Source organism: Vibrio satsumensis, from assembly GCF_050337435.1.
Taxonomy (GTDB): Bacteria; Pseudomonadota; Gammaproteobacteria; order Enterobacterales; family Vibrionaceae; genus Vibrio; species Vibrio satsumensis.
The window spans coordinates 1-57,671 of sequence record NZ_JAKJSX010000020.1 but is presented as its reverse complement, the minus strand read 5'-3'; the positions used below and the strand labels follow the sequence as shown (position 1 = coordinate 57,671).

General features: G+C 44.6%; 56 protein-coding genes and 1 tRNA gene. 28 read left to right on the top strand and 29 right to left on the bottom strand.

Features of this window, described 5'->3' with window-relative positions; all coding sequences use genetic code 11:
- Positions 1-11 precede the first annotated feature (11 nt).
- The 4 genes from L4C44_RS21615 (at position 12) to ybaK (ending at position 4,468) form a co-directional block, all read left to right on the top strand.
- Positions 12-821, top strand: coding sequence for a SirB1 family protein (locus tag L4C44_RS21615; protein WP_060983586.1), 810 nt, complete (start codon positions 12-14; stop codon positions 819-821).
- A 22-nt stretch (positions 822-843) separates the two neighbouring features.
- A complete protein-coding gene (kdsA, locus tag L4C44_RS21610) occupies positions 844-1,698 on the top strand; it encodes a 3-deoxy-8-phosphooctulonate synthase (RefSeq protein ID WP_017069619.1) in 855 nt (284 codons plus the stop codon).
- Between the two features lie 504 nt (positions 1,699-2,202).
- On the top strand, positions 2,203-3,864 hold the full coding sequence (gene ushA / locus L4C44_RS21605) for a bifunctional UDP-sugar hydrolase/5'-nucleotidase UshA (protein ID WP_123322811.1): 1,662 nt from the start codon (positions 2,203-2,205) through the stop codon (positions 3,862-3,864).
- 118 nt (positions 3,865-3,982) lie between these two features.
- Complete coding sequence (ybaK, locus tag L4C44_RS21600) at positions 3,983-4,468, top strand: Cys-tRNA(Pro) deacylase (protein WP_146492349.1); 486 nt, start codon at positions 3,983-3,985, stop codon at positions 4,466-4,468.
- A gap of 78 nt (positions 4,469-4,546) precedes the next feature.
- Here the strand turns inward: ybaK and rluF are convergent, their stop codons facing one another.
- The 3 genes from rluF to L4C44_RS21585 all read right to left on the bottom strand — a co-directional run bounded on the left by rluF (position 4,547) and on the right by L4C44_RS21585 (position 6,747).
- On the bottom strand, positions 4,547-5,680 hold the full coding sequence (rluF, locus tag L4C44_RS21595) for a 23S rRNA pseudouridine(2604) synthase RluF (protein WP_428805690.1): 1,134 nt from the start codon (positions 5,678-5,680) through the stop codon (positions 4,547-4,549).
- Positions 5,681-5,856: 176 nt separating this feature from the next.
- Positions 5,857-6,438, bottom strand: a complete 582-nt coding sequence (smrA, locus tag L4C44_RS21590; protein WP_048669170.1) for a DNA endonuclease SmrA — start codon at positions 6,436-6,438, stop codon at positions 5,857-5,859.
- A 168-nt stretch (positions 6,439-6,606) separates the two neighbouring features.
- Positions 6,607-6,747, bottom strand: coding sequence for a DUF3149 domain-containing protein (locus L4C44_RS21585; protein ID WP_017062321.1), 141 nt, complete (start codon positions 6,745-6,747; stop codon positions 6,607-6,609).
- Positions 6,748-7,002: 255 nt separating this feature from the next.
- On the opposite strand from L4C44_RS21585, the gene L4C44_RS21580 reads away from it, so the two are divergent.
- A tRNA-Pro gene (locus tag L4C44_RS21580) sits at positions 7,003-7,079 on the top strand.
- A 389-nt stretch (positions 7,080-7,468) separates the two neighbouring features.
- Here L4C44_RS21580 and L4C44_RS21575 read toward each other — a convergent pair.
- Positions 7,469-7,891 (bottom strand): hypothetical protein, encoded by a 423-nt coding sequence (locus L4C44_RS21575; protein ID WP_428805689.1) that lies wholly within the window; start codon positions 7,889-7,891, stop codon positions 7,469-7,471.
- A 121-nt stretch (positions 7,892-8,012) separates the two neighbouring features.
- Positions 8,013-8,900, bottom strand: a complete 888-nt coding sequence (locus L4C44_RS21570; RefSeq protein WP_428805688.1) for a TraB/GumN family protein — start codon at positions 8,898-8,900, stop codon at positions 8,013-8,015.
- A gap of 405 nt (positions 8,901-9,305) precedes the next feature.
- Here L4C44_RS21570 and L4C44_RS21565 point away from each other — a divergent pair, with 405 nt between their 5' ends.
- Both L4C44_RS21565 and L4C44_RS21560 read left to right on the top strand, forming a co-directional pair.
- Positions 9,306-11,957: a beta-N-acetylhexosaminidase gene (locus L4C44_RS21565; RefSeq protein ID WP_428805687.1), complete on the top strand. Its 2,652-nt coding sequence runs from the start codon at positions 9,306-9,308 to the stop codon at positions 11,955-11,957.
- 536 nt (positions 11,958-12,493) lie between these two features.
- Positions 12,494-13,150 carry an oligogalacturonate-specific porin KdgM family protein gene (locus L4C44_RS21560; protein ID WP_019824160.1) on the top strand — a complete coding sequence of 219 codons (657 nt, stop codon included), beginning with the start codon at positions 12,494-12,496 and terminating at the stop codon, positions 13,148-13,150.
- A gap of 247 nt (positions 13,151-13,397) precedes the next feature.
- Here L4C44_RS21560 and L4C44_RS21555 read toward each other — a convergent pair whose 3' ends face one another.
- Complete coding sequence (locus L4C44_RS21555; RefSeq protein WP_428805686.1) at positions 13,398-13,838, bottom strand: DUF411 domain-containing protein; 441 nt, start codon at positions 13,836-13,838, stop codon at positions 13,398-13,400.
- A complete protein-coding gene (locus L4C44_RS21550) occupies positions 13,828-16,611 on the bottom strand; it encodes a heavy metal translocating P-type ATPase (protein WP_428805685.1) in 2,784 nt (927 codons plus the stop codon). Before L4C44_RS21550 ends, L4C44_RS21555 begins: the two co-directional genes overlap by 11 nt.
- Before the next feature lie 332 nt (positions 16,612-16,943).
- Here L4C44_RS21550 and gltX point away from each other — a divergent pair, with 332 nt between their 5' ends.
- A complete protein-coding gene (gltX, locus tag L4C44_RS21545; RefSeq protein ID WP_136994714.1) occupies positions 16,944-18,371 on the top strand; it encodes a glutamate--tRNA ligase in 1,428 nt (475 codons plus the stop codon).
- An 86-nt stretch (positions 18,372-18,457) separates the two neighbouring features.
- On the opposite strand, the gene L4C44_RS21540 is transcribed toward gltX, so the two are convergent.
- The 17 genes from L4C44_RS21540 to L4C44_RS21460 all read right to left on the bottom strand — a co-directional run bounded on the left by L4C44_RS21540 (position 18,458) and on the right by L4C44_RS21460 (position 34,171).
- A complete protein-coding gene (locus L4C44_RS21540; RefSeq protein ID WP_146492342.1) occupies positions 18,458-19,681 on the bottom strand; it encodes a beta-ketoacyl-ACP synthase in 1,224 nt (407 codons plus the stop codon).
- The gene (locus tag L4C44_RS21535) at positions 19,678-20,403 is read right to left on the bottom strand and encodes a 3-ketoacyl-ACP reductase FabG2 (RefSeq protein ID WP_048659793.1); all 726 of its coding nucleotides are present in this window, start codon (positions 20,401-20,403) and stop codon (positions 19,678-19,680) included. Before L4C44_RS21535 ends, L4C44_RS21540 begins: the two co-directional genes overlap by 4 nt.
- A complete protein-coding gene (locus tag L4C44_RS21530; RefSeq protein WP_146492341.1) occupies positions 20,400-20,864 on the bottom strand; it encodes a hotdog family protein in 465 nt (154 codons plus the stop codon). Before L4C44_RS21530 ends, L4C44_RS21535 begins: the two co-directional genes overlap by 4 nt.
- Positions 20,857-22,056, bottom strand: a complete 1,200-nt coding sequence (locus L4C44_RS21525; protein ID WP_428805684.1) for a beta-ketoacyl-[acyl-carrier-protein] synthase family protein — start codon at positions 22,054-22,056, stop codon at positions 20,857-20,859. Before L4C44_RS21525 ends, L4C44_RS21530 begins: the two co-directional genes overlap by 8 nt.
- Before the next feature lie 5 nt (positions 22,057-22,061).
- The gene (locus tag L4C44_RS21520) at positions 22,062-22,685 is read right to left on the bottom strand and encodes a DUF3261 domain-containing protein (protein WP_428805683.1); all 624 of its coding nucleotides are present in this window, start codon (positions 22,683-22,685) and stop codon (positions 22,062-22,064) included.
- A complete protein-coding gene (locus L4C44_RS21515; protein ID WP_428805682.1) occupies positions 22,682-25,054 on the bottom strand; it encodes an MMPL family transporter in 2,373 nt (790 codons plus the stop codon). The genes L4C44_RS21520 and L4C44_RS21515 overlap by 4 nt, the downstream gene beginning before the upstream one ends.
- Positions 25,026-25,724 (bottom strand): LolA family protein, encoded by a 699-nt coding sequence (locus L4C44_RS21510; protein ID WP_146492337.1) that lies wholly within the window; start codon positions 25,722-25,724, stop codon positions 25,026-25,028. The genes L4C44_RS21515 and L4C44_RS21510 overlap by 29 nt, the downstream gene beginning before the upstream one ends.
- Complete coding sequence (locus L4C44_RS21505) at positions 25,711-26,241, bottom strand: acyl-CoA thioesterase (protein WP_017093402.1); 531 nt, start codon at positions 26,239-26,241, stop codon at positions 25,711-25,713. Before L4C44_RS21505 ends, L4C44_RS21510 begins: the two co-directional genes overlap by 14 nt.
- Positions 26,242-26,279: 38 nt before the next feature.
- Positions 26,280-27,827, bottom strand: a complete 1,548-nt coding sequence (locus L4C44_RS21500; RefSeq protein WP_372384559.1) for an HAL/PAL/TAL family ammonia-lyase — start codon at positions 27,825-27,827, stop codon at positions 26,280-26,282.
- Complete coding sequence (locus L4C44_RS21495; protein WP_428805681.1) at positions 27,805-29,610, bottom strand: glycosyltransferase family 2 protein; 1,806 nt, start codon at positions 29,608-29,610, stop codon at positions 27,805-27,807. Before L4C44_RS21495 ends, L4C44_RS21500 begins: the two co-directional genes overlap by 23 nt.
- Complete coding sequence (locus tag L4C44_RS21490) at positions 29,603-29,965, bottom strand: ApeI family dehydratase (protein ID WP_146492334.1); 363 nt, start codon at positions 29,963-29,965, stop codon at positions 29,603-29,605. Before L4C44_RS21490 ends, L4C44_RS21495 begins: the two co-directional genes overlap by 8 nt.
- An 88-nt stretch (positions 29,966-30,053) precedes the next feature.
- Complete coding sequence (locus tag L4C44_RS21485) at positions 30,054-31,442, bottom strand: AMP-binding protein (RefSeq protein WP_428805680.1); 1,389 nt, start codon at positions 31,440-31,442, stop codon at positions 30,054-30,056.
- Positions 31,443-31,448: 6 nt separating this feature from the next.
- Positions 31,449-32,006, bottom strand: coding sequence for a COG4648 family protein (locus L4C44_RS21480; RefSeq protein WP_146492332.1), 558 nt, complete (start codon positions 32,004-32,006; stop codon positions 31,449-31,451).
- Entirely contained in the window at positions 32,006-32,263 is a 258-nt protein-coding gene (locus L4C44_RS21475) for an acyl carrier protein (protein ID WP_004739745.1), read from the bottom strand. The genes L4C44_RS21480 and L4C44_RS21475 overlap by 1 nt, the downstream gene beginning before the upstream one ends.
- A 10-nt stretch (positions 32,264-32,273) precedes the next feature.
- A complete protein-coding gene (locus tag L4C44_RS21470; RefSeq protein ID WP_004736154.1) occupies positions 32,274-32,534 on the bottom strand; it encodes a phosphopantetheine-binding protein in 261 nt (86 codons plus the stop codon).
- Between the two features lie 105 nt (positions 32,535-32,639).
- Complete coding sequence (locus L4C44_RS21465) at positions 32,640-33,410, bottom strand: lysophospholipid acyltransferase family protein (RefSeq protein ID WP_146492331.1); 771 nt, start codon at positions 33,408-33,410, stop codon at positions 32,640-32,642.
- Positions 33,410-34,171, bottom strand: a complete 762-nt coding sequence (locus L4C44_RS21460) for a beta-ketoacyl synthase chain length factor (protein ID WP_372384556.1) — start codon at positions 34,169-34,171, stop codon at positions 33,410-33,412. The genes L4C44_RS21465 and L4C44_RS21460 overlap by 1 nt, the downstream gene beginning before the upstream one ends.
- Positions 34,172-34,243: 72 nt before the next feature.
- On the opposite strand from L4C44_RS21460, the gene L4C44_RS21455 reads away from it, so the two are divergent.
- The 3 genes from L4C44_RS21455 to L4C44_RS21445 are packed head-to-tail and all read left to right on the top strand — an operon-like array spanning position 34,244 to position 37,003.
- Positions 34,244-34,633, top strand: a complete 390-nt coding sequence (locus L4C44_RS21455; RefSeq protein ID WP_019824137.1) for a hypothetical protein — start codon at positions 34,244-34,246, stop codon at positions 34,631-34,633.
- A gap of 29 nt (positions 34,634-34,662) precedes the next feature.
- Positions 34,663-35,736, top strand: a complete 1,074-nt coding sequence (locus L4C44_RS21450; RefSeq protein WP_146492329.1) for a methyltransferase — start codon at positions 34,663-34,665, stop codon at positions 35,734-35,736.
- A gap of 25 nt (positions 35,737-35,761) precedes the next feature.
- Entirely contained in the window at positions 35,762-37,003 is a 1,242-nt protein-coding gene (locus L4C44_RS21445; protein ID WP_428805679.1) for an NAD(P)/FAD-dependent oxidoreductase, read from the top strand.
- A gap of 128 nt (positions 37,004-37,131) precedes the next feature.
- Here L4C44_RS21445 and L4C44_RS21440 read toward each other — a convergent pair whose 3' ends face one another.
- Both L4C44_RS21440 and L4C44_RS21435 read right to left on the bottom strand, forming a co-directional pair.
- Positions 37,132-37,638, bottom strand: coding sequence for a hypothetical protein (locus tag L4C44_RS21440; RefSeq protein WP_061019773.1), 507 nt, complete (start codon positions 37,636-37,638; stop codon positions 37,132-37,134).
- Positions 37,639-37,777: 139 nt separating this feature from the next.
- Positions 37,778-38,911, bottom strand: coding sequence for a flagellar assembly protein FlgT (locus L4C44_RS21435; RefSeq protein WP_146492327.1), 1,134 nt, complete (start codon positions 38,909-38,911; stop codon positions 37,778-37,780).
- Positions 38,912-39,103: 192 nt separating this feature from the next.
- On the opposite strand from L4C44_RS21435, the gene L4C44_RS21430 reads away from it, so the two are divergent.
- Positions 39,104-39,739 (top strand): FlgO family outer membrane protein, encoded by a 636-nt coding sequence (locus L4C44_RS21430; RefSeq protein ID WP_004736167.1) that lies wholly within the window; start codon positions 39,104-39,106, stop codon positions 39,737-39,739.
- A 9-nt stretch (positions 39,740-39,748) separates the two neighbouring features.
- Positions 39,749-40,180, top strand: a complete 432-nt coding sequence (gene flgP / locus L4C44_RS21425; protein ID WP_060983616.1) for a flagellar assembly lipoprotein FlgP — start codon at positions 39,749-39,751, stop codon at positions 40,178-40,180.
- 294 nt (positions 40,181-40,474) lie between these two features.
- Here flgP and L4C44_RS21420 read toward each other — a convergent pair whose 3' ends face one another.
- The 3 genes from L4C44_RS21420 to flgA form a co-directional block, all read right to left on the bottom strand.
- Positions 40,475-40,900, bottom strand: coding sequence for a flagella synthesis protein FlgN (locus tag L4C44_RS21420; protein WP_017064136.1), 426 nt, complete (start codon positions 40,898-40,900; stop codon positions 40,475-40,477).
- 62 nt (positions 40,901-40,962) lie between these two features.
- Positions 40,963-41,280, bottom strand: a complete 318-nt coding sequence (flgM, locus tag L4C44_RS21415) for a flagellar biosynthesis anti-sigma factor FlgM (RefSeq protein WP_146492325.1) — start codon at positions 41,278-41,280, stop codon at positions 40,963-40,965.
- A 178-nt stretch (positions 41,281-41,458) separates the two neighbouring features.
- Positions 41,459-42,205: a flagellar basal body P-ring formation chaperone FlgA gene (flgA, locus tag L4C44_RS21410; RefSeq protein WP_146492324.1), complete on the bottom strand. Its 747-nt coding sequence runs from the start codon at positions 42,203-42,205 to the stop codon at positions 41,459-41,461.
- Positions 42,206-42,282: 77 nt separating this feature from the next.
- Between flgA and L4C44_RS21405 the strand changes: the two genes are divergently transcribed.
- The 15 genes from L4C44_RS21405 to L4C44_RS21335 form a co-directional block, all read left to right on the top strand.
- Positions 42,283-43,209: a chemotaxis protein CheV gene (locus tag L4C44_RS21405; protein ID WP_048609568.1), complete on the top strand. Its 927-nt coding sequence runs from the start codon at positions 42,283-42,285 to the stop codon at positions 43,207-43,209.
- Positions 43,210-43,220: 11 nt separating this feature from the next.
- Positions 43,221-44,048 (top strand): protein-glutamate O-methyltransferase, encoded by an 828-nt coding sequence (locus L4C44_RS21400; RefSeq protein ID WP_060983619.1) that lies wholly within the window; start codon positions 43,221-43,223, stop codon positions 44,046-44,048.
- Positions 44,049-44,303: 255 nt separating this feature from the next.
- On the top strand, positions 44,304-44,699 hold the full coding sequence (flgB, locus tag L4C44_RS21395) for a flagellar basal body rod protein FlgB (RefSeq protein ID WP_004736175.1): 396 nt from the start codon (positions 44,304-44,306) through the stop codon (positions 44,697-44,699).
- Between the two features lie 4 nt (positions 44,700-44,703).
- Complete coding sequence (gene flgC, locus L4C44_RS21390; protein WP_004736176.1) at positions 44,704-45,117, top strand: flagellar basal body rod protein FlgC; 414 nt, start codon at positions 44,704-44,706, stop codon at positions 45,115-45,117.
- Between the two features lie 17 nt (positions 45,118-45,134).
- A complete protein-coding gene (gene flgD / locus L4C44_RS21385) occupies positions 45,135-45,848 on the top strand; it encodes a flagellar hook assembly protein FlgD (protein WP_010439286.1) in 714 nt (237 codons plus the stop codon).
- Positions 45,849-45,897: 49 nt separating this feature from the next.
- Complete coding sequence (gene flgE, locus L4C44_RS21380) at positions 45,898-47,202, top strand: flagellar hook protein FlgE (RefSeq protein WP_048609567.1); 1,305 nt, start codon at positions 45,898-45,900, stop codon at positions 47,200-47,202.
- Positions 47,203-47,455: 253 nt separating this feature from the next.
- Entirely contained in the window at positions 47,456-48,205 is a 750-nt protein-coding gene (flgF, locus tag L4C44_RS21375; protein WP_060983620.1) for a flagellar basal-body rod protein FlgF, read from the top strand.
- 21 nt (positions 48,206-48,226) lie between these two features.
- Entirely contained in the window at positions 48,227-49,015 is a 789-nt protein-coding gene (gene flgG / locus L4C44_RS21370; protein ID WP_004739713.1) for a flagellar basal-body rod protein FlgG, read from the top strand.
- A gap of 88 nt (positions 49,016-49,103) precedes the next feature.
- Positions 49,104-49,880: a flagellar basal body L-ring protein FlgH gene (flgH, locus tag L4C44_RS21365; protein ID WP_146492323.1), complete on the top strand. Its 777-nt coding sequence runs from the start codon at positions 49,104-49,106 to the stop codon at positions 49,878-49,880.
- A 94-nt stretch (positions 49,881-49,974) separates the two neighbouring features.
- Positions 49,975-51,066 (top strand): flagellar basal body P-ring protein FlgI, encoded by a 1,092-nt coding sequence (locus L4C44_RS21360; protein WP_017085296.1) that lies wholly within the window; start codon positions 49,975-49,977, stop codon positions 51,064-51,066.
- Between the two features lie 10 nt (positions 51,067-51,076).
- A complete protein-coding gene (gene flgJ / locus L4C44_RS21355; protein ID WP_061019775.1) occupies positions 51,077-51,994 on the top strand; it encodes a flagellar assembly peptidoglycan hydrolase FlgJ in 918 nt (305 codons plus the stop codon).
- Positions 51,995-52,203: 209 nt separating this feature from the next.
- Positions 52,204-54,084 carry a flagellar hook-associated protein FlgK gene (gene flgK, locus L4C44_RS21350; RefSeq protein WP_146492322.1) on the top strand — a complete coding sequence of 627 codons (1,881 nt, stop codon included), beginning with the start codon at positions 52,204-52,206 and terminating at the stop codon, positions 54,082-54,084.
- A gap of 10 nt (positions 54,085-54,094) precedes the next feature.
- On the top strand, positions 54,095-55,285 hold the full coding sequence (flgL, locus tag L4C44_RS21345; RefSeq protein WP_146492321.1) for a flagellar hook-associated protein FlgL: 1,191 nt from the start codon (positions 54,095-54,097) through the stop codon (positions 55,283-55,285).
- Between the two features lie 417 nt (positions 55,286-55,702).
- On the top strand, positions 55,703-56,839 hold the full coding sequence (locus L4C44_RS21340; protein ID WP_146492320.1) for a flagellin: 1,137 nt from the start codon (positions 55,703-55,705) through the stop codon (positions 56,837-56,839).
- Between the two features lie 648 nt (positions 56,840-57,487).
- Positions 57,488-57,671: flagellin N-terminal helical domain-containing protein (locus tag L4C44_RS21335; protein WP_479258379.1), on the top strand; the 184-nt coding region annotated here is incomplete at its 3' end.

The window sequence follows — 57,671 nt, the reverse complement described above, 5'->3', positions numbered from 1 at the left end:
GTTAACTACCTATGTACGAATTTTTTGATGAAGACTTTGACCAGCTAGAGTTAGCTGAAGGTGCATTGATCTTAAATAAAGCGATTAACCCAGAAACTCAAGACAGCTGGGCAGAGCAAGAGCTGGCTAGATTGTTAAAAGACGCCGAGTTTGCTTTGGTTAATGAAACCGATGAACAGCAGAAGTTTGAATCTTTTATTCGACTATTCTTTTATGAATGGGGTTTTGCTGGTGATAAAGATGCGTATTTCTCTTCGGAAAACGCGTTCATCGATAAAGTGCTTGAGAGAAAGAAAGGCATTCCTGTGAGTCTGGGAGCGGTCTTTCTTTTTCTAGGTCGCAAGCTAGGCTTTCCTGTAGAGGGTGTATCTTTCCCTACTCAATTCTTACTTAAAGTAAGCTGGTACGGGCAAGCTGCGGCCTATATTAACCCTTATAACGGTGAGTACGTTGGTGAACAAACCTTGCGAGCATGGTTAATTGGACATGACGGTCCATTAGCTAAGGTGAAACCTGAACACTTAGAAGTTGCAGACCACCCAACGATTATTGGTAAGTGGCTAGCACTGCTCAAGAGTGCACTGCTGAGAGAAGAGCGCTATACGCTTGCATTGAAGTGTACTGATCTTGCTTTAACCTTTGTACCGGATGACCCATATGAAATCCGTGACCGCGGTTTTATCTATCAGCAGCTAGACTGTCATCAAGTTGCTGCAACGGATTATCAATACTTTATCGACCAATGCCCAGATGACCCGGCATCTGAGTTACTGAAATCTCAAGTGAATGTCATGAACGAAAAGACCGTGGTTGTTCACTAATTAATAATTATTTAGAGAGAATATGATGGAACAGAAAACAGTTCACATTGGCGATATGCCAATTGCTAACGACAAGCCATTTACGCTATTTGCAGGCATGAACGTTCTTGAATCTCGCGATCTCGCTATGCAGATCTGTGAGCACTATGTGAAAGTAACAGAGAAGCTGGGTATTCCTTACGTATTTAAGGCGTCTTTTGATAAGGCGAACCGCAGCTCAGTTCATTCATACCGTGGTCCAGGCATGGAAGAAGGTCTTAAAATCTTCCAAGAGCTGAAAGACACTTTCGGCGTGAAGATCATTACTGATATTCACACAGAAGCTCAAGCTCAACCTGTTGCGGATGTGGTTGATGTAATCCAACTACCTGCATTCCTAGCTCGTCAAACTGATCTTGTTGAAGCAATGGCTAAGACTGGCGCAGTAATCAACGTGAAGAAGCCTCAGTTCATGAGCCCGAACCAAGTTGGCAACATCGTTGATAAGTTCGCTGAGTGTGGTAACGACAACATCATCCTTTGTGAGCGTGGCGCTTGTATGGGTTACGACAACCTTGTCGTTGATATGCTTGGCTTTGGCGTAATGAAGAAGTCTTCAAACGGTAGCCCTATCATCTTCGACGTGACGCACTCTCTACAAATGCGTGACCCATCAGGTGCTGCATCTGGCGGCCGTCGTGAGCAAACGGTTGAACTAGCAAAAGCTGGTCTTGCAACAGGTATTGCTGGTCTATTTATTGAAGCGCACCCGAACCCAGACCAAGCTCGTTGTGATGGCCCTTCTGCGCTACCTCTAGACAAACTAGAGCCGTTCTTGAAGCAGATGAAAGCACTGGATGATCTTATCAAAGGCTTTGAGCACATCGATATTAAATAGCTGAAGCTGATGTTAAGTAACTCGCTAATGTGAATTAGTTAAAGTGGTTTTTTAACGGTATCAAATAAACGCCTAACTCTAAGAGTTGGGCGTTTTTGTTTATCTGGGCATCAGCTTGTATCGCTGGGTACGTCTCTGTTTGGTAGAGCGCTAATCAGAGGAGATGATTAAATCATTGTTAACAAAGCCTTTGATGACCTAAGAAATAGGCATGAGTGTGTGAGGTCTGTCCTGTTTTTGGTAAATTGCTGATGTGTATCACACTTTGTAAGTAAACGATTGCCTGTGATGCAGGGGAAGTTTGAGTGTAATCTCATAATTTTGTTACACTTAACTGTTGATCTATGCGTGACCAATTCGACATAAATATGAAATCGTCGTGTTACATCTAAAATGTTAATTTAAGATTAGTCATGTTGAAGTCTTATTGTTCGAACTCCAGGAAAGGGGTCGCAATAGATTAAAAAAGCAGTGGATTCCCCTAAAAAGTTCAAAGGTATGACAATGAAGCAACGCCTTATTCTAAAGACAGCACTAAGTGCTGCAATTCTAGCTACTCTAGCTGGGTGTGCGTCTCAATCAGCTCATGATTGGAACCAAGACGAAACTTATAAGCTAACGATTCTTCACACGAACGATAACCATGGTCGTTTCTGGCAGAACAAATACGGCGAATACGGCATGGCTGCACGTAAAACGCTTGTTGACCAACTTCGTGCAGAAGTTGAAGCTGAAGGCGGTAGCGTGTTGCTTCTATCTGGTGGTGACATCAACACGGGTGTGCCAGAGTCAGATCTTCAGGATGCAGAACCTGATTTCAAAGGTATGAACAAGATTGGTTACGATGCAATGGCACTGGGTAACCATGAGTTTGATAACTCACTAGACGTACTACAAAAGCAGATCGATTGGGCTAACTTCCCAATGCTGTCAGCAAACATCTACGATAAAGCTACGGGCGAACGTAAGTTCCAAGCTTACGAGATGTTTGAAAAGCAAGGTATCAAGATTGCAGTTATCGGTCTAACCACTGAAGATACAGCAAAAATTGGTAACCCAGAGTTTATCGCTGGCATCGACTTCCGTGACCCTAAAGAAGAAGCGAAAAAACTGATCGCTGAACTTAAAGAAACTGAGAAGCCAGATCTCATCTTCGCAGTGACTCACATGGGTCACTACGAGAATGGCCAGCGCGGTGTCAACGCACCAGGTGATGTAGCACTAGCCCGTTACCTAAATGAAGGCGATCTAGATATGATCGTTGGTGGCCACTCTCAAGAGCCTGTATGTATGGAAGGCCCTAACGTTGCTAAGAAAAACTTCAAACCGGGTGATGAATGTAAACCAGACGTTCAAAATGGTACTTATATCGTTCAAGCTCACGAGTGGGGCAAGTATGTAGGCCGTGCTGATTACGAATTCCGTAATGGCGAACTAGAGATGGTTAGCTACGATCTAGTTCCTGTTAACCTTAAGAAGAAAGTTAAGATTGACGGCAAGAAGCAACGTGTTCTTATTCAAGACGAAATCGCACAAGATCCAGAGCTACTTGAATTCCTACGTCCATTCCAAGAGCAAGGTCAAGCTCAGTTAGAAGTTAAAATCGCTGATACAAATGGCAAGCTTGAAGGTGACCGTAACGTCGTTCGCTTCCAACAAACTAACCTAGGTCGTTTGATTGCAACCTCTCACATGGAGCGCGCAAAAGCAGATTTCGCTGTAATGAACTCTGGTGGTGTTCGTGACTCAATTGAAGCGGGTGAAGTGACTTACAAAGATGTACTAACAGTACAACCTTTTGCAAACATCCTGACTTACACTGATATGACGGGTAAAGAGGTTTTAGATTACCTAAATGTCGTGGCGACGAAACCAATCGATTCTGGTGCTTATGCTCAGTTTGCTGGTATCTCTATGACAGTAGCAAACGGTGAAGTATCGAATGTATTCATCGGTGGCAAACAGCTGCGTTTAGACGAAACATACCGCTTCACAGTACCAAGCTTTAACGCTGCTGGTGGTGACGGTTACCCTAAACTGTCTGACCACCCAGGTTACGTGAATACTGGTTTTGTTGATGCTGAAGTACTGAAAGAGTACCTAGAAGCGAATAGCCCGGTTGACGTGAATAAGTACGCGCCTTCTGGCCAAATGGTTTACAAGTAATTGAATCCAAGCAATTCTATCAATAGGTGCTAAATTAGATTGACTCTAGCACCATGATAAATTTAACTAAAGCGACGCCTCGGCGTCGTTTTTTGTTTATCTACCGTTTGGATTTGTTATGACCCCTGCAATCAATCTCGCCAAGAAAAAGAAAATCGCTCATAGTGTGCATCAGTATCATCATGATGCGAATAATACGAACTATGGATTAGAAGCCGTTGAAGCGCTTGGTCAAGATCCCAAACGTGTATTCAAAACGCTGTTGTTCTGCTTGAATGGTGTGGCGAAAGATTTGGCGGTTGCCGTTATTCCTGTCGACCAGAAGCTCAATCTAAAGCTGGCAGCAAAAGCGGCGGAAGGAAAAAAAGCAGAGATGGCTGATCCAGATATTGCTCAGAAAACCACGGGTTATGTTGTTGGTGGCATCAGCCCGCTTGGTCAGAAAAAAGCGCTGCCGACTTTTGTTCATTCTAGTGCGACAGAATTTGAAACAATATGTGTGAGTGCGGGAAAGCGAGGTTTAGAAATTGAACTTGCCCCTAAAGACTTAGCTCAACTGACTCGAGCTCAGTTTACTGATTTGTGCTTGCAAGTTGATGGTTAGTCGTTAAAAGCCATGACGTACCGAACAATAAACAAAAACGCCCACTCATTAGTGGGCGTTTCTGTATAAGGAGTCATTCTACTTTTTCAGACCTAAAGTGCCACTAACACGTTTCTGAGCTGGTTTATTTGGTCTGTTTGAATCTTGGTTACGGTTTGCCGGTTTTCCGCTTCTACGATCGTTATTGTCGCGATCTGTACGATTGCGATCCGAACGGTTTCTATCTGAATTAGAACGCTCTGAACGAGAGTTCGACTTCCAATTCTCTGTATTACCACCGCTTTCACCGTTCGATGAATTGCGGCCACGCTTTGAGTTAGGCGCATGACGGAATTCATCCGCATTGTTACCACGGTAAGTGCGAGATCGGTTCTCGTTTTGATTACGGCGCGCTGTTGAGGTTTGGTTTTCTTCACGGCTGTCAAAAAGTTTTGCGTCAGTCGCTTTACGAATACGCTGACCTTTAGCGTTCATTCTTGACGCATCTTCTGTACTTACTGAGCCTTCACACATCGCTAATATTTCAGTGATCTCTTCGTCGCTCAGGTAGCGCCATTTTCCGTTAGGAATACCGTCTAGTGAGATGTTCATAATACGAACACGGCGCAGTTTAAATACTTCGTAACCCAATGCTTCACACATACGGCGAATTTGGCGGTTAAGGCCTTGCGTTAATGTGATTCGGAACGAGAACTTGGTTTCTTTCTCGACCTTACATGGCAAGGTCACAGTATCGAGAATATGAACGCCAGCGCCCATTTGCTTCAAGAACTCAGTCGTAATCGGCTTGTCGACACGAACCACGTACTCTTTCTCGTGGTTGTTACCCGCACGAAGAATCTTGTTTACGATGTCGCCATCATTGGTCAGGAAGATAAGTCCATCAGAAGGCTTATCTAGACGACCAATTGGGAAAATTCGCTTGTGGTGGCCGATAAAGTCGACGATGTTGCCAGGAATATCACGCTCAGTCGTACAGGTGATACCTGTTGGTTTATTAAGAGCAATGTAAATAGGCTTCTCTTTTGAGCGAACAGGCTTATTGTCGATCTCAACATCATCACCTGGCAAGACTTTAGTACCCATTTCAGGGATCTTACCGTTAATAGTAACTCGGCCTGCATCAATGAGTTTATCGGCTTCGCGACGTGAGCAAAAACCAGTTTCACTGATATATTTATTAAGGCGTTTAGCTTGGGATTCTTGTGACATGATATTCTCTTAGCGTTTCACAACGGAAATATAGATAAACAAAAAGCAACTTTTGGGTAGTTGCTTTGAGTTGGAATTCGTTAACTGAGGCAATTTTAGCACTTGGTGTGAGTCTAGGCACGAAATATCGGTGTTGATGCAAAATCGTTATTCGCCTATTTATCTATCTCAACCTATCAACTGGTACGCTTTTGATGGCGCTCTCTGTTCTCTAGTTTTTTCTCATTACTCTTTCTGAGCATGACATAGACTGCGCCAGTACCACCATGAAATTGCTGAGCAGAATGAACACATTGAACATCGTTGATTTGCGTTAGCCAATTTGCAACGTAGCTTTTCATCATTGCTGGTGGATTCGAACGTTCGCCCTTACCATGAACAATGATGACGGTACGAACATCCATTCTTAAACACTGACGCAAAAATGAAAGCACTTCGTTACGTGCGTCTTTCAGTGTTTTCCTATGAAGGTCTAGCTTGGCTTGAATCGGGTATTTGCCTAGGCGCAGCTTTTTGTATACGCCTTCTTGTACACCGTCTTTTTTATAAGCAATAACATCGTCTGGCCTTATCATTGGTGAGTAGTCTAATGATAAGTAGTCTTTCTCGTCATCAGATAGCCACATAGCGGCTTCACGCTTGGCAAGGTGAGATTCTGTGACTCGGTGTACTTTCTGGTGTTCGGCGGTGTCATGGTCGATACGTTTAACGTCGCCCATCATTTCTTGGAATAGATCTAAGTCGTCATCATGAGACATAGTGTGTATCTCAAGTTGGGGAAGGATTGGGTAAGTATACCTAAGTTGGGACGGGGTTTAAAAATGAAAAAACCGGAGGTGACAAGAGAAATCAGCTCCGGTGCAAAGCGTTTTAATATTTACCCGTAAGTAATGATGCTTGAGGTAAATGATTTAGGCTGAGCGATTCTAGTGAGGAGATTTTTCAGTCATAACTTTGTAGATGAAGAAGCCTCCATAAAACATCATGAGACCCAGAGCCCCGAAGATTACTATCATTGAAGATAGTCCCACCGCATTACCAAATAGGAGATCTAGCCAAAAGTCCATGTGTATACCTCAAAGTTATATGACATGGCTTAGTGTATTAAGTAGCATTATCAATTTACTGATCTGGATCAATCCTGTTGCATAAGTTAAATACTTGTTGGCAACTGTGTGTTTTTCGTCACATTGAGCGAGTTGTTGTATGTCTTTTGTTCGAACGATTCGAATTCACAATAAATATGAGAAAAAGCGCTTGCGGATAAATTCAGAATCCGTATTATACGCTCCATCGACAGGCAATCAGCCAGTTAGATATTTCGGTGAATAGCGCAGCTTGGTAGCGCATCTGGTTTGGGACCAGAGGGTCGGGGGTTCGAATCCCTCTTCACCGACCACATTAAAGAAAGCCGTAGCAGAAATGCTACGGCTTTTTTGCATTTTAATCTGGTTTAGAACATGGGGATGGGGGCTGGAATGCCAGTCCAATCGAATTCCTCTTCACCGACCACATTTAGAAAGCCTGCTTATTGAGCAGGCTTTCGTCGTTTCAAGGGAAGGGAAATGGGATTTGAACCTAGGTGGGGTTCGCCTGATGTTCAAAATAAGCTCTTCACAGCCACATTGAAGAAAGCCGTAGCATTCTCTGTAATAGAAGGGTCTACGGCTTTTTGTATTTTGGTATATGTGTAATTCCCTAGAGCGACGAAGGAGCGAGTCGGGAATCTCTTGTTGTTCTAAGCGTCCTGCATAGAGACAAGGATTGATCCAGTAGTCCCAAATCTATTTACTTAACATCACAAGTGATGTTCTTGATTGGCGTCTCTGAGGTAACAAAGCAAACATAAGCTTCAACAGGGTTATTTGGACCAATTCGAATGTAACCGGCCTGTACTTCATCTTCATTAAAAGTCACCGAGTGAGAGTTACCCGTTTGGCCATCGTAGAAACTTGCTTCAAAATTACTATTCATTTGGCTTGCGATCCGGTTGCGTGTTGTAGACGTGGTGAACGTAATATTCGCGCATCGCATTGGTGGCTTCTCAGTAATCATAAACTGTCCGCTTTCTTTATCTAGCACGCTGCCTTTTGTATCAGGCTGAATGTCTATTGGTTGGAATTGTTCGATCGTACAAGTTTCTTTGGCAGACGCTGCCGTGGGCATCAGGATCGCGAGGGCTAAAGGTAAAGCGAAGAGCACTGGTTTCATGAGAACAACACCGTATATAAAAAGAGCGAAAGATAATAGCACCGTTATGGGGCGATTAAATGTAATGATTCTGTTATTAGGTAATGGTTATATTAGGAGAAGGTCATGGCTTCGAATTGAGCTAGCTGTCGTCACTAAGCTCAAATTGACACTGAGCCTGTTGGCTTTGTGATTGTTGAGTGACATTAAAACCTTTCTCTTCTAATAACTGCAAAAGGTTACCTTCGCCAATCAGGTGTAAAGTACCGACGACCAGCACGTAGTGTCCCTTTGAGTCGAGTTTCCAATCATTGGCGGAGAGCTTGTTTGCCCAATCGACGTTGCGATCGGTTAAAAATGCTTTCTCTAGTTCAGATGGCATTTCAGACAGCTTCGCAAACTCCTCAAGCTTGGTTACATCACCGGCTTTCCAACTTTCAATTAAGCAGTGAACCACCCCATCAGTTTGGTCAAATTCTTCAAGGCTACTGACTAACCATTCTTTACCGGAATCTTTTTGTCCTGCAATGAGATCTATCTGAAATTGTAGAGGCTCTAAACTGATCACCGGAACGTCTTGTATCGTCGCTTTATAGGCGAGTGTTGCGTCTACACCGCCCGCTGAGCCATAGCCAAGGTTCTTTAATTGCTGCATCTGTATTGAGAGAGATGTCGCCCAAGGTGGAGAGCTCAGTAGTTGTTGAGTCGGCATACCCAAAGACTTTGAAATACTGGCTAATAACTGTTTTTGTTCTTTGTTTAATACATCACTCGTGGTCACTGTGGTCGTGGGATACACAATGCCTTCTGACTTCCTGATGTCTGTCTCGACAATTAATCCGTCGCTCTCTTTTAGCGTGTCAGTGATCTGTACTGGAAGTGGGTACATGCTCTCGTCTCCTACGTGGACGGAACCCAAGATGGTGAGTGTCAGTTCATCCTTTTTGGCTTGCCAATAAAGAGGTTCGGCCGAAGCTTGTTTGGCTGAAAATGCGAGAACGAATAAAGTTACGTACCAAAATGTGCGCAAGGAAAGCTCCTATTAAAAGAGATGAACTCGTTAAAATTGATTTTGACGGCGTTTTTTAACGGTTTTTTTTGAGAACGATGTCACGTTGTTTGTACGAAAAGTATAACAACACGAACAAACTCTTAAACCTTTCTCTCTATCAACAACACGATTTTATGAAATCCGTTAAAAAGATTGTGATTCATTTCTCAATTTTTACGTCAAAATAAAACTGACGGAAGTGCCGTCGATTCTAACTTGATGATTTTTATGTAATTAATTTTATCGCAAATTTTGAGATTTGAAGCTGATCACTTTATTAACTTGATTTAATTCACGGTAAAAAATAAGCCCATATAGTTTATCTAACTTTCGAAGCGCTCCACTTTGCTTCTGACTCAATTTTTTAATTTATGGGTGAATACGATGTTGAAGAGAAACTTACTATCTGTAGCGGTATTGGCTGGTTTGACGGGTTGTGCTGTAACACAAGCACCTGAGCAACAGGTGGTTAATGCATTGGCTGATAACCTTGATGTGCAATATGAAGTTCTAACCAATCACGGTGCGAATGAAGGCATGGCTTGTCAGGACTTAGGTGCTGAATGGGCGTCATGTAATAAAGTAAACATGACGTTAACTAACGATGGTGAAGCGATTGATTCGAAAGATTGGACTATCTACTTCCACAGTATTCGCCTTATCTTAGATGTTGATAATGAGCAATTTAAGATTACTCGTGTAACTGGCGATCTTCATAAACTAGAACCTACTGAAAAATTTGATGGCTTTGCAGCTGGCGAAGAAGTGGTTCTTCCACTGACGAGTGAATACTGGCAACTGTTTGAAACCGACTTCATGCCGGGTGCATTCGTTACTGCGCCAAACGCAGAACCTAAGATGATTGCTTCATTGAATACGGAAGATGTTGCGTCATTCGTAACGGGTCTAGAAGGTAACAATCTTAAGCGTACACCAGATGACAATAATGTAATGGCTACAGCAGTGACGCGTTTCGAAAAGAATGCAGATCTAGCAACGCAAGATGTATCAACAACATTACTACCAACGCCAATGTCGGTAGAGGCGGGTGAAGGTTCAGTCAGCATTGCTGGTGGTATTGCCCTACCAAAAGAGGTATTCGATGCTGACCAGTTCGCTGCAATTGAAGAACGTGCAGATGTGGTAAACGTAGATGTGAGTGGCGACCTACCTGTTAGTGTTGCTGTTGTTCCTACTCAGTTTACGGGTGATTTGGCGAAATCTGGCGCTTATGAACTAAGCATCTCGGAAGAGGGGATTGCGATTAAAGCGTTTGATAAAACAGGTGCTTTCTACGCAGTTCAGTCTATTTTTGGCCTAATAGACAGTCAGAACGCTGAATCATTACCACAACTGTCGATCAAAGATGCACCGCGCTTTGATTACCGCGGTGTGATGGTGGATGTTGCTCGAAACTTCCACTCAAAAGATGCCATCCTAGCAACGCTAGATCAAATGGCTGCATACAAGATGAATAAACTTCACCTTCACTTAACTGATGATGAAGGCTGGCGTTTAGAAATCCCAGGTTTACCAGAGCTAACGGATGTAGGGTCTAATCGTTGTTTTGATTTGGAAGAGCAAAGCTGTTTATTGCCTCAGCTAGGTTCAGGTCCAACAACAGACAACTTTGGCTCTGGTTTCTTTAGTAAGGCGGATTACGTCGAGATCTTAAGCTACGCAAAAGCGCGCAGTATCGAAGTAATTCCAGAGATTGATATGCCAGCACACGCTCGTTCTGCTGTGGTATCGATGGAAGCGCGTTACACTCGCCTAATGGCGGAAGGTAAAGAAGCGGAAGCAAATGAATACCGCTTGATGGATCCACAAGATAAATCGAACGTAACGACAGTTCAGTTCTACGATAAGCAAAGCTTCATTAACCCATGCATGGAATCTTCGACTCACTTTGTTGATAAAGTGATCTCTGAAGTGGCGGCAATGCACCAAGAAGCGGGCGTTCCACTAACAACTTGGCACTTTGGCGGCGATGAAGCGAAAAACATTAAGTTAGGCGCAGGCTTACAAGATATTAATGCAGAAGATAAAGTGGCGTGGAAAGGTAACATTGACTTATCTAAGCAAGACAAGCCATTCCAGCAGTCTCCTCAGTGTCAGTCTTTGATCGCTGATGGTACTGTGAGCGACTTCGGTCACTTGCCAAGTCACTTTGCAGAGCAAGTATCTAAGATTGTCGCTGACAAAGGCATTCCTCATTTCCAAGCATGGCAAGATGGTCTGAAATACAGCGAAGGTGAAGAAGCATTTGCAACAGAAAGTACGCGCGTTAACTTCTGGGATGTTCTTTACTGGGGCGGTACTTCATCAGTATACGACTGGTCAGCAAAAGGGTATGACGTAATCGTCTCTAACCCGGACTACGTATACATGGATATGCCATACGAAGTTGATGCAGCAGAACGCGGTTACTACTGGGCAACGCGTGCAACCGATACTCGTAAGATGTTTGGCTTTGCTCCAGAGAATATGCCACAAAACGCAGAAACATCATTAGACCGTGACGGCAATGGTTTCTCTGGTAAAGGCGAGATTGAAGCAAAACCTTTTTACGGTTTATCAGCGCAACTTTGGTCTGAAACAGTACGTACTGACGAGCAATATGAATACATGGTGTTCCCACGCGTTCTTGCAGCAGCTGAGCGTGCATGGCATCGAGCAGATTGGGAAAACGACTACAAAGTGGGCGTTGAATACTCTCAAGAAACTAACCTAGTGAATAAGCAAGCTCTAAACAGCGACTTTAATCGCTTCGCGAATATTGTTGGTCAACGTGAACTGGCTAAGCTTGAGAAAGCAGGCATTGATTATCGACTACCAGTTCCAGGTGCTAAAGTGGTTGATGGCAAGCTGGCGATGAACGTTCAATTCCCAGGCATCGAGCTGCAATACTCTGCTGATGGCGAAAACTGGCTAACGTATGATGAGCAACAACGTCCATCGGTTTCTGGTGAAACTTACATCCGTTCTATTTCAGAAAGTGGTGAGAAAGTAAGTCGAGTAACGTCAGTTAAATAATCGATAAGCACTGTTATTAGTAGAAGAGCTCCCGAATTTTATCTTATCCAAGATAAAACGGGAGCTCTTTTTGTTTGCTGCGAATTAGGCTCTCATCCAAAACGGGAACATATAGAAACCGTCTTGGTCTATAACGTCAACAATACACATAAAGTGAGGTTCATCGCAAAAGTGACGCGCTTCTCATTATTCTCTTCAAAAAATAAGTCCCTCATAAAAAACTCTAAATCAGGTGTGATTCAATTAACTGAATCTAATTTCGCACCGTAAAATAATGTGATCCCGATCTGTACGTTTTTCCATCTTGAGTTTTTTATCAATTTTTATATTTTTAAGTTTTTGATTTTAATGAATTAAATAACTTGTTCTTTTTTGATAGTGAGAGAGATCACTCTGTCTGTTCTTTTATTTTGAAACGCAAATTAATTCGAGCAACATAGATTTCATGCCAGGGAGGCGACCAACTACTCAAGCGGTGAAGGTGAATGATGTACCGAAGATATGCCGCTGAAAAAATCAAACTAAGGCAGTTTACTATGAAAAAAATTATCGCTCTAAGTGCTCTTTCTCTTGCTTTCGCTTCTAGTGCTTTTGCTGGTTCTTCTTACGTTACAGGTAACGTTCAATTTCACTCTGATTTCCAACCAAACGCGACGTCAACTCTAGAAGCGGGCCACACGTTTGATTCAGGCACAACACTACTAACAGAGTTCGATGGTATCTCTCTTGGTAAGTACGACAATGACGCAATCCAAGACAGCGGTCTAGGTAACTCTCCATACATCACTCTAGGTGTTGAGCAGATGTACAACATCAATGACAACCTATGGGTTGCTGCGGGTTACCACCACCTACTAAACAACGGTGAAACGGTTCAGTACCGTCCATTGGTTAAGATCGGTTACAACTTCGATAACGGTATCTCTATTAGCAACCGTACTCGTTACCACGCTATGGAAGATAGCAAAGCTGACGATCAAACTCGTTTTGACAACCGTATCGGTTACGCAGTAAACGCTGAGCTAGCTCTAAGCTACAACAACGTATACGTAATCAGCGATGCTGATAACACAATGGACCACGAGCTTCGTGCGACATGGACTCGTCAAGGCGTTCAACCTTACTTTGAGTACCGTAACCAAGCTGACAACGCTAACAACGCATTCGTATTCGGTGCTTCTTACGGCTTCTAAGCTGATTCACTTGGCTGTTTAGTCGATTAGATTATTGGCTAAGTGAGCTTCTTTGCTAATTAGCTTTTTTGTTAACTAGCGACGAAAACATAGCGGTACCAACAGCCCGGTTGGTGCCGCGACAAGATTTGCTTTACTGTCCAAAAGCAAAGAGCCTAGCAAGTAAACCACAGTCTTGGGTTTACTTAATGTTAGGCTCTATTTTTATAACTTCTTAAATATTGCTTTGTGCCGGTTTCTTTACGCTCTAATTACCATCGTAATGACGGTATTCAAATACCTGACCTTTCTCATTAAACGCATACACAGAATACTCGTCTTTCTTATCGCCATACTCCATGCCCGGTGAGCCCATTGGCATACCTGGAACTGCTAAGCCAATTGCATTGCGTGGCGGGTTTTCTAAAAAGGCTTTAACATCATCAGCCGGAATGTGTCCTTCAAATACGTAACCATCGATCTCTGCTGTGTGGCAAGAGGCTAGCTCTGGCGTTATCCCCAATTTCTGTTTGATAGGATTCATGTCATCGTGGAGCTTCTCTGTAACATCGAACCCAGCATCTCGCATATGTTCAGTCCATTCTGTGCAGCAGCCGCAGTATGGTGATTTGTGGTTTAGAACATCAGTAGCTAAAGCTTGTCCTGAAATTGCAGCGAGTGCTGTAAGAGTCATAACTTTACGAATCATGGTTAACCTCATGAATATGGTTTTTATTGATATTAGAATGAGTGGGCTTGAACAATCTCAGCCTGTTGGCATTGCTCACTACTGTAATTGACGACATCGCCATCGCTGCGCCTGCAACGACTGGGCTTAGTAGAAATCCGAAAAATGGGTAGAGCACACCGGCCGCGATAGGAATACCAAGTGAGTTATAGATGAAGGCGCCAAAGAGGTTTTGCTTCATGTTTCTCACGGTCGCTTGGGACAGCTCTATCGCGTTACTGACAGATAAGGGCGACGAGTTGAGTAGCGTCATTTGCGCACTTTCAATCGCAACATCACTGCCACTGCCCATCGCGATACCGATATCAGCTTGAGCAAGCGCTGGCGCATCGTTAATGCCATCTCCAACCATAGCCACATTCTTATATTGTTGTTGAAGCTGAACAATATGTTGAGCTTTCTGCTCTGGTAGTACTTCCGAGATAACCTCATCAATACCGACGCTTTTGCCAATCGCTTGAGCAACAGAATCGTTGTCGCCTGTTAATAGCACGGTGTGAATTCCGGCGGATTTTAGTTGAGCAATGGCTTGTTTGCTATCTATTTTTAATGCGTCTGAAATGCCAAATATACCTTCCAGTTTTTGATCGATGACTACGAAGATGGGTGTCCATGCTTGTGTACGACAAAGCTCGATAAAGTCTGCGCCGATTTCAGTTTCAATACCGAGTTGGGAGAGGTACTTAAGTGAGCCGACTTGAACCTTCTTGCCGCTAATTATTGCTTGTACGCCAAGCCCTCGTTGGTTTTCGAACTCGCTATGGGGTAGTGCTGAAATCTGTAAGCTCTCTGCATATTGGCAAACGGCTTTGGCTAAGGGGTGCTCTGACCCTACCTCTACCGAATAAGCGTACGCCAGCAGTTCTTGCTCTGATAAATCGCCATAAAAGGCCTGCTGAACGGTTGGCTTGCCTTGGGTTAGAGTGCCTGTTTTATCAAACACGACAGCATCAATTTTGCTTGCAGATTGCAACACATCGGCATCTTTGATCAGAACGCCAAACTCAGCGGCTTTGCCAACGCCGACAGTAATTGAAAGTGGTGTCGCAAGGCCTAAGGCACATGGACAAGCGATGATCAGCACGGTAGTCGATACCACAAGCATGTAGCTTGCACTGGGTTGTGGGCCAACAAAAAACCAAACTAGGGCGGCAACAGCTGCGATTGCGACCACAACGGGCACGAACACGGCAGAAATAGAGTCGGCAAGTTTCGCTATCGCAGGTTTGCTGCTTTGTGCCTGGCGAACCATCTGAATGATTCGAGCTAACATGGTGCTTGAGCCAATCCCCGTCGCTTCAATAATTAAGCTACCATCGCCATTAATGGTGCCCGCAGAAACGCCATCACTCACCGATTTAACGTTGGGAAGTGGTTCACCGGTCAGCATCGATTCATCGATGTAAGACTCACCAGATACCACAACACCATCAACTGGCACTTTTTCTCCCGGTTTGACGCGTACTTGCATGCCGACTTGGATAGCTTCTACAGCAATGGTTTGTTCTTTGCCATCGACGATGACCACCGCTTTTTGAGGTTGTAAGTTAATCAGTGCCTGTAGCGATTTCGTGGTGCGAGCTTTGGCTTTGGCTTCAATGTAGTGACCCAAAGAAATAAGGCCAACGATCATCGCACTAGCCTCAAAGTAGACATGGCGAGAGGCTTCTGGGAACCATGATGGAATCAGCACAACCAACATTGAATAGAACCATGCTGCGCCTGTACCTAGAGCGACGAGTGTGTCCATGGTAGCGCGTTTGTGCATCAGTGATTGCCACGCGTTAGTGAAGAAGCTCCGCCCAGAGGTGGCTAGTAGCACTAGGCAGATCACACCAATGAAGCCCCAAGCCAGTTGGTCACTAAGTGTAGCAATGGTCATGCTGCCACCGAATATGCCCCATACCATCAGCGGAGCCCCAAGCAGTAGTGCGCTCACTGAGTTTTTCAGGAAGGCCTTTTGAGTGCGAAGTTGCTGTTCTTGTTGTTTTTGCTGTTGAGTCGCTGCATCGTCGACAAACTCGGCGCCATAACCTGCAGCTTTCACCGATTTGATTAGAGCGTTTTCAATGATGTCTCTTGTTTGAGAGGTGAAAACCAAGGCAGTCTGCTCTGCAAGGTTAATCTGTGCTTGGTCGACGAACTCATTCTTTTTCAATGCTTTTTCGACCGAAGAAACGCAACTCGCACACGTCATTCCCTCAAGAACAAGGTGATAGGTATATTGGCTGGCAACGGGTTCAGTTAAAGTTGCTTCTGTAGGCGCCAGTTTTTTATCTTCTTCTAAATCTGAACTCGATGAAAGGTCATTCGTTTCAGAGTAGGGAGCTGCGTGATAACCCACGCTTTCGACCAGCTCAATAACCTCGGATTCAGAAAGCAGAGTAACCAGTGATAGCTCCTGTTTGCTGACTTCTAGGTTTGAGGTTTGCTCGGTTTGTTCAAGCGCTTGAGTCAGTTTGCTCACACACTTTCCGCAGCTGAGGCCGGATAGCGAAAGGTGCAGCTGATTACCCATAGAATAGCCAAGCGTTGCTAACTGTTCGTTGAGCTGAATGTAACTAGAAGGAGTCGAAATATCGATGTAGGTTGGCGATATGTCATTGATCGTCGTGTTGTTGAGATCGCCAAACAGTGTGCGGACTTTCTTTGCACAACCCATGCAATTTAGGCCGTTGAGCGCGGTTGCGTAGTGATTCATATCGATACTCCAATTCTCATCTACGCCTAACATAAACCTTCCCGTAAGGGTAAGGTCAAACATAAATTCAAGAATTTGATCTTAGTAGAATATAAATGAGTGAGTTACGTTTGTGGATACGCGGGGAACTAAAGTAAAGCGTGGTTTTTATTTATTGGTTACAGGCTGTAGATTTTCGACTTCGAAGCTGGATTTAGCCTTTCTACAATCGCTTTCGCACAAGATCAGCACATTAATCATTCACTACTGATTGTAGATTTAAGCGGTGGTGATAAAATAGCGCCCAAAATTTAGTGATATTTGTCTGCTGCAGGCTTTGTAATAGCGATCACTAAAAGAATCACCTACATAATCAAGGTATTTAAATGACGGTTAAAACTCGTTTTGCTCCTAGCCCAACTGGCTATCTTCACGTTGGTGGTGCACGTACTGCACTTTACTCTTGGCTATTCGCTAAGAATCAAGGTGGTGAATTCGTTCTACGTATCGAAGACACGGACCTTGAGCGTAACTCTCAAGAAGCGGTTGATGCAATTCTAGAAGGCATGCAATGGATGGGTATGGAATGGGACGAAGGTCCTTACTACCAATCTAAGCGTTTTGACCGTTACAACGAAATGGTTGATAAGCTACTTGCTGAAGACAAAGCATTCAAATGCTACGCGTCTAAAGAACTGCTTGATGAAATTCGTGCAGAGCAAGAAGAAAACAAAGAAATGGCTCGTTACGATGCGAACCACCCTAAAATTGTTGCAGCAAACGAAGCAGCAAAAGAAGGTGATGCATGTGTTATCCGTTTCCGTAACCCAAAAGAAGGCAGCGTAGTATTTGATGACCAAATCCGTGGTCGCATTGAAATCGCGAACAGCCAACTTGATGACCTAATCATTCGTCGTACAGACGGTGCACCAACATACAACTTCGTAGTGGTTGTGGATGACTGGGATATGGGGATTACACACGTTGTTCGTGGTGAAGATCACATCAACAACACACCTCGTCAAATCAACATCTATGAAGCACTAGGCGCGCCAGTTCCAACTTTCGCTCACTGTGCAATGATTCTTGGTGATGACGGTGCAAAACTTTCTAAGCGTCACGGTGCTGTTTCTGTAATGCAATACCGCGACGAAGGTTACCTACCAAATGCACTAAACAACTACCTAGTTCGTTTAGGTTGGTCTCACGGTGACCAAGAGATCTTCTCTCAAGAAGAGATGATTGAATTCTTCAGCCTGAACGCTATCAGCAAGTCTGCTTCTGCATTCAACACTGATAAGCTACTTTGGTTGAACAACCACTACATCAAGACTTCTGAGCCTGAGTACGTTGCTAAATACCTGCAATGGCACCTAGACGCACAGAAGATCGATACAACAAACGGCCCAGCTATCACTGAAGTGATCAAGCTAGTTGGCGAGCGTTGTAACACGCTTATCGAACTTGCTGAGCAATCTCGTTACTTCTATGAAGATTTCTCTGAGTTTGAAGCTGGCGCAGCGAAGAAGCACCTACGTGGTGTTGCTAAAGGCCCACTAGAGCTTGCTCTTGCTAAGGTTGAAGCACTTGAAGATTTCACTACTGCAAACATCAAAGATGGTGTGATTGCAGCAGTATGTGAAGAACTAGAGATTGGCATGGGTAAAATCGGCATGCCACTTCGCGTAGCAGTAACAGGCGGTGGTCAGTCTCCTTCTGTTGATGCAGTGATGGAGCTTGTTGGTAAAGATCGCGTAATCGCTCGTATCAAGATGGCTCTTGAGTTCATCGCTGAGCGTGAAGCTAACGCTTAATTGAGCGATTGCTAGAATCAAAAAAGGGTCAGTAACTTGGTTACTGACCCTTTTTATTTGTCTTGAGTTTTGTCTAATAAATAAACTTAAATCTTTTTGAAGATAATAGATGTGTTAATGCCACCAAAGGCAAAGTTGTTGCTCATCAGATATTCAATATCCAATGCGCGACCAGAACCTGTAATGTAATCGAGTTTGCCGCAGCGTTCGTCGATGTTCTCAAGGTTTAAGGTTGGGCTGAACCAGCCGGAATGCATCATCTCCAAGCTTAACCAAGCTTCAATTGCACCACATGCGCCAAGCGTATGGCCGAAGTAGCTTTTCAATGAACTGATTGGCACTTCTCCGAAAATATTCGCCGTCGCATTACTCTCTGCAATATCACCTTTTTCAGTCGCCGTTCCGTGCGCAGAAACATAGCCAATTTTCTCAGCAGGAAGCTGTGCATCTCTTAGTGCTTTCTCCATACATATTTGCATGGTTTCCATCTGAGGTTGGGTCACATGGGCTGCATCGCAGTTGCTGGCAAAACCGATGATCTCAGCGTAGATTTTTGCACCACGAGCGACTGCATGTTCATATTCTTCAAGAATAAGCGTGCCAGCACCTTCACCGATAACCAAGCCATCGCGCTCACTGTCGTAAGGGCTAGGGGATTTTTCTGGTGTGTCGTTTTTTAAACTGGTAGCAAAAAGGGTATCGAAAACGGCAGACTCAGTTGGACATAGTTCTTCACCACCACCGGCAACCATCACGGTTTGGTAGCCGTGCTTAATTGCTTCATAGGCGTAACCAATGGCTTGGCTTCCAGAAGTACAAGCGCTGCTGGTGGGAATCACACGGCCACGCAGTCCAAAGAACAGACCTACGTTTACCGCAGCAGTGTGTGGCATCATTTGTACGTAGGTTGTCGCCGTGATCGCTCGTGTCGATTTCTCGTTCAGCATCACGCCAAACGCACCAACCGCATCGGTACTGCCGGTTGAAGAGCCGTAAGCAATACCCGTTTCGCCATTGGTCAGTACATCATGGCCAATCAAGCCTGCTTGCTCCAATGCATTCTCAGTAGCAACAGTGGCTAGGCGTGATACGCGCCCCATGCCACGTACTTGCTTGCGCTTGTAGTGTTTAGGTAGTTGAAAGTCATCAATAGGCGCTGCAAGCTTAGTGTTGAGACCGTCATATTGCTCGAAGCTTGGCATATATTGAGTCGCATTTTCACAGGCCTTTAGCTTTGGCTCGATGTGCTGCCAGTCGTTACCAAAGGCGGTAACGCCAGACATTCCGGTTACAACAACGCGGCGGGTCATACTAAGCCTCCATTGACTGAAATCACTTGGCGAGTAACGTAGCCTGCAATATCAGACATTAGGTAACTCACTAGTCCTGCTACTTCTTCTGGCTCACCCATTCGGCGCAGTGGTACTTGAGGAAGTGCATGATCTTTCACGTGCTCGTCAACCATACCGGTATCGATTAAGCCTGGAGCGACACAATTTACGGTGATCTTGCGCTTTGCGAGTTCTAGAGCAAGAGACTTAGTCGCGCCAATCACACCAGCTTTCGCTGCAGCATAGTTAGTTTGTCCGCGGTTACCCATGATGCCTGATACAGACGCTAGAGTGACGATGCGGCCGCCTTTGCGCTTTTGGACCATAGGCATTACACAAGGGTGAAGTACGTTGTAGAAGCTGTCTAGGTTGGTATGGATCACGCCATCCCACTCTTCTTCTGTCATGGCAGGGAATGCAGTGTCGCGAGTAATGCCTGCGTTGTTCACTACACCATAGTAAGCGCCATGTTCAGCAATATCAGACTCAAGCGTTTTGCGACATTCGCTGCGGTTGCTGATATCAAATTGGATAAGACGCCCAGCACCACCCAGTTCGGTGATCGACTGCAATGTCTCTTCAGCGCCTTGCTTGTCACCCATGTAATGAACGGCGATTTCAAATCCGTCTTTCGCGAGTTGAATAGCGATCGCTTTACCAATGCCTTTGCTGGCACCGGTGACTAAAACCTGACGGGTCATGATGGGCTCCTAGTTTTCATTTCTTGTAATTTTTGTTCGGTCGGCACGTAGACGTTGAGCTGGCATTGAGCCACCAACTCGCCTTGGTCTTCCACTCTGGCAGTAAACACGGCCATGCCACTGTCTTCCATAAGCTGTTCGGCATAGACGTCAAGGGTCTGACCTTGAGTAAACTCATCACACAGTGATTTGTAGCGACGAGAACCGAGCAGGAAGCCGATAGGGGGAGTGGTGCCGTTTTTGATTGCATGGTATCCAGACCACGCCGCTACAGACTGCGCCATAAACTCGATGCCAACATAAGCTGGGACCGTTTGAGATTCGGCATTAAAGAACAGATTATGGTCACCAATATCGACCTGACAGTGGATCGACAACGCCTCTACGCTGATAGCACGATCGATTAATATCATCGGATCATCGTGAGGAAGAAGTTGGTCTACAGAAGGGATATCAGTCATTTACTACACCAAAAATCAGGCTAATGTTGTTACCACCAAAAGCAAACGAGTTGCTTAAGATATTCTTTACTTTAAGTTTCTGGGAACAGTTTACCAAATCAATCTCAATATCTTCAGCTTTATCCTGACATTTTTGTAAGGGAAGCGGTAAGTCGTATTTCAAAATATGCCATGCAATTGCAGCCTCTATCGCACTTGCGGCTCCAAGAGTATGCCCTGTGAGCGGCTTGGTTGAGCTAACGGGAACCTTGTTTGCAAAAATACGATGAATGGCTTTGCTTTCCATTGAATCATTGAGTGGCGTTGCGGTGCCATGGGCATTTATATAACCGATCTCTTCTGCTTGTAATTGAGCAGAATCTAACGCTTTTCTCATCGCTTGTTCCGCGCCATTTCCTTCTGGGTGGGGCGCTGAAATATGGTGTGCGTCGGAGCTGTCACCACAGCCTAATAGGGCAATTTGAGGTGTGTTTTGAGTAGAATGAACACGCTTGATCTTGGTTTTACTGAGCAACATAAATGCTGCTGCTTCACCAATATTGATGCCATCTCGAGATTCGCTAAATGGCTTACAATGTTTGGTTGAAAGGGCTTCAAGACCATGGAAACCATTGAGTGTCAGCTTACACAAGGTATCCACACCACCTACTAATACGGCATCAGCCATGCCTGAATCTAACAAGCGCTGGGCGGTCAGAAACACGCGACCGCTGGATGAGCAAGCCGTAGAGATGACATAGTTTGGCCCCGTTAACGCGCAGTATTGGCTAACGAACTCAGAAGTGTCACCAAGCTCCTGTTTTGAGTAATGGTAATCTTCTGGAAACTCACCGTTTGTCAGTTTTTGTTTGAAGGCCGCTTCACCATCGGAGATCCCAGAGGTGCTGGTGCCGATAACAACAGCAATACGGTCTGCGCCAAATTGTGCCTTGGCAAGTTCGATAGAATCTTTGATTTGGTTGAGAGCTGATAACGCCAGTTGATTGTTGCGGGTGGCATACTTCACCAGAGTGGATGGAACCTCTGGTAGCTCACCTGCAATTTTGCCAACGACAGTGTGTTTGCCGTCGTTCAGCATATCGCTCACTTCAACCATGTTTGGTTCACATTCGCCTTTTAGGCAGCTATGAATGTCAGTAATACTTGAGCCTAGCGCTGAGTGGAAACCACAGTCTTGGATATAAATAGGCATAGTGTTTAGCTCTTACTTGGGTTATCGACAATCGTTGAATCCAACGTTTGTATAGTAATGGTGTAGCCTTGGGTCAAATGTTTAAAAACAATGTTGCCTGCCGTTTTGTGTGTATTCGGTTCGGCTTGGTAATCAATTCGGATGATTGCCTGCTTTTTGTCATTAAACACTGTGCGGCTGTTATCTGTATCGACCAAATGCCAACCTATGCCTTGCAGAGACTGAGCCCATGCTTCAATTGGCCATAGAGTCAGCATTAAATTAAATAACACTTGCTCAGGTTGCGGCAGGGTTGCGCCAAGACCGGACAGAACTTGAGTCTCAATGGCTTGGTTCTGGTATTGCAGCGATAAGATGCGCGTTCCCCAAGAGGAAAAACCCGCTAACACGACTTTATCTGGTGTGACTTCGACTTGAACAGGCAGTTGCTGCGTATCGTCTTGCCATGTTGCGCTGATCAGCTGGCTTGCTGTAAATGAGTACCCCAGTTCAGCAGGCAGCGGCAAGGCTAGCTCGGTGTCTTTGTCGATTGCGACACTTGCGCCTGTAGGCTGTTGAGACACCATCGAACAAGCGCTGAGTAGTAAGCCCAATCCAACGGCGAGCGCTATCTTGATTGTTTTGATCATCTATAAGCCTCTCGAGAGGTTGGTCGTTCTACGCTTTTGCCACTGTTGATCGCGAGTGGGGAAAGAAGCCACGCAACAAAAATCCCTGTCAGAACCGTCACCCCGAAGCTATGAATGGCGTGAGTCTGACTCAGCGACAGTAAGCCAAACGAAAGCAGCGTCGTGAGGCCGGATAAGCTAATAGCGAGCAAGGTACTGAGCGATTTTCTCTGTTCTGCAAAGAACAAGGTATAGTCGATGCCAATCCCTAAAATCAGAATCAAGCCTAGTAGATTAAACAGGTTCAACGTTGAACCTAAAATGCCAGTGACCGCTAAACCTGCTACGCCTGCAATTAATGAAGGCAACAGCATTAATAGGCTTTGCTTCACACCATAACGCCAGCCTAAAACCATCCCAATGGCCGCCAACGCTATCAATAATAACTCTGTGATCTTGACTCTGTATTCCGTAAAGAGAGCAGATATTTCATCGGCTTTATTGAGGTATTTAACACCTTGTTGCTGAGCAAAGCTTGAATCGAGCCATTGAGAGAACAGCTCTGAGTTTGTGACGTCTTTGATCAAAATGACCGATGCTGCTTGGCCGTCGATTGGGTTTAACCAAAGTGGTCGAACAGGCTCTGAGACTGGAGACCCCAAAAATCCAGATACCGTAATTGCTTCGAACTTCGGTAATTCTGGAAAGCTAGGCCAACCTAAAGTGTTTTGTAAGATATGGCTTTGTTGGTTATAGAGTTGTTCAACCAATTGGTAGTTATCATGTTGTTCTTGCTTGCTTAACAAGTGCTGATTGATGCTACGATATCCGGAGATACCTTGTCGATCGACTAGGGAATCTAAGCTCGTGGTAACTTCTGCCAGTTTTTTGAGTAGCTTTTGATCACTCTTTGCGGTCACCAGGAGCATATTTTGACCATTGCCTAGCCCTGATATCTCAGTGATGGCTTGCTCTTGCTGTTTTAGTTGCTCTGGCATCGCCTGAAGTTGGCGGATATCGTCGTCGTAACGAACTTGACTGAGTGATATCAAGCTAACGACAGTTACCGTTAATGGTAAGCCAATTCTAAATTTTTGGTTGTTCCAGATACTTAACCAAGCATGCCAAAGCTTCGACAGGGGAAGTGGGCGCTCTTGGCTTGGTTTTGCCGCTAAAACCGGATACCAACACACCACACTGGCGTAAGCTGCGATAAGTCCAATCGACGAAAAAAGAGCAAGTTGCTGTAAGCCTGGGAAAGGCGCCACCAACAGACCTAGGTAGCCAATCAAGCTGGTGATCAGACCCAAGGTGATCGCAACGAGAATATGTTTCAACCCTTTGTCGCTTTGCCATTGATTACCAGCCGCCAAACGATCGGTTAGGTAATGGAAAGAGTAGTCGATGGATACGCCAATCAAGCTGGCACCGAACACCAAACTAAATAGGTGAACCTTGCCGAAGATAGCGACGGTGCTTGCCAGCGCGACCAATAAGCCGGTACTGATTGAAAGTAAGGATAAGGCAAGTGGTAGGGCACTACGAAACGTCAACCACACCAATAAAATAACACCGGCTAATGAGCCCAAACCAATAGTACTGATTTCTGATTTCGCGCTTTCGGTACCGTAATTGGCGTAGAACACCACACCGGTATGCTGCACTTTGATGTCAAATTGTTTTTCGACTTCGCGCTCAATTGAATCAAGATCGGGAAGTTGCTCTTGAATCGCCAAGCTATAAGGCGAGCCAGCCAGTGTAGCCGTCACCAAAATATGAGTTTGCTCATTAGATTGAGCGGTGAGGTATCCCTCTTTCAGAACAAAGTTACTTGATTGAACGCCAACAGCACTGATGTAGTCGCGAAATAGTAGAAATGGATCCATCGACAGTTCGGCTGCAGTCACGCCTGAGAACGGATTGTACAGAGACTGAATGACGTATTGAGCTCGCGAATCCGGCGAGTGTGTCAGCGTCTCTTTTTGTTGCTGGGTCAGAAGTTGAGCTCGGTGACGAAAATAGAAATCGCTCCACTGGCTTTGAGTGCTGGCGTTGATTTTCCCTTGAACTTTCTTAAACAGAGTTGGCTGGCTTGAGAAGGTTCTTTGATTGAGTTTTTTTTCAAAAGCGTCAGCCGCTGTCATGACTTTTTCGATGTCGGGGGCGCTGATGATAAACACTACTTGCTCGCTCATCGAGCTGGATATTTGCTGAAAGGCTTGCTCTACCATTGGGTCTTGCTGGTTTTCTGGTAGTAACTTTAGAATGTTGCTTTCAATCGGTACCGACGAAGAAAAAGCGAATTGTTTTATTAACAATCCGCTAAATAGCACTACGATAACAAGCCAAACAAAGGCCAGACTAGAGTTGGAATTGTTGCGCTTCAGCATCTGATAATACTTCCGGTAGATGGCTTAATTGGCTAAATTCGATCACCGTGCTGTCTCCACGAATCTCTCTCAACTCAATACGTTCAATATCATTTTTACCTTGCAGCGTAATGGCTTCAAACACCGCGTTCATCGGAGCACTTTTCGGCTTTAGAGTGAGTGTCCATCGTGTGTCTTGTGAACTTGCGTTTGCACTTTCATCAGTGTTTGTAGTGGTTTCGGGCTCAAAATCGAGTGCGAACTGTTCTTGAAGTTTTTGCGTGTCTCCATGAAACACTGACAAGAAGATATGGCTGAAATAAAATGCCATTGGGTTTTCTTTATCGGTGATGATTTTCGCGGGTTGATCGGCAAATCTTTGGCTCAACTTATTATCAGTGAGCACTAAGCTCACAGGAAACGGCGTTGTTTGTGTCCAGAGTAGGCCACTTGATTTGTCTAACAGGAATGTACCTTGCGATGTCAAAGGTTGGGCGAACATTTCCATGTTGCGCGTTTGGGTGAACTCACCACGCACTATGTTGTTTGCGCTTAACACGGTTTGTAGCTCTGAAATAGAACCAACCGTAGATGTACTTTCATTAGCAATAACAAAACTACTCGCCATCATTGAGGCAAGCCCTAGTAGTGCGATGCTGATGTGTTTGCGACTGCGTTTAAACAGACTCATGTTTCACCTGCTGCTGTGTGTTAGATACTTGAGGTTGGTCTGATTGTTGGTCGCTTGGTTGTTGCTCAGTTGATTGGGGTAAGCAACCAAACTGGTGCCAGTGCTCGACTTTATCTGTAAACACTTTCGGTGAAGCGAAGCACATCTCTTGTTCTTCAATGGTCACCGCAACCTGCATTGTGTGGGCGCGTGTCATGCGAGCACCTGTGTTGGCATCGTGAATTTCGTAGTCAACACGCAGGCGGTTTTCCCATTCAGTCAACTTGGCCGATACCTTGATCTGATGATTGAACGGTATCGCCTTAATGTACTTTACACGCGTGTCGATGATCGGCCACATGTAGCCTGAGTCCTTCATCTCATGGTAGTTGTACTCAATCTTATCCATCATGATGCGCCTTACTTCTTCAAAAAATCGGAAGTAATTACCGTGATAGATCACGCCCATCGGGTCGGCATCTTGGAATGAGGTAATCAGAGTCACCTCAGATTGTAATGGATGAAGGATTTCAGACATAAATCGCTCTCAACATATTGCGTAAAGGGTTAGCTACTCTATGAGTAAAGTGACCAGTGCTGACTTTGAATACGAGCAATGAAGTGGCGTAGATCGCCTTCAAGTGGTCGGTCTTCAACGATAAATTCAAATTCTTTAAGCACTTCGTCGCGAATATGCTTTAGGTTCTCACTCATGTGGTGCTCATCAAGCTCATTGTGGCGTTTACGAAGCTCAAGCGCTTGTGTACCCGCTAGAAGTGACGCTGCCGCCACTTGTTCGGTTAGCTCTAGAACGCGTAAACAGTCACGAGCTGCGATGGTGCCCATGCTGACTTTGTCTTGGTTGTGACACTCTGTTGAACGAGAGAACACGCTTGCTGGCATGGTGTGTTTCAATGCCTCTGCTGTCCAAGCTGAAACGCCAATCTGTACCGCCTTGAAGCCGTGGTTGATTGGCTTACGTTCGCCTTCAGCCCCCGTTAGGTTGAATGGCAAACCGTTGTTGAACTTGTAGTCCATCAGCTGAGCCATTTGACGGTCAAGCAGGTCAGCAAGGTTTGCTACGGCAGTTTTTAACGTATCCATCGCCATAGCGATATGACCACCGTAGAAGTGTCCACCGTGCAGCACGCGCTCGTTGTCACCGTCGATAATCGGGTTGTCGTTAGCACTGTTTAGTTCGTTCTCGATCATTTGGCGTAGCCAAGGTAGAGAGTCTTGAACCACACCAATCACATGCGGAGCACAACGCAGAGAGTAACGATCTTGTAGGCGGTCACTGTTACGTGGTGGACGGTCGGCTTGCAGGTCATCACGTAGCCATGCCGCAACTTGCTGCTGGCCTGGATGTGGTTTAACAGCAAATAGCGCTTCATCGAAGTGGAAGTCGTTGCCATGCATGCCGACAGATACCATTGCGGTGATCTTAGTTGATAGCTGAGCTAGGTATTCTGCGCGTTTGTAGGCGATACAAGCCAGTGCCGTCATCACTGATGTACCATTCATCAATGCTAAGCCTTCTTTTGGCTTGAGTTTGATAGGGTTAATGCCTAGCTCTTTGTAGACATCACTGGTTGGGCGAACTTCACCCTTGTAGATAACATCGCGCTCGCCGATCAGGGCTGCAGCTAAGTAAGAGAGAGGCGTCAAGTCGCCACTAGCACCAACAGAACCTTCTTGCGGAATACGCGGTGAAATATCTTGGTTGATCAGGGTAACGATTTGATTGAGCAGATCGTGAGTCACACCGGAGACACCTTGCGACAACGAACAAAGACGCGTTGCTAATACTGCACGAGCTTGCTCATGAGACAGTATTTCACCTAAGCCACAACCGTGGAAGCGCGTTAGATGCAATGGCAATTCATCAACAAGGTTTGGTGGAATTGCTACGGTACATGAATCTCCGTAACCCGTTGTCACGCCATAAATCACGCCTTCTTCTTTCAACAGGCGTTCTAAGAAAGCGACACCTCGGTCAATCTTAGATGTGAACTCGTTACTTGAGTTCATCGAGGCTTTTGCGCCCTGTGAAATAGCGACAACATCCTCAATCGTGAGGCATTCGGCACCAAAAGTGATGCTATTTGGATTCTTTTTCGTCATGGTGCTTGCTCAGTGTCCAAAAATTAAAAAAGTTGTACCACTGAAGCGGTGCTTGCAGTGTGTAGTGCTGAAGTCGGTTTGCGTATTTCTGCACGACTTGCTGTAAAGATTGTTCGCGAGTCTTTCTAGGTAATTCAATTTTGTCGCTAAAATGCTCGAAATAGACATTAAAGTGCGGCTTAGTTCGTGAGTCATCACGTAGGCCAAACAGTAAAAATACGGGTGCTTTTAGCACAGAGGCTAACATAAATGGACCTTGAGGGAAGGGTGCTTCCTTACCTAAGAACTCTGCCCATACCGAGCGGCTCTCTTTGCTGGTGGAGGTTCGATCGCCAACAATTACGATCCATTCTCCTTGCTCCAACTTCTGTTGTAATAAGATAGCCGTATCTGGTCCCATCGATGTCACTTGAATCAGGTTTAAATCAGACTGCGGGTTAACTGCTTTCATTACTGAATTAAAACGTTCAGCGTGCTCAGTGAAAACCAGAGCGTTGATTTTAATGTTCGAGTGTCGGCGGCCTAAAGCGCGACACAATTCGATGTTGCCTAGGTGAGAACCTAAAATCAGCACACCTTGCTTATTTTCCACCATGCTCTCAAATTGCTCTTGACCATGAATGGTCAGGTTATCGACCGAAAAGTCTCCTTTCCATGCCGCCAGCTTGTCTAACATAGTATGACCAAACGAGAGCAGATGGTTATAACTGTTTAATTCAGCGGGTAACTCTATATTTTGCTGTTCCGCATAGGCTTTTAATTGAAACAAGTATTGTTCAGAAGCGTTTCGCGCGCGCTTGCCTGTTAAGTGGTAGTAACGCATCACACCACGCAAAATCAGGTTAAATACACCGCGACCTAATAGGGTATAAACCGCCAACAGCAGTTTGATGCCGATTACGGTGCCGCGTTCTTGAGTGCGAGACCAATGGGGTTGTTCTGACTCGTTGTTGTTTGATCCAGTCGATGAATCTTGTTTTTGACCATCTTCAGCAGACGTTGATTTGAAATGGCGAGCAATCAGCTTGGGTGCTCTTGGCAGCATGCCGAAGAACAGTCGCGTGTGCATCCAACTGATTTTGACGTTATCCCACAACGCATCGAAATGAGAGATGCCGTTTTCAGGGTAGATAACCCGAGTTTCAACGAAGTCGATGTCACAACCTTCCCAATACAGGCGAACCAAAATCTCGATATCGAAGTCCATTCTCGAACCAACATCGTACTTATTCAACACTGTTTGAGTTTGGTGGACGGGATACGCTCTAAAGCCACACATGCTGTCTTTAATTGATAAAGAAAGGGTTTCTATCCATACCCAAATGTGTGTCGCGTAGCGCCCATAGAGCCTTGACTTGGGCACGCTGTCATCGTAGATAGGCTGACCTGATATCAAGCGCTGAGGTTTGTCTTGCGAAGTTTGGATTAATGCGGGTAGTGCTTCTAGGTCGTGTTGCCCATCAGCATCAATCTGGATGGCATGACTAAAGCCGAGCTCTTGCGCTCGCTTGATGCCAGCCTTTACTGCGCCGCCTTTGCCTTGATTCTGTTCAAGCGTCACCAAAGTCACGCGTGAGTTTTCCGCTAGAGGAGTCAGAAACTGTTTGGTCGCGAGCTCACTGCCATCGTCAACGATGATGATCGGCAACTCAAAATGATGGAGTGACGACACCACTTCAGGCATGGTTACGCCATGGTTAAAGCACGGGATAAGGAAGCAAGCATTATAGCTGCTTTCTTTTGTTTGGTGCTGAGAAGTAGCCTCGACGGGAGTGCTATTCACTTTTCTCTCCCAGCTTCATTTTGCCTGAAGAGTGGGTCTGTTCACCGCTGTTTGAGGTGTAACTGAAGCTCAGCTTATTTTTGTCAGCATCCCATTTGAGTGATAGCTGAATTGTAGCGTCAGGCAGGATAGGCTCTTGGAACTTGATGACTTCCATGCCTTTAAAGAAACCAGGGACGTTTAGCTCTTGGACAGCGTAATGAAGTGCCCAATCAATTTGCGTGACGCCCGGTAGAATTGGGAAGCTCTTGAAGTGTCCCTTAAAATCGGTGATATCTCCGCTAACATTAAGTGTCAGGGTCGATTCATTTTCTACAGTGTCTACCGCAATGACGGTTGGTTTTCTATTATCCATAGGGCGTGCTTAGAATCCTTGGGCAAATATTGGTTCTTTGACAAAAATATAAAAAGATAATCTCAGTGTAAAATACGATCAGCGGTTTCTATGATTTTATTAGCTGTTCTATGTGAGATGTTAATCGCTTACCTTGGCTATTGAGGGGAATCTCATCGACAACACGGTACTTTCTTGGGATAGCGATTGGCTCTAACCACTTTCTTAGCTCTGTGCGCAGCATCAGCCAGAATTTACCTTTACTCATAGTTGATAGAGTGGCTTGGCCTTCATCTGATAATACCAAAACCGACGCCAAGATTAAGCGTTCAGGCTCTTCAAATGGAATCACCACGCATTCACTTATCCAAGGCAGTTGCTCTAGTCGTTTTTCGACTTCAACCAGTGATACTCGTTTTTCTTCTATCTTGATCACTCGGTCGGTCCGGCCTTTCAATACAAATTGATTATCCGAGACCATTTCGCACTCATCGGCGGTTTGATACCAGTTGTTTTTGTCGATGTACGGCGACAATAACTTAATGCAATTCTCACTGTTGAGATTAGCCTCAATACAGTCAAAAAGCTGCCAAGGTGTTTGGGCACTCTCTTGTTGGCGAAATGCGATACCACCGGTTTCTGTGCTACCAAAGACTTCAATCGGTAAATGACCAAGCAGGCTTCGTGATTGGTGAGCAGACTCAGTCGGTAATGGGCCACCAGAAGAGAACACACCAGCAAGCTGTGCAGATTTTGTTTCGTGCTTTAATCGTTTGAGCAGAGCAGGGCTGCTGATCAGCACACAGTTTTTATTGGCGTGAGACAGAATCTGTTCAGGGTACTCAAGGTTGTTTCTTGCAAATGGAACGCCAGAACAGAGCGGCCATAAGATTCGAAACAACAAACCATAGATATGCTGGTGCGAGACCGTACTGTGAACTCGATTACCCCTGAGTAATTCGCCCCAGTTCTTATCTAGCTGAGCAGTTTCAATATCTAGGTGTTCTAATGTTTTATCTATCGCTTTGGGTGTGCCACTTGAACCTGAAGTAAACAGGGTCAATTGGATGGCTGCCAAATCCATGGTCGCGAGATTATCGATTAGAGGTTGCTTTGACGAGGTGCTTGAGTCCAATAAGGTTTGGATATTGCGAACGTCACTCACCTCAACTTCGCCAATCGAGTCATCAACTAGCAGGTAATCAAATTGTTCACTTAACTCAGCAAGCGCACATGGCTGGTAGTTGCCCGGTAAGATGATGTGTTTGTTGGCTGCTGCACTCGCCAAAAAGGCCACCGCAAATAGGTAGCTGTCTTGGGTACAAATCGCGACTCGTTGAAAAGGGGATAAAGACAAAAGTTGTACGAGTTGAGATAAGTTGTCGTTAAATGTTTGCCACGTAATCTCGCTGTTGTCGTCAAAGCAAACAATAGATTCAGGGGCTCTGTCCTGGCTGAGAAGCTCAGACAACGAGGTGTAAGATACGGTTTGGGTCATAACAATTTAACTCTGACGAATGCGCTGTCTTACTACCCACTCTCCTGCAAAGAGTAACCCTGCGAATAAATAGCTGAGTAAGCCATTGTATAGGGTCCATACTTCTAGCGGTTGGAAGCAGGTGTAAAGAGCAATAGAGCCATTGATAACAAAGAATAAACACCAAGCTTTGGTGACTTTTCGTGTGTAATCAACGCCACTTTGTGGAAGTTCAGGCTCTTGAAGGCGAGCAAGACGCTCGATAATCGTTTGTGGTTGCCAAAGGCTCGAAGCGAATACCACCAGCATACAAACGTTAACGATCACGGGGTAATAGGTTAGCCAGCCATGCTGCTTGAAGGTTAACCCTAATGCCAGCAGAACAATACCGGCACTTCCACTGATCCAAGCTAAGTGTTTTAGCTCTTTGATTTTAGCCTGACCGCCAGTGAAAATGCGGACAGCAAAGATAGCGGCCAAGGCAATTCCAACGGTTTGTAAGCCAAACTTGTTGAGCCCAAAGTAAACCGCTATTGGATAAGTAAAAAGTATGATTGCCGACAGTAAAGTCAGCAGAGGGCGCATTAGGCGTCCTTCAATAGTTCAACCACAGATTCGACAACGTCATTCACGGTGCGTACTGCTTTGAACTCTTCAGGTTTGATCTTCTTACCTGTTACGTTCTGTAGGTGAACGACCAAATCAACCGCATCAATGCTGTCTAGGTCTAGATCGAGATAAAGGTGTGCTTCAGGAGTAATATCTTCCGCATCAAGCTCGAACAGCTCAATAAGCGCATCTTTAACTTGGTTGTATACTTCTTGTTGGTTCGCTTGTGTCATAAAGATTTGTCTAGTTGTTCGTTTGAGAAGAGATGTAGTTCGCTAGATTTTCAACTGACGCAAAGTGCTGTCGAGTGTTTGAATCGTCGGCATCAATAACAATATTGTACTTTTTCTTGATAGCAAGGCCAAGCTCAAGGGCATCGATAGAATCTAGTCCAAGTCCATCACCAAATAGTGGAGCTTCCGTTTCAATCTCATCAATACTCATATCTTCAAGGTTCAATGCGTCGATGATTAGTTGTTTCAGTTCGTTGTGTAATGTTTCCACTTTGGCCTACTTAATGCTTTATTTGAATGCTGCTTTAAGGGGGCGATTCTACATTATATGAGGTATTTTCGAAATGCCGATATCGCCTGTTATGTTATTGATACGCTAAATGTTTTCTTCGGAAGGGAAAATTGTTTGTGCAAGATGATGATTAAGGCGCCTTGCTGCCGAAGTTAAATTATTTGAGCCTTCAATAAATGGTTCGACTTCTATTTTACCTTTCACCGCGACATGAAAAAAGGGCTTCGTCGCAGGAACTTGATACCATTTTTTCTCTTTCGTTAAGAATGTCGGAGAAACAGTAATATGGATCACGCGTAAATCGGTTTGTGTTCGAGTCGCGATTTGTGCCGCCCCACGCTGTAAGGATGGTTCAATTCCTGGCGTTGTGCGAGTTCCTTCGGGAAAAACAAGCAAGACATTACCGCGTGAGAAGCGCTCTTCACAGCGATCTAAAAGATCGTCAGGGGCTTGGTTGGGTATATAACCTGCTGCTTTGACAATCCTTTTCATAAAAGGGTTTTCCCAAATAGCGGCCTTAACGAGGCAATCACACTGAGGAAGTTGAGAGGCGATCAATACATAGTCAATCAAGCTAGGGTGATTGGCGACGATGATGCAGTTACGATCTTCACGTAATAGATCCGCACCATCAATTCGGTAATCAATTGCCCCGGTAAATTTCATGATCTGGCAAAAGGCGTTGAATGAGAAACGGATTAATCGCTGTGCTTTAAGCTCTCTTTTAATAGTATTGGGAGTCGTTAAAGCGATAGTCGGTAAGATTAAGAAGCTTAATATTAAGCCTCCGAGACCAAAGATGGTAAAGCAGAGCCCTGTAGCAAATACTCGCCAATATTGGTCGACTTTACTCATTATAGTGCCTCAGATCTTACGTTGTTTACCCACGACCATTGTTGCTGCTTGCCCGCAATAGTCCAGTTTGGTGTCTTCTGAAGAATATTATGCAGTGCTTTCAGAGCTTGTGGTAAGTCAGCAAGTGAGTCCTCAGCGTTCAACATTTTGGCATCTGTTACTCTAGATATAGAGTACTCACAACCAGCAGTAAGCACTATGCCCAGCGCATAATCAGCAAAGTTCTGTGTTTCGTACTCTTGGTAGAGTTCAGGCAGAGGTTGGTCGAAATCAACCACCAATACACGGTGTGACGGGTACTGGTGAAGGTAAAGATAGGCTTCAATCAGTGCGTTATGGAAAGTGTCTTGTCCTGCGGCAATTGAGGTCAGTGGAATAGGTGCTTTTGCGGCAATTGTTGTTAACCCCGCAGCTGTATTGTGTACTGACTGAGAAAAAGCCATTGGAGAGGCGTCGTCACCTTCTAATATTGATTGAATTAAAGTCGCGGTTCGGTGTAGCTCACCATGTCGGCTGGCAAACACTAGATAATCAATAGAGGTGTCTTTCAAAAGGGTTAATGCGGTTTGGACGGCCAATTTGCTTTGCATACTCATTCGGCGGCGCATCATTGGAGGGATGGCTTTAAATTCAGTTGAGCCATCTTGAGGCCAGTCTAAATTAGTGCTCCACGCTTGCCATTCTGCAACGGAATTGAGACCGGTCGAATTTGCAGACCATTTCTCAATATTAAACGACATTAATTGGGATTGATTTGACATAGAGTATTGATTTGCTTTGGCTCTAACTAAATACTATGCGTGCTTATAAACAAACACAGATAAGGAATTTAAATGAAATTACTAAAAATAGCCGTTTCAATGTTATTCATATTCGTTCTTGCTGGATGTGGACGTGTCCAACCTGTAATGAATGTTGAGGATACTCCAGTTGCACTGAATCTTCAAAGTAAACAGGTGAAATCAGCTATTTATGAGTCTGCTGAGAACCGAGGCTGGTTGGTTTCAGAAATAAAGCCTGGTTTGATCCGCGCTGAATTGTATGTTCGCTCGCACCATGCTGTGGTTGAAATTCCTTATAGTGATAAGTTTTACTCTATTCTTTACGTTGAGTCAGAGAATTTGAAGTACGACGATGGTGAAATACACCGTAATTACAATCGTTGGGTTAATAACTTAAACGTTGATATTAAACGTAAGCTTGCACAAATGGCAGCTGAGTAACCCTCTATTATTTAAAAGTTAGGTTTTTCGTGTCGGAATATAAATTAGATCCATTCAATGCATTAGAAGCAAAAACAGAAGCTCAAAAATTGTCTTTCGCTCCTATTGTTTTTCATACTGCTCGTACACTTCGTGATTTAGGTATTTTAAAAGCCTTAGATGATGCGGGCAACGAGGGTTTGCCAGCAGAGACGCTCTCTGAAATAACCGGTGTATCCGAGTACGGCGTGAAAGTTCTGCTCGATATGGCGTTAAGTGCCCATATTGTTACTTGGGACAAACCTAACTATAAAATGGCCAACCTTGGCTTTTACCTTCTGCACGATGGCATGACCAACGCGAACATGGATTTCACTGCTGATGTTTGCTACGCCGCGATGATGCATTTAACGGAAGCGATTGAAGAAGGTACACCTGCCGGCTTGAAAGAGTTGGGTGACTGGGAAACCATTTACCAAGGTTTGTCTCAATTGCCAGAAAAAGCAAAAGAGAGCTGGTTCAAGTTTGATCACTTCTATTCCGATCGTTCGTTCCCTGTTTTGCTTGAGAAAGTCTTTAGCAAGAAACCTAAATCACTAGTGGATATTGGCGGTAACACGGGTAAGTGGGCAATGCAGTGCTGCAACCACGACTCAGATGTTGAGATAACGATTGTCGACTTGCCACAGCAACTAGAAATGGCAATGACAAACGCGACACAACATGGCCATCAAGACCGAGTGACGCCATTCCCAGCCAACATGCTCGACAAACAACAAGCGTTGCCGACGGGTGCAGATGTGTGGTGGATGAGCCAGTTCCTTGATTGCTTCTCGCCAATGGAGATTCTGAGCATATTAAAGCGTGTTCGCTCTCATATGTCAGAAGAGGCAACAGTCTATATCCTTGAACTGTTTTGGGATGCACAGAAATACGATGCGGCTTCTTATAGCTTAAACGCGACTTCTCTTTACTTCACTTGTTTGGCCAACGGCAACAGTCGTTTTTACCGCAGTGAAGATTTCTTAGAGATCGTTGAAGAAGCTGGCTTTGAAGTGGTGGCCCGCACCGACGATATCGGTCTTGGTCATACACTGCTTGAATTGAAAGCTGGCGCGCAATAAAAAATAACAAACATGGCTTAAATTAATGAAAAAACTGTCAACTCAAGTAGTGATCATCGGATCTGGGCCATCTGGGTCTATTGCCGCGTCTTTGCTTCATAAAAAAGGCATCGATGTTCGAGTGATTGAAAAGAGCCTTTTCCCGCGCTTTTCTATTGGTGAAAGTCTATTACCTGCTTGTATGGAAGTGATTGAACAAGCTGGCATGAGCGAAGCGGTGGCTGACGCTAACTTCCAATTTAAAGATGGTGCCGCTTTTCGTAAAAATGGCGTGTACACCGCGTTTAATTTTGAAGATAAGTTCTCTGCTGGGCCGGGAACCACGTTTCAGGTTCAACGAGGCGCCTTTGATAAGGTGTTAGCAGACACTGCCGAGGCGCAAGGTGTTGCCATTGATTATCAACATGAGTTGACGGGCATTAACTTCACTGAAGACAGCACCATTTTAGACGTACAAGTGCTTGATGGAGAACGCTATCAGCTAGAAGCTCAATATGTGCTGGATGGCAGTGGCTTTGGTCGCGTGTTACCGAAGATGCTTGATTTGGAAGAGCCATCATCGCTTCCCCCACGCAAAGCTATTTTTACGCACATCAACGATCATATTTCAGCGACGGAGACAGACCTTGAATATGACCGCAACAAAATTCTTATCTCGGTGCACCCGACAAATCCTGACGTTTGGTATTGGTTGATCCCGTTTAGTAACGGAGTGTCTTCGTTTGGTGTCGTAGGAGAGCCGAAGTTCTTTGAATTATACCCACAAGACAAGATTGCTGCTCTTAAACAACTGGCAATGGAAGAGCCGGGTTTAGCTGAGACTCTGGTTAATGCAGAATACCCTAACCCTGCGGGTGAAATCGGTGGTTATTCAGCTAACGTGAAGCACCTTGCGACAGACAAATACGCATTGCTTGGTAATGCGGGTGAGTTCCTTGATCCTGTATTCTCATCGGGCGTGACGATTGCGATGAAGTCGGCTCAGTTTGCGGTTGAGTGTGTGGAAAAACAGCTTAACGGCGAAGAGGTCGATTGGGAGCGCGATTATGCCGATCCGTTGATGGTTGGCGTAAACACCTTTAGAACATATGTTGAGGGGTGGTACTCTGGTACGCTGCAGGATGTGATTTTTTATCAAAATCCAAACCCGAAGATTAAGCAGATGGTGTGCTCAATTTTGGCTGGCTACGCATGGGATCAAACCAACCCTTATGTGAAAGAGTCAAAGCGTCGATTGGCGACACTGGCTGAGATATGCCGAAACTAGGTAATCGACTTTGTATGTAGCAATACTCTAAATTGTCACGATGGTTCGTCATAAACTAAAAACAGCCGCAATGTGCGGCTGTTTTTGTATCTGAAAAATATGGGTGGTCAACTTAATCGGATTTAAGCCTACTTCAGATCGATGCTGTTCAATCGTCCCATAAATATAAGTAGTTCAATTACGTCTTTGTGAGCATCAAGCAGTGCACGTTTGGTTTGGCTATAAGCGGCAAGTCGGCCGTGCTTTCTGATTGAACATACCTTGGTTTTGTACTTGTAGTCACCATTCTCAGAGAAGACGCGCCACTTAGCGATGTAGCACTCGTCGCGGTGCTCAGGATCACTCTGAGTTGGGTTAGGCTTAAATACAATCTTAGGCTCTAAACTGTGAGGCAGACGCGTCATAAGATAGGGCTCTCTGAGAACCTTAGGCCAAAATTTGCCCCAAAGCTGTCTACCCAGTTCGTCTCTTAATTTGATGGTTTTCTTTAGTGCCTTGTCTTCACCCATACGAACAAAGCCGACCGAACGGTGTAGCACCTTATCTTCGGGAGTATGAATGTGGATTTTAAAAGCGGTTTTGCCTTTCGAGATAAAGCGGTAACCGGTAGCACCAATTAGATTATTCTGACTCATAGCTTGCTAAGTGATGATTATATTATTAATAAGATTACGACAAATACCGTGAAACCGAAACAAATCCCCATGAAAAAAATAAAGCCTTAGTACTTTTGCTAAGGCTTTATTAGAAACTATGAGACGAGAGTGTCGCTAACTACATGATTTTTTGCATTACATCACCAATTTGAATGCTTCCTGCAAGGCTTGGTTGGTCGATCGTAAGTTCTGCTTCGTTCTCGTAAACACGAGAAACCGTCAGCGTGATGTCGCTTTGCGACACTTTATTGCGCGGCAAGCCTCGTTGGTCGATAAACGAACCTGTGTGCCATAGCTGCAGTTTGTCACCCTGTTGTACACCGTGCATTCGACCTAAATCAATGGTCACCGTGTTACCAAATACCGCTGCAACCTCTGGAAGCGTGATCTTACATGACACTTCCGATTCCAAGTCCAACATAATATTGCGGCTAACACGCAGCATCATACTGCCGTAGGTTGATGCCCAGAAACGGGCACTGCGGGTGTCGACTTCACTAGTCTTAGCAAATGGCCACTTTGCCACTTCACGATAGCTACGGTTGTAAACCTGATGTCCTGTTTTGCCATCGAAGACTTGCATCTCTAAAGCAAACTGACGATTGATGATGTCGTCTTTCAAAAGTTTGGACTCGATGGTCGCGGTTAAATCGGTAATATCGCCACCAATGATGTACTGCGCGCCAGTGTCTTGGGCGATCATTTTGATCACCTCAGGTCGACGTTTGTCGATGTCGTAATTGGTCGTGCCAACGGAAACAAAGCTGCGAGACTCTTGTGCTAGCTGTCGATCCACGACATGGCCAAAATCATCGCCAATATTATAAATTCTGCCCATTACCGCTTGTTGTGGGGAGGTCACATCAATGTTGCCGACCAAAAATGTCTTTTTATATTGGCTCTCATGGCAAGCATTTGCCGAAGGATAGATATCGATCCTTGCAGTGATCATTATATTGCCACTACGCTTTTTCTCTTTTTCTACCAAGATGTAGCGCACTTCGTGGTTGGTAAATTGATATTCCTTTTTCTTCCCATCTAGATACGGCGTGAGGTTGGCAATGCTGCCGATGTCGGCTCCTGAGAACTGAATAGCCTTGTATACTGCGTCTTCTAGTGCATGGATTCTTGCCGTCTCTTCTGACGAAACTATGGTTGCAGTACCGGTAACTTCATACCAGGAGGCATGAGCACTGAAGCTTATTGTTATCAGTGAACTTATTGAAAATAAGTAAGAAATTATTTTTTTCATCTATTCGTTACCAGTTGGGTATAAATATTGCTTAACAAATAACTATAAGCTTGAAGCTGACTTAAGTGCGATTTTCTTAATCTGAACCATTAATGAAAAGCAAAGACTGTTCCAACATTGTAATCCATTGAAAAGAATAATGGTGAGAACATATTGGAACAGGTAGCACTAAATATATCTGGAGATTAGAGAATGAAAAAATGGCTCGTAGTAATGAGTGTCATGTTACTGACATCATGCGCTTATTCGCCGATCTATAACGGCAAGTCTGAATATTCAGGCAGTCAGTTTATGTTGATGGACAGCCCTCGTCATACTATGGATTTTTTCGTGGAAAGTATGACTGAAGATTTGATCATTTCGAATACAAGTATTTCAGCTAGAACGCCGATAGCGATCACTTCGTTTGTTGATTTGCAACATATGGATACAACGAATTGGCTAGGAAACTCGGTATCAGAAGGCTTCATTCATCAGTTTCAGCGTCGTGGCTTCAAGGTTGTTGACTTCAAAACAACCGGTTCTATTCAAGTGACTCACCAAGGTGACTTTGCGTTAAGCCGCGATTGGAAAGACTTAGCTCAAGAGCAAGACGTTCAATACGTACTAACAGGCACCATGCTTCGACAAGAAGGCGGTGTGTTAGTAAATGCCCGTGTTGTTGGCATGCAAACTCGTATTGTTGTGGCGTCTGCACAGGGCTTCTTACCTGCGGATCGTATTGGCCGTGACCTAGATACTCTGAATAGTATTCGAACTCAAGATGGTGTAATTATTCGCTCTGATCCAACGATGACCCAGCCTTATACTGTCATTCTTCGCCCTTAGGAGTTCGAGATGAAGAAGTTAATATTTGTTGTTGCCGCTTTACTGCTTGTTGGCTGTCAACCACTGCAAAACATGAGGCCAGACGATTTCTTGGTTGCCGTTGGTTATGCAAGTATCAGTGAACAAAAAGGGCGCAACGACGAAGAGAAGCGCATCCGCGCAATGAGAGCTTCAAAAATTGATGCTTACCGTGAACTTGCTGAGCAAGTCTATGGTATGCGAGTGAGTGGTCGAGCAGAGCTTGAAGATCAACGCCTTGGTACAGAACGTACTTCTGGTGCGGTTGATGGTGTAATTCGTGGCGCAGAAGTAGTACGCAGTTACCCTGTAGGTGATAGTTATGTAACTGAGCTTCAGCTCGATATTCGTAAGATGGAACAACTACGTAATTACGGCGAAGTTCAGCCAGTACCTGAAAAGAGACAACAAACGCTGTTCTAGTTTCGGTGTTTGAATCGAATATTCAAAGATATTGGCTGTCACTCGCTTTCCAGATGGCGTATCGGCAACCAATAACTAATATCAATGTAAAAGCGGCAAGTATGAAAATACTTGCCGCTTTTTTGTTTATCGATTTTGTAGAGCGTTCAAAGGCTGATTAGGTGTTTTGATAAAAGATAATGATGGGAATAGTCTGAGATACAGATACAGATACAGATACAGATACAGATACAGATACAGATACAGATACAGGCAGAAGGTTAATAATGGGTATTACTGAAGAGGGAGGCTTAACTAGGCTTTTACATTGGTTCCCAGCGTAGAAATGGTATGTGTTTGGCCACCTGCATTGTAGGTCATGCCAATTTTACCGTGGCTTTGTTGCATCATATTGCTGAGCTTTTTGAAGCTAAGGTGCGCTCGATTCAAGGCTTCGCCATTAACAAGGTTCGCTTGCTGGCAGTCGTGCACTATGGACTGGATCTTTGTGACTAACTGAGCAAGTTCAGGATTCTCGGTCAGTTCTGAGATATTGGTATGGGCAGCGATTCGTTGATCGGTTGATCTTAGCTGTTCAACAAGAACTACTTTTTCTTTGGCGATTCGCTCAATATCATTGGATTGTCGGCTCGTGATCGCGGTTTTCTCTGAACTTAATAATTCAGATAAGGCTTTGGCATTTTGAAGTTGAAAATTAACTAAATCTGCTAGTGCCGCCATAACGTAAACCTATCAATAACCTCGTGTGCTTTAAGTTAACCACTTAATCTAAGGGTTAGTGCTTAAAGACCTTTTAATTCGTTTTCGAACTTGATCATGTTGTCAGCCAGTTTTTCTGGATCAACCGTGTATGAACCGTTCGCAATTGCTTCTTTGATCGCTGCCACTTTCACAGAATCAAAGCTTGGCTGTGCTGCCATGTCTTGATGGAGTTGACCAATCGCTTTGCCTTGTTGGCTTAGAGAAACCGCATCCTTGCTTGCTGGTGATTTAGTTGATACATCAGAGCGTGATGCCTCAGAACTAGAATCAGAGCGTACTGCTGATCGGTTAGTGGTCGTTAGGGATTGCCCTGAACGAATATTATCAATGCCTGCCATAGTTAAGCCTTTTTCTTCAAAAATGGGAACCTGTACAGTCAATATCGACCAAGGGTTCGAATACTTTAGCAATTTTTAGCTCAATAGTCGAAAAGGGACAAAACACCGCCGCCGTTATATTTGGCGTTAGAGTTGAGAGCAAAATAGCTAACGATACCGTCAATTTAGAAGTAGATAGTTAAAAGTAAACTGTGACTTCAGACATGCTGGTAACAATCCCCTCAATTATACGCTGTGATTTATCATTTTTCACTCTTACTTGATCGCCCATAGAGCCATCGGTAAGTGCTGTGCCTTTGGTGGTAATGGTCATGCCACCTTTTACTGCCTGTATGATAACCTTCTCGTTTCGGCATACGACACAGATATCGCCTCTTTCAACTACATCACCGGGTCTCAGGTTCTTTTTTACCTTAGCGCCGATAACTTGCTCTGGAGCGGTGAAACCTTGGCGACGAAATTTGTTAAGAGAAATCATCGCAGTGGTTACGTCGTATTGTCCGACGATTTCGCCTCTCGCGAGTGAGCGAGTGGTGGTAACAAGGGGCACTGACATCGAAAGACGCACGGGTACATAAACGCGCCATTCATCAGGAATACATTGCACTAAAACCGTAATACTGCTGCGGGTATTGGTGGTGGTTGAGGCGCTGGTCTCTAAAGGTGCTGGACAGTCTGTCGCTTTGATTCTTGAATCAACATTTGCTGAATTTACAAAGAGTTCACCGCCTTGTGGCTGCTCAACCGTATCAAGGATGTGTTGCTCTGCTGCTGACTGAATCATCTCAATTTGTTCTGGGGTCGCAGCTTGTACAAAAAAACTAAACAATATTGATAAAATGCCGATAAACTTAGCGACAGTTTTAAAAGTAGCTCTACACATTGCTATGGAAAGAGGTGGCAAATTTGTTTTATAATACGTCATTCCGTTTCTCTGGTGGTTCGTAGCCTGCAGTAGACTAACACTTTTTATACAAAAAAGTTTGATATGGAGATGAGCTCATGACGGGTATTCTTGATTCGGTGAATCAGCGTACGCAACTCGTCGGTCAAAACCGATTAGAATTACTAACCTTTCGCCTAATGGGGCGTCAGCGTTACGGCATTAATGTCTTTAAAGTAAAAGAAGTGCTTCAATGCCCTAAGCTGACAAAGATGCCAAACTTGAACCCACTGGTTAAAGGTGTAGCACATATTCGTGGCCAAACGATCTCTGTGATTGACTTGAGCTTAGCGATTGGTGGCCGTCCTACAACGGATGTTGAAAAGTGTTTTGTGGTTATCTCTGAATTTAACCGAACCATTCAAGGTTTCTTGGTAAGTTCAGTAGAGCGCATTATTAACATGCACTGGGAATCGATTCTTCCGCCGCCAGATGGCGCAGGTAGAGCGAACTACCTGACAGCGGTAACCAACATTGATAATGAATTGGTAGAAATTCTAGATGTTGAGAAGATTCTTGCAGAAATTTCTCCTGTTGATGAAACAATGGACAGTAAGATTGCTGAAGATATTGCGAAAGTCGAACAAGAGAAAGAACTGGTTCGCCGCATCTTGATTGCTGATGACTCGACTGTTGCTCGTAAGCAGGTTCAACGTGCTATTGAGTCGATTGGTTTTGAAGTTATTTCTGTGAAAGATGGTAAAGAGGCCTATGAGAAGCTGGTGCAGATGTCATCAGAAGGCAGTATTTACGATCAGATTTCATTAGTGATTTCAGATATCGAAATGCCAGAAATGGATGGATATACGTTAACTGCTGAGATTCGTCGTCACGCCGAACTTAAAGATCTATACGTAATTTTACACTCATCGTTGAGTGGTGTATTTAACCAAGCCATGGTTGAACGCGTAGGAGCTAACTCCTTCATCGCGAAATTCAACCCTGATGAGCTTGGTGCAGCGGTAAAAGCTGCGTTAACTAACTAAAAGAGACATTAATGACTGCTATAACAATAAGTGATCAAGAGTATCGCGATTTCAGCCGTTTCTTAGAATCTCAATGTGGCATTGTATTAGGTGACAGCAAACAGTACTTGGTGCGCAGTCGTCTAAGCCCATTAGTAGCGAAGTTTAATTTAGCTTCTCTATCTGATCTATTGAGAGACGTAGTAACAGGTCGAAACCGTGAGCTGCGTGTGGCTGCTGTCGATGCCATGACGACGAACGAGACACTTTGGTTCCGAGATACTTACCCGTTTGCTGTGCTTGCGGATAAACTTCTACCGGAAATAGCGGCAAATAAGCGTCCTATTAAGATTTGGTCTGCGGCAAGCTCCTCAGGTCAAGAAGCATACTCAATGGCAATGACGATTCTTGAAACTCAAGCTCGTAAGCCGGGTATGTTGCCAAATGTATCGATTACTGCAACCGACATCTCAGCAAGTATGTTGGATATGTGCCGTACAGGCGCGTACGACAACCTTGCATTGGGACGTGGACTTTCTCCTGAGCGTCGTCGTACCTTCTTTGAAGATGCGGGCGATGGTCGTATGAAAGTGAAAGATAACGTTAAGCGCATGGTGAACTTCCGCCCTCAGAACCTGATGGACAGCTATGCCTTGTTAGGCAAGTTCGACATTATTTTCTGTCGTAATGTGCTGATTTACTTCTCACCTGATATGAAGTCAAAAGTACTTAACCAGATGGCAAACAGCCTGAACCCTGGTGGTTACCTATTATTGGGTGCGTCTGAATCATTAACAGGCTTAACGGATCGTTTTGAAATGGTTCGCTGTAATCCAGGCATCATCTACAAATTAAAGTAATGAGTAGCACCAGTATAAGGTGCGACGTTACTGTTTAAATTCAAAACCCAGCCAAGTGCTGGGTTTTCTTTTGCCCGCTTAAGCTATATCTTTAAGTCAGAGTGACATTCCAATTTACTCTATTTTTTGGCTTGTATATTGCAAGTTTACCCACGAGTAACCTGTAAAAGTATAGATAGACCGCTTTGTTTTAAAAGTTGGTATATATATTGCTTTGGTTATTTCATAACAGTCAGTTCTTGAGTTGAGGTTTACATGGCTATTTCTTTTGACAATGCTTTGGGTATTCACCAGCACACAGTTGGTGTACGTGAGCGTAACGCTGAGGTGCTTTCCACCAATATAGCGCAAGCAAACACGCCTGGGTATAAAGCAAAGGGATTAGACTTTAAGAAATCACTGCAAGCGGCAAGTTCTGGGGCAAGCATTGGTCTTAGCCGTACAGATGGTCGGCACATTTCTGCCTCAACAACGGTGAACGGGGAAACGAAGTATCGAATTCCTACACAACCTGATACAGGAGATGGCAACACGGTTGATTTGGATTTGGAAAGAAACCTTTTCATGCAAAACCAAATTAGGCATCAAGCCTCTCTCGACTTCCTAGGAAGTAAGTTCAAGAATTTAACTAAAGCGATTAAAGGGGAATAATTAGATGAGCTTATTTAATGTATTCAATGTGACTGGTTCTGCGATGAGTGCTGAATCTGTTCGTCTAAATACGACCTCGAGTAACCTTGCGAACGCGGACAGTGTAAGTAGTTCTGCTGAAGAAACTTACAAGGCTCGTCACGCAGTGTTCGGCGCTGAGTTAAATAAAGCACGCAACAGTGGTCACACTGTGCCTGTGAAAGTCTTAGGTATTGTAGAAAGCGATAAGCCGCTAAGCGCGGAGTACAACCCGGATCACCCATTAGCAAACAACGAAGGCTACATCTACAAGCCTAACGTGAACGTTATGGAAGAGATGGCAAACATGATTTCGGCATCACGTGCGTACCAAACGAACGTACAGGTTGCTGACTCGAGTAAACAAATGCTGCTGCGTACGCTGCAGATGGGTCAATAAGGATAAGGAGGTAGCACATGGCTGGAATCAACAACAATGTTGGTCAAAGCGGCTTGTCCTATGTTGACCAGCTGAAGAGTCTTCAAGATGGCGCTAAGAAGCCCGACGAAACAACAGGTAAGCAGGATCTTAAACAAGAAGACTTCTTATCTTTGTTGACTAAGCAACTAGCACAACAAGACCCTTTCAAGCCGGTTAGCAATGACCAGATGATTGCGCAAATGGCTTCATTTGCGACCGTAGATGGCATTGGCAAAATGAATACACAGTTTGAAAGCTTGAATTCATCAATGACCTCTAACCAAGCACTTCAGGCATCCTCTTTGGTTGGTCGTGACGTATTGGTTCCTGGTGCGGCAGGTGTAAAACCTGGTGATGGCGGTATGGCGGCAATGGTTAAGCTTCCTCAGGCAATGGACAATGTAATGGTCCGTGTTGAGAACGAAGTTGGCCAACTGGTTCGCACATTTGATATCGGCTCTAAACCATCTGGTGATACACGTGTTGAATGGGACGGAAAAGACGAAGACGGTAACCCATTGCCGGCTGGTAAATATAACGTGAAAGCGTCGGGTTTACTGGATGGCGAGAACACAGAGTTTCAAGTTTCCAGTTATGCGAACGTGAACAGTGTGCTTCTTGGTAAGGGTGATGGCAACGTACTACTCAATCTGGCTGGTTTCACATCGCCAGTACGACTTGCTGAAGTACTAGAAGTTGGTAAAGCGTAGCTCTTTATTGAGTGACTATGCTAGCTAGATAGATTAGGAGAATATTGGAATGTCATATGTAGCTTTAAGCGGCCTATCCGCTGCACAATTAGACCTGAATACAACCAGTAACAATATTGCGAACGCAAACACGTTTGGCTTTAAAGAGTCTCGTGCAGAGTTCGGTGATGTTTACTCAAACTCGTTGTTTACTAACGCAAAAACGACGTCAGGTGGTGGTGCGCAAGCTAGCCAAGTGGCGCAACAGTTCCACGAAGGTTCAAGTATTTATACCAACAACCCAATGGATTTGCGTGTAAGTGGTACAGGTTTCTTTGCAGTATCGAAAGATCGCATGGTGCCAGAGATTAACGAACTAACGCGTAATGGTGCATTTCACCTAAACAAAGACAACTATATGGTTACGGCTAATGATGAGTTTCTTTTAGGTTACGATGTTGATCCAAACTCGGGTGAAGTTCTTTCTTACGCGCCAAAGCCTCTCGACATTCCTGCTGAGTTTGGTAAGCCAAAACAGACAGAAAACATTGAAGTAGGGGTCAACCTTCCTGCAAATGGTGATCTTAAAGACCCGGCTGCATTTAACTACCAAGATGCTGATACTTATAACCGTGCAACGTCTTCGACGGTATACGATTCTATGGGTCAGTCTTACAAGTTAACGACTTACTACCTCAAAGACCAGACTCAACCAAACACTTGGCAAACGTACTACACTATGTCAGATGAGAATGGTGAGAAGCCATTGAACATTACTGGCGGTGATGCGACGAATGCAACTGGTCATGTTGGTCACACAATGAAGTTCAACAATGACGGTACGTTAGCAAGCCTAAACAGTGGTCAGCCAATTAACTCTGATCCTCTAGGTGCAGGTGCGAACCCAATTGACTTGAACGGTGCCGATCCAACACAGGTGCTTAAGTTTGGTCTGGATTCTTCAACTCAGTTTGCTGCTCCGTTTGAATTGACTAAGTTTGATGAAGATGGTGCGACAACAGGTTTCTTAACCAAAATCGATTTCGATGAGTACGGCAGTGTTCTGGGTACTTACTCAAATGGTGAAAACGTGATGCTTGGCCGTGTAGGCTTAGTTCGTGTACCAAACGAGCAAGGCCTGGATAAGAAAGGCGGTACTCAGTGGGATTCTACTAACGACTCTGGTGATAAAATCTGGGGTGAATCGAACAAAGGTTCATTTGGTAGCATCAACAACGGCTCACTAGAGCAATCGAACATCGATATGACTCAAGAATTGGTTGATTTGATTTCTGCTCAACGTAACTTCCAAGCGAACTCGCGTTCTCTAGAAGTACACAACCAACTGCAACAGAATATTCTTCAGATTCGTTAATCGTTTCGAGCGTTTGAATCATCTGCGAATACCCAATTCAATGTTATTGAATTGGGTATTGTTGTTTGTCTTCTTATTTGCCGCCCCTATTGCCGCACGGTAATGCCACTGGCAACAATTCTTCCTGAATGATCCTTTAATGATCACCGCTCCTTGTTCATTTTCTATTTAAATTATTGATAAATAACAGTTAAAAATATTGGCACAGTGTTTGCTTTATTAGCTCCAGAAGATGATTTTTTGGAGCAAAATTATGGATCGCGCACTGTTTCTTGCCATGAGTGGCGCTAAGCAAAATATGCAAGCTTTGCAGCTACGTGCAAACAACCTTGCCAACGTGAGTACAACGGGTTTCCGTGCTGATTTGGCACAAGCGCGTTCAATGCAAGCGTATGGTGAAGGCATGCCTACTCGTGTTTTTAGTATGACAGAGCGTCCGGGCCATAATTTCTCGCAAGGTAGTGTGGTTACCACTGGCCGAGATCTCGATGTTACCGTTCAAGGTGATGGTTGGATTTCAGTTATGGATAACACCGGCCGCGAAGGTTTAACACGTAACGGCAACCTTAAGGTTGATCAAAACGGTTTGCTAACTAATGCAAGTGGCCATTTGGTGCTAGGTGAAAACGATGCGCCAATCACACTGCCCATCCCAATCAGTAAAGTAGAAATTGGTACTGACGGTACGATTTCGGTGATTCCTCAAGGCGCTCCAGCTGAAGAATTGGCCGTAGTTGATCGTATTAAGCTTGTACGTCCAGACAATCAAACTTTGTTTAAAGATACGAATGGTCTGTTCCGTTCGAAAAACCCAGATCAGGCATACGAAGCAGATGCAGCAGTAACGTTGCTAAAAGGTGCTATCGAAGGCAGTAACGTAAATGCCGTAGGTGAAATGACCAGCTTAATTGACTTACAACGTCAGTTTGAAATGCAGGTCAAGATGATGAGCACAGCAGAGGAAATGGACAAGTCGTCTGATTCACTGCTTCGTATGAGCTAATAGAATTTAAAGGAAATTGCTATGCATCCAGCATTATGGGTAAGTAAAACAGGTTTAGACGCCCAACAAACCAATATCTCAACGATTTCGAACAACCTTGCCAACGCCTCGACCATTGGTTTTAAAAAGAGCCGCGCGGTATTTGAAGATCTGTTCTACCAGAACATCAACCAACCGGGTGGTCAATCGTCTCAGAACACTGAGCTGCCAAGTGGTTTGATGTTGGGTGCTGGTTCTAAGGTGGTCGCAACTCAAAAAGTGCACACCCACGGTAACGCACAAACGACATCTAACAGCTTAGACATGATGATTGAAGGCGACGGTTTCTTCCAAGTTGAGATGCCAGACGGCGAAACAGGTTACAGCCGCAATGGTCAGTTCACGTTGAACGGTGACGGCGCGATCGTAACGTCGGGTCAAGGTTACCCTCTACAACCAGAAATCGTGATTCCTGAAGACGCGATCTCGGTAACAGTAGGTAACGATGGTGAAGTGTCGGTTCGTCTACGTGGTGAGCAAAACAACGTCGTGGTTGGCCAAATCACTATTACTGACTTTGTAAACCCAGGTGGTTTAGAGCCAGTAGGTCAAAACCTTTACTTGCCAACTGGCGCGAGTGGTGACCCACAAGAGGGTGTTCCGGGCTTTGATGGCTTAGGTAATATCCGTCAGTCGATGCTAGAAACATCGAACGTGAACGTAACCGAAGAGCTGGTAAACATGATTGAAGCTCAGCGTGTATACGAAATGAATTCGAAAGTTATCTCGTCGGTAGACAAGATGATGAGCTTTGTTAACCAACAGCTGTAATTGGTTTTTTAGCCGTTTACTTTTTTAATTAATAGATCTATTTCTGCTGATTAATCCATTGACCACTGCCTGCTGAGAGTATATCGCCATGAAACGTATTTTTTGTTTAGCTCTATTTATGTCTATGACGGGTTGTGCTGTACTGGACCCGATTGAGACTCCGGCAGAAGAAAATGCAACCACAGTGGTTGATGCTGTGGAAGGTGATAAGTCGGCGCAAGAGAGCTCAGGCATTATCGACACGCTTCGTGGTCGCACCGATCCAATTGCTGGTGACCCTGCATGGGCGCCAATCAATCCCAAGCAGAAACCAGAGCATTACGCAGCGGCAACGGGCTCACTGTTCAATGTGAACCACATTGGCAGCATGTATGACGATTCAAAACCTCGCGGCATTGGTGACATCATTACTGTAGCGCTAGATGAGAATACTCGTGCGACCAAAAAAGCCAACGCGGACATGTCTAAGTCGAATGATGCATCGATGGAGCCATTGGCCGTTGGTGGTCAAGAGCTGACTATCGATAAGTACAACTTTTCTTACGATCTGAGCAACACCAATACCTTTGCTGGTGACGCATCAGCCAACCAAAGTAACAGTATCAGCGGCTACATTACCGTTGAAGTTATTGAAGTTTTAGCCAACGGCAACCTAGTGGTTCGTGGTGAAAAATGGATGACATTGAACACAGGCGATGAGTATATCCGCCTAAGTGGCACTATCCGTCCAGACGACATTGATTTCGAAAATACCATCGCTTCAAACCGTGTTTCTAACGCACGAATTCAGTACTCGGGCACGGGCGTGCAGAAAGATATGCAAGAGCCTGGATTCTTGGCACGATTCTTTAATGTATCTCTGTAGAGCTTGAGAGGGCGACGACATACTGACAGCCTCTATCACTTAGCCATATTTAGCTAAGCTATTATAAATTAAAGCAATACAGACAGGTTACTCAATGAAAAAACTAACACTCGTACTATTCGGCATGCTATTTCTTGCCACAAGTGCCCATGCTGCGCGTATCAAAGACGTGGCAAAAGTGGCGGGTGTTCGTAGTAACCAACTTGTTGGCTACGGTTTGGTGACCGGCTTGCCGGGTACTGGTGAGACAACTCCCTTTACCGATCAAACGTTTAACGCGATGCTGCAAAATTTTGGCATTCAATTGCCGCCCGGCACGAAGCCAAAAACGAAAAACGTAGCGGCGGTAATTGTTACCGCTGAACTTCCAGCCTTCTCTAAGCAAGGTCAGGAAGTTGACGTAACCGTTTCTTCTATCGGTTCAGCAAAAAGCCTTCGTGGTGGTACCTTGCTACAGACCTTTCTGAAAGGTCTAGACGGTCAGGTGTATGCTGTGGCGCAAGGTAACTTGGTAGTAAGTGGCTTTAGTGCTCAAGGTAATGACGGTTCGAAGATCGTTGGCAACAACCCAAACGTAGGTATCATCTCTAGCGGCGCGACGGTTGAACAAGAGATCCCAACCCCATTTGGTCGTGGTGACTACATCACCTTTAACCTAATCCAATCCGATTTCACAACGGCTCAGCGTTTGGCTGACGCAGTTAATAATTTCCTAGGCCCACAAATGGCGTCTGCGGTAGACGCGACGTCAGTAAAAGTTCGTGCTCCTCGAGAAATCAGCCAACGTGTCGCGTTCTTATCGGCTATCGAAAATATTGAATTCGACCCTGCAGAAGGTTCTGCAAAAATCATTGTTAATTCTCGTACCGGCACCATTGTGGTTGGTAAGCACGTACGCTTAAAAGCGGCGGCAGTAACACATGGTGGTATGACGGTTGCAATCAAAGAAAATCTAAATGTAAGCCAACCGAATGCATTCTCTGGTGGCCAAACGGTAGTGGTTCCTGATTCTGATATCGAAATCACGGAAGGTGATGGCAAGATGTTCAAGTTTGAACCTGGCCTAACGCTGGACGATTTGGTCCGCGCAGTTAACGAAGTGGGCGCGGCGCCTTCAGATTTAATGGCAATCCTTCAAGCACTGAAACAAGCGGGTGCGATTGAAGGCCAATTGATCATTATCTAGGGAATAAAGCATGATTAAGAATAATAATGATATTGGTTTTATCCACGACATCGGTAGCCTAGATCGCCTTCGTCAACAAGCAGTAAACGGTGAAGAAGGTAGCGAGAAAGAAGCATTAACCGCTGCTGCGAAACAGTTTGAATCGATTTTCACCTCGATGTTGTTTAAGTCGATGCGTGATGCGAATTCGAGCTTTAAGTCGGATATGCTGAATAGCCAGAACGAGCAGTTCTATCGTCAGATGCAAGATGACCAAATGGCGAGTGAGTTAAGTGCTTCAGGTTCGTTAGGTCTTGCGGATATGATTGTGGCTCAGCTAAGCGCTGGTCAAGCAAGCGATGCGTCTGAAGAGAAGGTTCGCAGTGAAGGCTTTGATGCTTCATTGCAAAGGCCGCAATACTCAGGCCGTTCGGAAGAGCGTGCGTCAGACGTTCAATCTGCGCAAGCAGCAAAACAGCCAGTATCCTTTGATTCTCCAGAATCGTTTGTGACCTCAATGAAGCCTTACGCTGAAAAAGCGGCAAGTGCGCTTGGTGTTGATTCATCACTCCTATTGGCACAAGCTGCGCTTGAAACAGGTTGGGGTTCTAAAATGATTAAGAACTCATTGGGTAACAGTAATAACCTATTCAACATCAAAGCCGATAGAAGTTGGAAGGGCGATAAGGTTGCAACTCAAACTCTCGAGTTTCACGGTAAAACTGCCGTTAAAGAGTCGGCTTCATTCCGTTCTTACTCAAACTTCGAAGACAGCTTTAACGACTATGTGAAGTTTTTGAATGAAAACCCAAGATACGAAACGGCATTGCAGCATCAAGGTAACTCAGAGAATTTCATCAAAGGTATTCACCAAGCTGGTTACGCAACTGACCCTAACTATGCAGACAAGGTTTTGCGAGTGAAAGCTAAGATTGACGAGATGAACTAGCGTTATTGAATGTACACTGGAGCTTGCCTTTGGCAGGCTCTTTTCTTATCTATCACCTCAAATTTTGCTGCGAAGTCTGTAGTTATCTCCTTACACTTCAATAAATTATTGTCTTTTAGTTCTTCGCTGTGTCTATTGGCACATATATTGCTTTTCAAACTGGTAGTTAATCAATTTATCCTGATTTTGTTAAGTTTTTTGGGGGCATTATGGCGTCGGATCTTCTGAATGTAGGGGCACAAAGTGTTCTTACTGCTCAGAGACAGCTAAACACCACAGGTCATAACATTTCTAACGCCAACACAGAGGGCTATAGCCGCCAATCTGTGATTCAAGGTGTGAATGACCCGCGTCAGTACGGTGGCCAAAGCTACGGTATGGGCGTGCATGTGGAAAATGTTCGCCGCTCTTGGGACCAATTTGCCGTCAACGAACTTAACTTATCGACAACCAATGCCGCCAATAAAGGCGACACCGAAGCTAACCTCGATATGCTGTCGAGTATGCTGTCATCTGTTGCTTCGAAGAAGATTCCAGAAAACCTTAATGAATGGTTTGATTCGGTTAAAACATTAGCCGATACACCGAATGATGTCGGCGCTCGAAAAGTTGTATTAGAAAAGGCTGGGCTACTTAGTAAAACGTTAAATGAATTCCATGAAACGGTTCGCCAACAGTCTGACTCTACCAATAAAAAATTAGATATGGGTATCGAGCGAGTTAATCAGCTTGCGTACGAGATCCGTGATGTTCAACGTTTAATGATGCGGACTCCTGGGCCTCATAATGACCTACGAGATCAGCACGAAAAGTTGATTAATGAGCTTTCTGGTTACACCAAAGTAACGGTGACACCACGCTCAAATGCCGAAGGGTTTAATGTCCATATTGGCAATGGCCATACCTTAGTCTCTGGTAGTGAAGCAAGCCAATTAAAAATGGTTGATGGCTTACCCGATGCACATCAGCGTCGCCTAGCGATTGTTGAAGGGAAGTCTTTAAAACCGATCACCAGCAGTGATATCGACGGAAAAATCGGCGCCATGCTAGATATGCGTGACGAACACATCCCGGCAATCATGGATGAACTTGGTCGTTTAGCGACCGCGTTTTCATACGAGGTAAATGGTCTTCAAGAACAAGGTTTGGATCTCAACGGCAACGTAGGTAAGAACCTGTTTACTGATGTTAACTCTGAGCTGGTGGCTAAATCTCGTGTCACGGCTAGCGGGCAATCGAAAGCAGATGTTGCGGTATATATTGATGATACCTCTGCCTTAAAAGGCGGTGAGTATGGTCTGAAATACGATGGCAGCGATTACGTGGTGACTAAGCCGAACGGTGAGACCGTGAAGATGGCGACCGACTCTAGCGGCAACGCTTTTTATCTTGATGGCATGCGAGTGGAAATTCGTAATCCTCCTGAGCTAGGAGAGAAACTGTTACTGCGTCCAACGCGTAATTTTGCTGCTCAAATGCAGATGGAAACCAAAGATCCGAAAGACATTGCCGCGCAAAGCTATGAGGCATCGACCACTTTTGCCAAGGGCACTGCTGGGTTCAAAATTCTAGCGGCCGGTCAATTGCGTGAGTTTGAAGTGGTTGTATCACCAAAGGGGGAGCAATTTGCGGTTACCGATCCTAAGGGCAACATCTTGATGCAGCCTCAACCGTATCCGCCTGAAGGCCCTGTGACTATCAATGGAACAACGTTTGAGCTAACACCAGGCGCTGTGGCAAATGATAAATTTACGGCAAACCTTGTCCCATCAGAAGGTGACAACGGTAACCTGCGTAAGCTGCAAGATCTTCAAACAGGAAAGCTTTTGAATGATGGTGAGTCTACGATTTTAGACCTTTACCACAACTTGAATACCAATACGGGCTTGAAATCTTCAACGGCAAATCGTTTGAGTGATATTGCGACGTTAGAAAAACAGTCGGCTCAAGAGCGTATTGCTTCTATCTCGGGAGTAAACCTCGATGAAGAAGCGGCAAATATGATGAAGTTTCAGCAAGCGTATATGGCTTCTTCACGCATCATGCAAGCAGCCAACGATACGTTTAACACTATTTTGGCTCTGAGATAGGAAGGTATAAATGTTGAATCGTATCTCTAGCTTCCATAATTATCAGTCAGTACAAAATGACTTGCGCCGCCAAGAGAACAAGGTGCATCACAACCAAGCGCAACTTGCTTCAGGTAAGAAGTTACAGTCGCCAAGTGATGATCCATTAGCGACGCACTATTTGCAGAACATAGGTCAGCAGTCAGAACAACTTAAACAGTATGTAGATGCGATTACTCTAGTAAGAAATCGTCTTGAACATCATGAAGTATTAGTTTCTAACACTGAAGGCTTTGCTGATGAAGCAAAACGAACCGTGATGGAAATGATCAACGGTGCGCTTTCTCCAGAAGACCGTTTAGCCAAGAAGCGTGAAATTCAAGAACTGGCGAATAACTTCCTTCATTTAGCCAACTCTCAAGATGAGTCGGGTAACTACACATTTGCGGGTACTAAACCAAAGAATCAGCCTTTCTTTCGAGACAATCAAGGAAACGTGACTTATCAAGGTGATGACTACCAACGCAAGATGCGTGTGGCAAGTAGCTTTGAAATGGCAATGAATGATCCAGGCAGCAAGATGTTTATGGAAATAGACAACCCATTTGGTGATTTTGAGCCTCAGTATGACCTTGAGCCCGCTTCAGAGCTATTGTTAGAGCGCGCAACGAACACAACTAAAGATTCATCAACGTACAAGGTGACGTTCGTTGATATGCAGACCGGAAACTATGCCTACCAACTTGAAAAAGATGGGACCGTCGTCGCCGCGGAAGATTTTGATCCTTCGACAGGTATTGTCTACGAAGGGCTGAATATCCAACTTAAAGGCCAGATCACGAAAGGTGATTCGATCACCTTAGAGCCGAGAAAGACATTCTCTATCTTTGATACGTTTAAAGAAGCCGCTGAACAGGCTGAAAACCCAGTATCGGATGCATCAGCTACGGCGAAATTGCACCAAGTAACCGAAGAGTTTCATGCCGCGTTTATTCATTTAACCAAGGCAAGAACCGATGTTGGTGCACGTTTAAGTACGCTGGATATTCAAGAGCAGCAACATGAAGATTTTAAGTTGTCTTTAGCGAAAGCAAAAAGCAACTTTGAAGACTTGGATTACTCGAAAGCGATCATTGAGTTCAATGAAAACTCTCGAGCACTACAAGCTTCTCAACAAGCGTTTGGCAAAACCAAAGACCTGACCTTGTTTAACTATATTTAATGATCAATCGGCATTTAATGGTGACTTGTCGATCACCATGGGGTTGATTCCTTGCCGTATGTGCTATGCCATACGTGCGAATGACGCCATAGTTTGCCGCTTTTTTGTACGAAGCATGATTTTTCTAGAATAGCGGCAAAAAACGGCAATAAGGAAGGTGAATGTTTTTACCTTCTAATAGTAGAAAATCATAATTGCGCAGTGTTGTTTGTAAGTTTTTGATTTTTAGATAATTAAAAAATTATTTATATGAGATTAAACTTGGCATACAACTTGTATCTGTTTTGGTTATAAATGATTAATACAGATCTTAAACCTTGTATAGGTTTTATCGAGTAATACACGGTCAGTGCTTATCCATATGAGAGTAAAGCTGGCCGCTTCGCAGAAAGCTTGCGAACTCATAAGGAGAGCAAAATGGCTATTAATGTAAGTACTAACGTATCTGCTATGACAGCACAGCGTTACCTGAATAAAGCGTCGAATGACTTAGCGACTTCAATGGAGCGTTTGTCATCGGGTCACAAGATCAACAGCGCAAAAGATGATGCTGCAGGTTTGCAAATTTCGAACCGCTTAACAGCTCAATCTCGTGGTCTTGATGTAGCAATGCGTAATGCCAATGACGGTATCTCAATTGCTCAAACCGCTGAAGGCGCGATGAACGAATCAACCAACGTATTACAACGTATGCGTGATCTAGCGATTCAATCATCAAACGGTACTAACTCTCCAGCAGAGCGTACGGCACTGAATGAAGAGTCTATGGCACTTCAAGATGAGCTTAACCGTATCGCAGAGACAACGTCTTTTGGTGGCCGTCGTCTATTGAATGGTTCATTTGGTGAAGCATCGTTCCAGATCGGTTCTAACTCTGGTGAAGCGATGATCATGGCTCTGACGAGCATTCGTGCCGATGATTTCCGCATGGGTGGTACAACGTTTGATTCTGAAAACGGCAAAGATAAGAGCTGGGAAGTGCCTGCACAAGCTCGTGATCTTAAGTTCGAATTCAAAACCAAAGCGGGTGAAGATATCGTTTTAGATATCAATACCAAAGCGGGTGACGATATCGAAGAGCTTGCTACTTACATCAATGGTCAATCTGATCTTGTGAACGCATCGGTTACTGATGATGGTCGCATCCAGCTATTCGTTGCTGAACCAGACCTTGACGGTGCAATGTCTATCTCTGGTGGCCTAGCGTCTGAGCTAGGTATTAAGAGTGAAGGCCGTGCTACCTCTGTTCAAGACGTTAGCTTAACCAGCGTTGCGGGTTCACAGAACGCAATTAGCGTGATTGATTCTGCAATGAAGTACGTGGATTCACAACGTGCTGATTTGGGTGCAAAACAGAACCGTCTAAGCCACAGTATTAATAACTTGGCAAACGTACAAGAGAACGTAGACGCTTCAAACAGCCGAATCAAAGATACGGACTTTGCGAAAGAGACGACGCAAATGACCAAGTCACAAATTCTGCAACAAGCAGGTACTTCAATACTTGCTCAAGCAAAACAGTTGCCTAACTCTGCGATGTCATTATTGCAATAGTTATTGGTTGAACTTGCTGCTCGTGTTCAGACGTGAGCCATGCAGCAAGGGAAACTGGCAAGCATACTTACTATTGAGTGTTTAGCTCTCTCATCTCTCACCTGCTATCCATTTTTACAGTAAGAATGCAACGGCAAGTCGGAAATGTGTTCATTTCTCGATGATCTCCACACAGGCTCTGACGCGCCAACTAGCCCCGGTTCTCTCAAAGGAAAAGGGGCTTTTTCCTTTCTGTATTTCTTGTTTTTGCTATTTATTTTCCTACGAATTTTCTCGCTCTACCTTTCTTAGAGCTCTATTTGACTGTTCTTGGTCACGAAAAATAATTTCGCCTATTGCACAAGATTTGTCTACCCCAGAGATCTTTGGCGATTGATCATTTCTCCACCTTGAGCAATTTAGACGGCGATTCGTACGTTTTTCAAACAGGTTAAGATCTTTTCTCAATTGAAATCTATCGCTGTATTAGAAAATGCTATAAATTAAGTCATTGATAAATATTAAATTAATAAATTTTTTGTGGTTTTTTGAAAGTTTTTCTAAAGCTTCTGATTTTCGCGCCGTTATTAAAAGTAACTTTGAGAGAACTACTTGGTTTTCCGAGACGTCGGAAACCGCTATACCGGAAAATCAATTGGAGAAATCACCATGGCAGTGAATGTAAATACAAACGTTTCAGCGATGACAGCGCAACGTTACCTAAACAACGCAAACAGCGCACAACAAACATCAATGGAGCGTCTAGCTTCAGGCTCAAAAATCAACAGCGCAAAAGATGACGCTGCGGGCCTACAAATCTCTAACCGTTTGAACGTTCAGAGCCGCGGCCTTG

Excerpts from the sequence above, each read along its gene's own strand:
- L4C44_RS21615 (WP_060983586.1), top strand. The coding sequence starts at position 12 with ATGTACGAATTTTTTGATGAAGACTTTGACCAGCTAGAGTTAGCTGAA.
- kdsA (WP_017069619.1), top strand. The coding sequence starts at position 844 with ATGATGGAACAGAAAACAGTTCACATTGGCGATATGCCAATTGCTAAC.
- ushA (WP_123322811.1), top strand. The coding sequence starts at position 2,203 with ATGAAGCAACGCCTTATTCTAAAGACAGCACTAAGTGCTGCAATTCTA.
- ybaK (WP_146492349.1), top strand. The coding sequence starts at position 3,983 with ATGACCCCTGCAATCAATCTCGCCAAGAAAAAGAAAATCGCTCATAGT.
- rluF (WP_428805690.1), bottom strand. The coding sequence starts at position 5,680 with ATGTCACAAGAATCCCAAGCTAAACGCCTTAATAAATATATCAGTGAA.
- smrA (WP_048669170.1), bottom strand. The coding sequence starts at position 6,438 with ATGTCTCATGATGACGACTTAGATCTATTCCAAGAAATGATGGGCGAC.
- L4C44_RS21585 (WP_017062321.1), bottom strand. The coding sequence starts at position 6,747 with ATGGACTTTTGGCTAGATCTCCTATTTGGTAATGCGGTGGGACTATCT.
- L4C44_RS21575 (WP_428805689.1), bottom strand. The coding sequence starts at position 7,891 with ATGAAACCAGTGCTCTTCGCTTTACCTTTAGCCCTCGCGATCCTGATG.
- L4C44_RS21565 (WP_428805687.1), top strand. The coding sequence starts at position 9,306 with ATGTTGAAGAGAAACTTACTATCTGTAGCGGTATTGGCTGGTTTGACG.
- L4C44_RS21560 (WP_019824160.1), top strand. The coding sequence starts at position 12,494 with ATGAAAAAAATTATCGCTCTAAGTGCTCTTTCTCTTGCTTTCGCTTCT.
- L4C44_RS21555 (WP_428805686.1), bottom strand. The coding sequence starts at position 13,838 with ATGATTCGTAAAGTTATGACTCTTACAGCACTCGCTGCAATTTCAGGA.
- L4C44_RS21550 (WP_428805685.1), bottom strand. The coding sequence starts at position 16,611 with ATGTTAGGCGTAGATGAGAATTGGAGTATCGATATGAATCACTACGCA.
- gltX (WP_136994714.1), top strand. The coding sequence starts at position 16,944 with ATGACGGTTAAAACTCGTTTTGCTCCTAGCCCAACTGGCTATCTTCAC.
- L4C44_RS21540 (WP_146492342.1), bottom strand. The coding sequence starts at position 19,681 with ATGACCCGCCGCGTTGTTGTAACCGGAATGTCTGGCGTTACCGCCTTT.
- L4C44_RS21535 (WP_048659793.1), bottom strand. The coding sequence starts at position 20,403 with ATGACCCGTCAGGTTTTAGTCACCGGTGCCAGCAAAGGCATTGGTAAA.
- L4C44_RS21530 (WP_146492341.1), bottom strand. The coding sequence starts at position 20,864 with ATGACTGATATCCCTTCTGTAGACCAACTTCTTCCTCACGATGATCCG.
- L4C44_RS21525 (WP_428805684.1), bottom strand. The coding sequence starts at position 22,056 with ATGCCTATTTATATCCAAGACTGTGGTTTCCACTCAGCGCTAGGCTCA.
- L4C44_RS21520 (WP_428805683.1), bottom strand. The coding sequence starts at position 22,685 with ATGATCAAAACAATCAAGATAGCGCTCGCCGTTGGATTGGGCTTACTA.
- L4C44_RS21515 (WP_428805682.1), bottom strand. The coding sequence starts at position 25,054 with ATGCTGAAGCGCAACAATTCCAACTCTAGTCTGGCCTTTGTTTGGCTT.
- L4C44_RS21510 (WP_146492337.1), bottom strand. The coding sequence starts at position 25,724 with ATGAGTCTGTTTAAACGCAGTCGCAAACACATCAGCATCGCACTACTA.
- L4C44_RS21505 (WP_017093402.1), bottom strand. The coding sequence starts at position 26,241 with ATGTCTGAAATCCTTCATCCATTACAATCTGAGGTGACTCTGATTACC.
- L4C44_RS21500 (WP_372384559.1), bottom strand. The coding sequence starts at position 27,827 with ATGACGAAAAAGAATCCAAATAGCATCACTTTTGGTGCCGAATGCCTC.
- L4C44_RS21490 (WP_146492334.1), bottom strand. The coding sequence starts at position 29,965 with ATGGATAATAGAAAACCAACCGTCATTGCGGTAGACACTGTAGAAAAT.
- L4C44_RS21485 (WP_428805680.1), bottom strand. The coding sequence starts at position 31,442 with ATGACCCAAACCGTATCTTACACCTCGTTGTCTGAGCTTCTCAGCCAG.
- L4C44_RS21480 (WP_146492332.1), bottom strand. The coding sequence starts at position 32,006 with ATGCGCCCTCTGCTGACTTTACTGTCGGCAATCATACTTTTTACTTAT.
- L4C44_RS21475 (WP_004739745.1), bottom strand. The coding sequence starts at position 32,263 with ATGACACAAGCGAACCAACAAGAAGTATACAACCAAGTTAAAGATGCG.
- L4C44_RS21465 (WP_146492331.1), bottom strand. The coding sequence starts at position 33,410 with ATGAGTAAAGTCGACCAATATTGGCGAGTATTTGCTACAGGGCTCTGC.
- L4C44_RS21460 (WP_372384556.1), bottom strand. The coding sequence starts at position 34,171 with ATGTCAAATCAATCCCAATTAATGTCGTTTAATATTGAGAAATGGTCT.
- L4C44_RS21455 (WP_019824137.1), top strand. The coding sequence starts at position 34,244 with ATGAAATTACTAAAAATAGCCGTTTCAATGTTATTCATATTCGTTCTT.
- L4C44_RS21445 (WP_428805679.1), top strand. The coding sequence starts at position 35,762 with ATGAAAAAACTGTCAACTCAAGTAGTGATCATCGGATCTGGGCCATCT.
- L4C44_RS21440 (WP_061019773.1), bottom strand. The coding sequence starts at position 37,638 with ATGAGTCAGAATAATCTAATTGGTGCTACCGGTTACCGCTTTATCTCG.
- L4C44_RS21435 (WP_146492327.1), bottom strand. The coding sequence starts at position 38,911 with ATGAAAAAAATAATTTCTTACTTATTTTCAATAAGTTCACTGATAACA.
- L4C44_RS21430 (WP_004736167.1), top strand. The coding sequence starts at position 39,104 with ATGAAAAAATGGCTCGTAGTAATGAGTGTCATGTTACTGACATCATGC.
- flgP (WP_060983616.1), top strand. The coding sequence starts at position 39,749 with ATGAAGAAGTTAATATTTGTTGTTGCCGCTTTACTGCTTGTTGGCTGT.
- L4C44_RS21420 (WP_017064136.1), bottom strand. The coding sequence starts at position 40,900 with ATGGCGGCACTAGCAGATTTAGTTAATTTTCAACTTCAAAATGCCAAA.
- flgM (WP_146492325.1), bottom strand. The coding sequence starts at position 41,280 with ATGGCAGGCATTGATAATATTCGTTCAGGGCAATCCCTAACGACCACT.
- flgA (WP_146492324.1), bottom strand. The coding sequence starts at position 42,205 with ATGACGTATTATAAAACAAATTTGCCACCTCTTTCCATAGCAATGTGT.
- L4C44_RS21405 (WP_048609568.1), top strand. The coding sequence starts at position 42,283 with ATGACGGGTATTCTTGATTCGGTGAATCAGCGTACGCAACTCGTCGGT.
- L4C44_RS21400 (WP_060983619.1), top strand. The coding sequence starts at position 43,221 with ATGACTGCTATAACAATAAGTGATCAAGAGTATCGCGATTTCAGCCGT.
- flgB (WP_004736175.1), top strand. The coding sequence starts at position 44,304 with ATGGCTATTTCTTTTGACAATGCTTTGGGTATTCACCAGCACACAGTT.
- flgC (WP_004736176.1), top strand. The coding sequence starts at position 44,704 with ATGAGCTTATTTAATGTATTCAATGTGACTGGTTCTGCGATGAGTGCT.
- flgD (WP_010439286.1), top strand. The coding sequence starts at position 45,135 with ATGGCTGGAATCAACAACAATGTTGGTCAAAGCGGCTTGTCCTATGTT.
- flgE (WP_048609567.1), top strand. The coding sequence starts at position 45,898 with ATGTCATATGTAGCTTTAAGCGGCCTATCCGCTGCACAATTAGACCTG.
- flgF (WP_060983620.1), top strand. The coding sequence starts at position 47,456 with ATGGATCGCGCACTGTTTCTTGCCATGAGTGGCGCTAAGCAAAATATG.
- flgG (WP_004739713.1), top strand. The coding sequence starts at position 48,227 with ATGCATCCAGCATTATGGGTAAGTAAAACAGGTTTAGACGCCCAACAA.
- flgH (WP_146492323.1), top strand. The coding sequence starts at position 49,104 with ATGAAACGTATTTTTTGTTTAGCTCTATTTATGTCTATGACGGGTTGT.
- L4C44_RS21360 (WP_017085296.1), top strand. The coding sequence starts at position 49,975 with ATGAAAAAACTAACACTCGTACTATTCGGCATGCTATTTCTTGCCACA.
- flgJ (WP_061019775.1), top strand. The coding sequence starts at position 51,077 with ATGATTAAGAATAATAATGATATTGGTTTTATCCACGACATCGGTAGC.
- flgK (WP_146492322.1), top strand. The coding sequence starts at position 52,204 with ATGGCGTCGGATCTTCTGAATGTAGGGGCACAAAGTGTTCTTACTGCT.
- flgL (WP_146492321.1), top strand. The coding sequence starts at position 54,095 with ATGTTGAATCGTATCTCTAGCTTCCATAATTATCAGTCAGTACAAAAT.
- L4C44_RS21340 (WP_146492320.1), top strand. The coding sequence starts at position 55,703 with ATGGCTATTAATGTAAGTACTAACGTATCTGCTATGACAGCACAGCGT.